Origin of the sequence: Streptomyces sp. NPDC093064 (genome assembly GCF_044754605.1) — a bacterium.
Classification (GTDB): domain Bacteria; phylum Actinomycetota; class Actinomycetes; order Streptomycetales; family Streptomycetaceae; genus Streptomyces.
The window spans coordinates 1-56,617 of sequence record NZ_JBIVPK010000034.1; the positions used below are offsets into that span (position 1 = coordinate 1).

Below are 56,617 nucleotides of genomic sequence, written 5' to 3' on the forward strand. Positions count from 1 at the left end.
CGCACCAGCCCTGTCCGGCAGAACGGAAGGGGAATCTGCCACACACCAGCATCCCGACCAAAAAACCCACAGCTAAGCAGCGACACACTACTAGGTGTGCTGTCCAGGCAAGTTGGTGACGCGGCAGCGCGTCGTCGACCTGCGGCCGATCGCCGACAGCAGGCGACGCATGCCCATCGCATGCCCGCCCGTGGCGATCACCAGCCGCCGGTAGAGGCCGCCGGCCGGGCCGGGGAAGGCGGCCCGGGTCTCGGCGCGCAGCCGGGAACGCCCGGGACCGGCCGGTTCGAGGCGGAACGTCAGCGCGTACGACGAGAAGCGATGGCGTCCGGTGAGCACCAGTTCCCGGCCCGGGTCGGCGGCGACCACCCGGAACCCGGGGAGAGTCGAGCCCTCCGCGAAGGGGCGCGGTCCGGACGCCGCGCGGTCGGCGCACCCGACCAGGCGGGCGTAGCGGGCCGCACCGGGACCGCGGAACGATTCCTCCAGCGCGGCGCCGAGCCCGCGCCACACGGTGTCGGTGTCCGCCGCGACGACGGTCGTGTGCTCGTCGACGTAGGGCAGCGAGGTGATTCCGGCGGCGTCCATGAAGGCCCCCTTCAGCCGGCCGTCTTGCGTGCCAAGGCGTTGTTCCCTATCGAATTGTGCACGCTGAAGCTCACCGCGTCCGGACGGTAGCGGTCGTCCGACCACTCCACGGGGCGCCCCTCGCGGGTCGTCGTCACCCGGCGGACCCGCAGCAGCGGGCTCGTGCGGCGGATGCCGAGCAGTTCGGCGTCCTGGGCGCCCGCCGCGACCGCGTCGATGAGGTGTTCGCCATAGGCGAAGACCAGGCCGGTGTCCTCGTAGAGCCGTTGGGTGACGGACGCGCAGTCGGGCTCGATCGCCTCGACGGCGGGGGCGACCCAGTCGGCGTACACGGTCCGCTCCACCAGGACCGGCTCGCCGTCCAGACCGCGTACCCGCAGAACGTGCAACACCGCTGTGCCCTCGTCCAGTTGCAGCCGGACGGCGTCCTCCTGGGTTGCCGGGCGGTACTCCTGGACCACCACGTGCCCGGTCGCCTCCCGCCCCATGGTGCGGGCCCACTGGGCGAAGCTGCGCAGTTCGGCGAAGCTCTGGCTGCGACGGCTGGCCAGCACGACCCGGCGGGCGCCCTGCCGGGAGCCGATCAAGCCCTCGGCGGTGAGGGCCGCGACGGCCTGGCGGACCGTACCGCGTGCGACGCCGTACTGGGCGGCCAGGGCCGTCTCGGTCGGCAGCCGGCTGCCGACGGTGTACTCCTCGCGGTCGATGGCCCGCCGCAGGGCGTCGGCGATCTCCTCGTGTCGTGCCGTCATGCTTCCCCTCTGAGTCGGCAGCTGTGCACAGCGTAGGCAGCCTAATCGAGTTTCAGCGTCGATTCGGCCGGACGAAACTGTGCAGGCGAAAGGCCTTCGAGGTTTCGTCGGCGTTCACTTACAGGACATCATCGACGGGCGTACTGAGGCCAACTTGTTCAGACAAGTTCTCCGCTCTGCCTCACCCCTCGTGCGCACCCCTGGAGAGACCGTGACCGTGTCCTTGCCGAGAACAGCCCTTCTGGGCGGCTCCCTCGCCGTCGTCGCCGCGCTCGCCCTGAGCGCCTGTGGCGCCGCCCCCGACAAGGCGTCGGCCGGCGCCGACGGCAAGAGCGCCGCCACCGCCACCTCCGCCGCCGACCTCGGCGGGATGGACGCGCTGGTCGCGGCGGCCAAGAAGGAGGGCAAGCTGCACGCCATCGCGCTGCCCCGCGACTGGGCCAACTACGGCGCCCTGATCGACGGCTTCGAGAAGAAGTACGGCATCAAGATCGAGGTCGAGAACCCGGACGGCTCCAGCCAGGACGAGATCAACGCCGTCACCTCCCGCAAGGGCCAGGACCGCGCCCCGGACGTACTGGACCTCGGCAGCTCCTTCGCGCTCAGCGCCGCCGCGCAGGGCCTGCTCGCCCCGTACAAGGTGGTCGCGTTCGACGACATCCCGGCCGGCCAGAAGGACCCGCAAGCCCGCTGGTACAACGACTACGGCGGCTATGTCTCCATCGGCTGCGACGCCAAGCGGGTCAAGGAGTGCCCGACCACCTTCAAGGACCTGCTCAAGCCGCAGTACAAGGGTCAGGTCGCCCTCAACGGCAACCCGACCAAGGCCGGCGCGGCCTTCGGCGGCGTCTACGCGGCCGCCCTCGCCGCCGGCGGCTCCTTCGACGACATCCAGCCCGGCATCGACTTCTTCGGCAAGCTGAAGAAGAACGGCAACTTCACCCCCGTCGAGTCCACCCCCGCCACCGTCGAGCAGGGCGAGACGCCGATCAGCATCGACTGGGACTACCTCAACGCCGGGTACGCCGACGAGTTCAAGTCCAAGGGCGTGGACTGGAAGGTGGCCATCCCCACCGACGGCCGGTACGCCCAGTACTACTCCCAGGCCATCAACAAGGACGCCTCGCACCCGGCCGCCGCGCGGCTGTGGCAGGAGTACCTCTACAGCGCCGAGGGCCAGAACCTGTGGCTCAAGGGCTACGCCCGCCCGGCCCTGATGCCCGCCCTGGAGAAGGCCGGCACCCTCGACCAGGCCGCCGCCGCCAAGCTGCCGGAGGTCGACGGCACGCCCACCTTCCCGTCCGAGGCGCAGCAGGGCAAGGCCAAGGACGTCCTCGCGCAGGGCTGGGGGAAGGCCGTCTCCGGATGACCACCGCCCTCACGCGGGTGGACGTGGCGCCCGCCGCTTCGGTGAAGCGGCGGCGCCGCGCCCCGGGATGGCTCGCCGTCGTCCCTCTGCTCGCCTTCACCGCGCTCGCCTTCGGACTGCCCGCCGTGGCGATGCTGAACGGCGCGTTCACCGTCCAGGACCCGGCGACGGGCGCCGAGTCCCACACCGCGGCCAACCTGACGACCTCCCTGCACGGCGCCTACCTGACCGCCCTGCTCGGCAGCGTCAAGCTGTCCGCCGTCGCCGCGGGGCTCGCGGCCCTGCTCGGACTGCCGCTCGCACAGGCGGTCGTGACCTCCCGCTCCCGCGTGCTGCGCGAGGCCGTGCTCACCGCCTCCGGAGTGCTCGCCAACTTCGGCGGCGTCCCGCTGGCGTTCGCCTTCGTCGCCACCCTCGGCAACGCCGGTGTGCTGACCCGGCACCTCGGCCTGACCGAGAAGGGCTGGGACCTGTACAGCTTCTGGGGCCTGGTGATCGTCTACCTGTACTTCCTGATCCCGCTGATGGTGCTCACCATCACCCCCGCGCTGGACGGCCTGCGCTCCCAGTGGCGGGAGGCGGCGCAGAACAGCGGCGCCACCGCCGTGCAGTACTGGCGGCACGTCGCCCTGCCCGTCCTCGCGCCGTCCCTGCTCGGCGGGCTGGTCCTGCTCTTCGGCAGCGCCTTCGCCGCCTACGCCACCGCCGCCGCCATGGTCGGCAGCTCGGTGCCGCTGGTCACCCTGCAGATCGCCGACGCCCTCTCCGGCAACGTGCTGGTCGGCCAGGAGCACGTGGCCCTCGCCCTCAGCCTCGACATGGTCCTGGTGGCGGGCCTGGTCATGGCCGTGTACCTGCCCCTGCAACGCCGGAGCGCCCGATGGCTCGCCTGAACCCATGGCGGTGGGCCGTCCTCGGTCTCGCCGCGCTGTACTTCCTGATCCCGCTGGCCGCGTCCGTGGTGTTCACGGTCGACGTGCCGGGCCGGGGCGTCACCTTCGACGCCTACACGCGGATCGTCTCCACCGAGGGCTTCGTCTCCAGCCTGCTGCTGTCGCTGGAGCTGGCCGCCGCCACCATCGCCGTCGTGCTGGTGCTGATGGTCCCCGCCATGGTCGCGCTCCGGCTCGGCGCGCCCCGGCTGCGGCCCGTCGTCGAAGTGGTGTGCCTGCTGCCGCTGGTCGTGCCGCCGATCGCGTACGTCGCGGGGATCGCGACCGTGCTGAAGTGGGGACCCGAGCACCTGTCCCGCACTCCGCTGTTCCAGACGTTCGTGGCCCTGCAGGACCCGGACTTCCCCGTCGTGCTCGTCCTCGCCTACGTCGTACTGGCGCTGCCCTTCGTGTACCGGGCACTGGACTCCGGGCTCCGCGCGATCGACGTGCGGACCCTGGTCGAGGCCGCCCGCAGCTGCGGGGCCTCCTGGCCGCAGGCACTGATCCGGTCCGTGCTGCCCAATCTGCGCGGGGCGCTGCTGAACGCCGCCTTCCTCACCCTGGCCCTGGTCCTCGGCGAGTTCACCGTGGCCCAGCTGCTGGGCTTCCGGCCCTTCGCCGTGTGGATCTTCAGCATCGGCGGCTCCCAGGCCCAGATGTCCGTCGCCGTCTCCGTGCTCAGTCTCCTCGTGACCTGGGCACTGCTCCTCGCGCTCGCCGGTGCCGGCGGACGTACCCGAACCGCTTCGTCCCGGGGATGAACCATGACCGCCACCACCCTTGAGAAGACCGCCACGACGCAGGCCGCCACCGTCGAATTCCGTGGGCTGCGCCGGGAGTTCGGCGCCACCGTAGCCCTCGACGGACTCGACCTGACCGTGCGGCCGGGGGAGTTCCTGGCGCTGCTCGGGCCCTCCGGCTGCGGCAAGACCACCGCGCTGCGCATGCTCGCCGGGTTCGAACACCCCGACTCCGGTGAGGTGCTGGTGGACGGCGCCGACGTCACCCGGGTCCCGGCCCATCGCCGCGACGCCGGGATGGTCTTCCAGTCGTACAGCCTCTTCCCACACCTGAGCGCCCGCGACAACGTCGCCTTCGGACTGCGGATGCGCAAGGTGAGTACGGACGAACGCCGGTCCCGTGCCGCCGAGTTGCTGGAGCTGGTCGGCCTCGCCGACAAGGGCGACCGATTCCCGCACCAGCTCTCCGGCGGTCAGCAGCAGCGGATCGCGCTGGCCCGCGCGCTCGCCCTGCGCCCCCGGGTCCTGCTCCTCGACGAGCCGCTGTCGGCCCTCGACGCCAAGGTCCGGCTGACCCTGCGCGAGGAGATCCGCAAGCTTCAGCAGGAGCTCGGCATCACCACCCTGTTCGTGACGCACGACCAGGAGGAGGCCCTGTCGATCGCCGACCGGGTCGCCGTGATGCGCGCCGGGCGGCTCGAACAGTGCGCACCTCCGGCCGAGTTGTACGGCCGTCCCGCGACCGCCTTCGTCGCCGAGTTCGTCGGCACGATGAGCCGGATCCCGGGCCGGCTGTCCGACGGCGGCGTCGAGGTGCTCGGGCAGCGGCTGCCGGTCGACGGTGCGGCGCCCGCCGCGAGCGAGGTGGACGTGCTCGTGCGGCCCGAGGCCGTCCAGGTGCGGGCGGCCGAGGACGGCGGCGCGCGGGTGGTCGCCACCGCCTTCCTCGGTGCGACCGTCCGGATCACCGTCCGGCTGGCGGGTGCCACCGAGGTGAAGGCCGACCTGCCCGCGCACGAAGCCGCCGGGCTCGCGGCAGGCACCGCCGTGAGCGTGTCACTGCCCGAGAGGCCCGTCCTTGTGGCGGAGCGCCCGCAGGAGTCGTGAAGCCCCAGCCGTGAGACAGCCAGTCGTGAAGAACCGGTCCTGAAGAACCCGCTGTGAAAGAGAAACACGTGACCCCCTGCCCCCGGCTCCCCCTCCAGGCCGTCCTGTTCGACATGGACGGCACGCTCGTCGACACCGAGCGGCTGTGGTGGGAGGCGGTGGAACACGTCGCCGGCAGACCCCTGACCGAGGCGGACCAGCCCGAGGTGCTCGGCCGCCCCGTCGAGCACACGGCGGGCTGGCTGGCCGCGGCCTCCGGCGCACCGGCCGCGGACGTGGCCCGGGAACTGCACCGGGAGTTCACCGACCGGGTCCGCACCGGCACCGTGCCCCGCCCCGGCGCCCTCGACCTGCTCGACGCCCTCGCCCGGGAGGGCGTACCCACCGCCCTGGTGACCGCCTCGCCCCGCACCGTCGCCGACATCGTGCTCGACGTCCTCGGCCCCGGGCGCCTGGCGGTGTCCGTCACCGCCGACGACACCGACCGCACCAAGCCCGCCCCCGACCCCTACCTCGCCGCCTGCCGCGCCCTGGGCGTCGACCCCGCCGCCTGCGTGGCCGTCGAGGACACGCAGACCGGCGTCAGCTCCGCCGAGGCGGCCGGGTGCGCGGTGCTCGCCGTGCCGTCGCTCGCCCCCATCGACGCGGCACCCGGACGCAGGCTGCGCGAGAGCCTGACCGGGGTCACCCCCGAGGAGCTGTCCGCCATGGTGAGCGGCGAACTGCGGGTGATGAGCTGGAACCTCTGGCTCGGCGGGAGCAAGGTCGACGACCACCGGGCCAAGCAGCTCGAGGCGATCCTGGAGTGCGGTGCGGACGTCGTGGGCCTGCAGGAGACGGGGGGCACCGCGGCCCAGGAGCTCGCCGGGGAACTCGGCTGGTACCACCACCGGGCCGGCGAGAACCTCGGCGTCATCAGCCGCCACCCGATCACCGCGCACCTCGGCGACCCGGACGTCGGCTTCTACGGCGCCGCCGGGGTCCGTATCGCGCTCGGGCCGGGCCGCGAGGTCGACGTCTGGACGGCCCACCTGCACTACACGCCCTACGGCCCGTACGAGTCGGCCTTCGACGGGCTCGCGGCGGACCGGCTGATCGCCCACGAGGAGGTGCGACTGGCGCAGATGCGGGACGCCCTGCGCCGGATCGACGAGGAGGGCGACCCCGCCGTACCGGTCGTCCTGGTCGGCGACTTCAACTGCCCCTCCCACCTGGACTGGCCGGACGTCGCCTGGCCGGTGACGAAGGCGGCCGAGGAGGCGGGCCTGCGCGACTCCTACCGCGAGGCCCATCCGGACCCGGCCGTCGCCCCCGGGCACACCTGGTCACCGATCCACCCGGTGCACGAGGACGGCAGCGGGCGGCCCGAGCCGCAGGACCGCATCGACTACGTGCTGCACCGAGGGCTGCGGGTGTTCGACTCCCGGACGTACGTCAGGGGCACCCCGCGTCCCTGGCCGGACGTGGCCGGCAACGACTGGCCCTCGGACCACGCGGCGGTCGTGACCGCCTTCGGCGTGCCAGGGGGCCACCGAGCGTGGCCCGGCGCGTAGCGAGCGTCCGGGCGGTCGGCCCGGAGCCGCTGAGGGAGGCCGCGGGGCGGCTGCGGGACCTGTGCTGCGACCCCGTCCTGCGAGGGCGCAACGAATCGCCGCCCATCCCGGGTTGTACGCAACGATTCGCTCACCGGCGCGCAACGGCTCCGGCTTGTCCGCCGGAGACGGCCGAACGTACGGTCTAACCGACCCCCGAACGGCCCGTACCGCTGAGGAACATCCATGCGCACCGCCCTGCTCCAGAGCTCCGGCCGTCCCGGCTCCGTCGCCGAGAACCTCAAGGTGCTCGACGACGCCGCCGGCCGGGCCGCCGCCGCGGGAGCCGGGCTGCTGGCGACGTCGGAGCTGTTCCTGACCGGGTACGCGATCGGCGACGACGTCGGCCGTCTGGCCGAGCCCGCCGACGGCTACTCGTCGGACGCGGTCGCGGAGCTGGCCCGCCGGCACGGGCTGGCGGTCGCCTACGGCTACCCGGAGCGGAACGGCGAGACGGTCTACAACTCCGTGCAGCTGATCTCCGCCGACGGCACCCGCCTCGCCAACTACCGCAAGACCCACCTGTTCGGCGACTTCGAGCACGGTCAGTTCACGCCGGGCGAGCAGCCGGTCGTCCAGGCGGAGCTGAACGGGCTGACCGTCGGTCTGATCATCTGCTACGACGTGGAGTTCCCGGAGAACGTGCGTGCCCACGCGCTGGCCGGCACCGACCTCCTCGTCGTCCCGACGGCGCTCATGCACCCGTTCCAGTTCGTCGCCGAGTCCCTGGTCCCGGTGCGCGCCTTCGAGAACCAGATGTACGTCGCCTATGTCAACCGGGTCGGTGCCGAGGGCGAGTTCGAGTTCGTCGGGCTCTCGGCCCTGGCCGGCCCCGACGGGGTGGCCCGCACCCGCGCCGGCCGGTCCGAGGAACTGGTCCTCGCGGACGCCGACCCCGTCTTCCTCGCCACCTCCCGTGAGGCCAACCCGTATCTGGAGGGCCGCCGCCCCGGCCTCTACGGGTCCCTCGTCTGACCCCCGGCCCCTCTCTCTCCGCACCTCAGTTCTTTCGCGCAAGGAGTCCGCACCCCATGACGTCCACGGTGCCCAACGCCGTCGAGCACGCCGACGAGCAGCAGCCGCCGATCACCATGTTCGGCCCGGACTTCCCGTACGCGTACGACGACTTCCTCGCCCACCCGGCGGGCCTCGGCCAGGTCCCCGCGACCGAGCACGGCACCGAGGTCGCGATCATCGGCGGCGGCCTTTCCGGCATCATCGCCGCCTACGAGCTGATGAAGATGGGCCTCAAGCCCGTCGTCTACGAGGCCGACCGGATCGGCGGCCGGCTGCGCACCGTCGGCTTCGAGGGCTGCGACGAGTCGCTGACCGCCGAGATGGGCGCCATGCGCTTCCCGCCGTCCTCGACCGCCCTCCAGCACTACATCGACCTGGTGGGCCTCGAAACCCAGCCGTTCCCCAACCCCCTGGCGGAGGCGACCCCGTCGACCGTCGTCGACCTCAAGGGCGAGTCGCACTACGCCGAGACCATCGACGACCTGCCGCAGGTCTACCGGGACGTGGCGGACGCCTGGAACAGGTGCCTGGAGGAGGGCGCCGACTTCTCCGACATGAACCGCGCCCTGCGCGAGCGCGACGTGCCGCGCATCCGCGAGATCTGGTCCCGGCTGGTCGAGAAGCTCGACAACCAGACCTTCTACGGCTTCCTGTGCGACTCCGAGGCGTTCAGGTCCTTCCGGCACCGCGAGATCTTCGGCCAGGTCGGCTTCGGCACCGGCGGCTGGGACACCGACTTCCCCAACTCCATCCTGGAGATCCTGCGCGTCGTCTACACCGAGGCCGACGACCACCACCGCGGCATCGTGGGCGGTTCGCAGCAACTGCCGCTCAGGCTCTGGGAGCGCGAGCCGGAGAAGATCCTGCACTGGCCCTACGGCACGTCGCTGAAGTCCCTGCACGTGGACGGCGAACCGCGCCCCGCCGTGACCCGGCTGCACCGTACCGCGAACAACCGGATCACGGTGACGGACGCGAACGGCGACATCCGCACCTACAAGGCGGCCGTCTTCACCGCCCAGTCCTGGATGCTGCTCTCCAAGGTCCAGTGCGACGACGCGCTCTTCCCGATCGACCACTGGACCGCGATCGAGCGCACCCACTACATGGAGTCCAGCAAGCTCTTCGTGCCCGTCGACCGGCCGTTCTGGCGGGACAAGGCCGTCGACGACAAGGGCGAGCCGACCGGCCGAGACGTGATGTCGATGACGCTCACCGACCGCATGACCCGCGGCACCTACCTGCTCGACGACGGCCCGGACAGGCCCGCCGTCATCTGCCTCTCCTACACCTGGTGCGACGACAGCCTGAAGTGGCTGCCGCTGTCCGCGAACGAGCGGATGGAGGTCATGCTGAAGTCGCTGTCGGAGATCTATCCGAACGTCGACATCCGCAAGCACATCATCGGCAGCCCGGTGACCGTCTCCTGGGAGAACGAGCCCTACTTCATGGGCGCGTTCAAGGCCAACCTGCCCGGCCACTACCGCTACCAGCGGCGCCTGTTCACCCACTTCATGCAGGACCGGCTGCCCGAGGACAAGCGGGGCGTCTTCCTCGCCGGCGACGACATCTCCTGGACGGCCGGGTGGGCCGAGGGTGCCGTCCAGACCGCGCTGAACGCGGTCTGGGGCGTCATGCACCACCTCGGCGGCGGCACCGACCCGTCCAACCCCGGCCCCGGCGACGTCTACGACGAGATCGCTCCGGTCGAACTCCCCGAGGACTGAGGGGAGTTCAGGGCCGTCACACCCCGGCCGCCCGTGCCTTCCCGAACACCTCCGCGGCGACGTCCTTGAGCTCCTCGGCGTCCCGCAGGCCGCCCTGCACGTCGATGAGGATCTCCTCCAGGCCGATCGCCGCGTACGGGAGGAGGTCCTCGACGATCTGGTCCGCGTCGCCCTGGAAGGGCCGGCGGCCGGTGCCGTCGTACGCCTTCACCGAGTACGCCGCGTTCACCCGCAGCACCGTCTGGATCGGCTGCTGCCGGCCCCGCTCGGCGGCCAGGTCCCGCACCGCGTCCCACTGGCTCGCGACCTGCTCGGCGCCCATGGCCACCGGCAGCCAGCCGTCGGCGTGCTCGACGAGCCGCTCCTGGGCCTTGCGGGTGCTCGCGGCCAGCAGGATCGGGATCGGCCGGGCCGGCTTGGGGCCCACCACGGCCGACTCGATCTTCGTGATACGGCCGTCGTAGCGCACCGGGTCGGGCCCCCACACGGCCCGGCAGACGTCGATCACCTCGTCCAGCACCCGGCCGCGCTCCTTGATCGGCCGGATCCCTGCCGCCGCGTACTCGTCCAGGGACCAGCCCGTGCCGAAGCCGGCGATCACCCGGCCGCCGCTGGCCGCGTCCAGCGAAGCGAGGGACCGGGCGAGCTGGAACGGCACGTGCAGCGGCGCGACCAGCACGCTGCTGCCCAGCCGGACCCGCTCGGTGACCGTCGCGGCCAGGGTGAGCGTGACCAGCGGGTCGGCCACGTGCCGGTACGAGTCGGGCCAGGGCACGCCCTCGATGCCGTACAGCCCCTGCGTGGCGGGCTCCGGGAACAGGGCCCGCTCGTACACCCACACGCTGTCGTAGCCGATGCGCTCCACGGCGCGTGCCACGTCGGGCACGTCCCTGCCGAGGTCGTACTGCCGGTTCTGCGGAAGACCGATTCCCAGACGGGTCGCCATGACGGTGCACTCCTTCGTGATCGTCCGTGTTCCATGGCCAACGTACAGTGATCGCGGGTGAGTTCCGTGAAGGTGCCGGGCGGATGTCCGGATCAGTCCGGCAGTGGCGTGAGCATCATGCGGCAGTCGAAGCCGACCGCGGCGTCCAGCCGCCGGCCGAACTCCTCGGCCACGTCGGGAAGTCGGCGCAGCGCCCACAGCGCCCGCGCGGCCGACCAGCTCGCCTCCCGGGCCCGCTCCAGGTCCCACGAGCCGAGCAGGTGGGTGAGCGTATCGGTGATCCGGAGCAGTTCGGGGCCGGGCGTCAGGTCCTCGCGGACACGCTCCTCCAGCAACAGGAGGAAGTCGCCCAAGCGGTCGAACTCGCCCTCCAGTTCCGACGGTTCGCACTGCGCCGCCCGGCAGGCGTCCACCACGGCGAGGGCCAGGTCGTGGCCGATGTGCGCGTGGACGCCCGCCAGCGCGAACTGCGCCGGCCGGACCCCGGGGTGGCGGCGGAACTGGAACACCGGCCGCCAGCAGGCGGGCGGCCGTCGCCCTTCGGCGGCCGCGTCCACGGCGGCGAGGTACCGCCCGGCGAGCGGTGCGTCCAGCGTGGTCGCGGGCCACCGGCCGGCCGCCTCGGCGGCGGCGAGGTACACACGGTGGAAGACCGCGACCCCGTCGCGCTCGGGCAGCCCGGCGGCCAGGCCGCGCATTGTGGCGGCCAGCGCGTCCACTGTGTCCGGGCCACGGGTGAGTTGTGCCGATTGCTGCATGGGGGCAGCGTCCCAGGCCCGGGACGGCCCGGGCGCCGACGGGCCCGGCGCTTCCCCGGAACGGGGGAACGCGCCCGCCGGCGAACGGGGCGGAGGGGGCCTGCGAGGCAGGCCGGGCGGAGGGGGACCTACGAAGCCGGTCCGGTGCCCTGAGCCTCCCCGCCGTACGACGACGTGCCCTCGTCCAGCAGCGGCTCCTGCTTCTTGAGGTGGGCGGGCGCGAACGCGCGCAGCGCGTGGTAGCCGGTGATGACGACCAGGGTGCCGAGTGCGATGCCGCTGAGGGAGAAGGTGTCGCTGAACTTCAGGCTGACGTTGCCGACGCCGATGATGATGCCCGCCGCGGCCGGCACCAGGTTCAGCGGGTTGCGCAGGTCGACCTTGGCGTTGATCCAGATCTGCGCGCCGAGCAGGCCGATCATGCCGTACAGGATGACGGTGATGCCGCCGAGGACGCCGCCCGGGATCGCGGCCACGATCGCGCCGAACTTGGGGCAGAGGCCGAACAGCAGCGCGAAGCCCGCGGCGGCCCAGTACGCGGCCGTCGAGTAGACGCGGGTCGCGGCCATCACGCCGATGTTCTCGGAGTAGGTGGTGTTCGGCGGGCCGCCCACCGCGGTCGACAGCATGGAGGCCACACCGTCGGCCGAGATCGCGGTGCCGAGCTTGTCGTCCAGCGGGTCGCCGGTCATCTCGCCGACCGCCTTCACATGCCCCGCGTTCTCCGCGACCAGCGCGATGACGACCGGCAGTGCCACCAGGATCGCCGACCACTGGAAACTGGGCCCGTGGAAGGACGGCAGCCCGATCCAGTCGGCCTTGCCCACGCCCGAGAGGTCCAGGCGCCAGTGGTCGGTGAGCTTGCCGCTCGCGTCCACCGAGTGGATCCTGCCGAAGACCTGGTCGAAGACCCAGGAGGCGGCGTAGCCGAAGACCAGGCCGAGGAAGATCGCGATCCGGGACCAGAAGCCGCGCAGGCACACGACGGCCAGCCCGGTGAACAGCATCACGAGCAGGGCCGTCCACTGGTCCTGCGGCCAGTAGGTGGAGGCGGTCACCGGAGCGAGGTTGAAGCCGATCAGCATGACGACCGCGCCGGTGACGATGGGCGGCATCGCGGCGTGGATGATCCGCGCCCCGAAGCGCTGCACGGCGAGGCCGACCAGGAACAGCGCGACACCGACGACGAAGACCGCGCCGGTCACGGTGGCGCTGGTGCCGCCCTGCGCCCGGATGACCGCGGCGACGCCCACGAAGGAGAGCGAGCAGCCCAGGTAGCTGGGCACCCGGCCGCGGGTGGCGAGCAGGAAGATCACGGTCGCGACGCCCGACATCATGATCGCGAGGTTGGGGTCGAGACCCATGAGCACGGGGGCGACGAAGGAGGCGCCGAACATGGCCACGACGTGCTGGGCGCCGAGTCCTGCCGTGCGGGGCCACGAGAGCCGTTCGTCGGGCCGGACCACTGCTCCGGGTGCGGGCGTGCGCCCGTCACCGTGCAGCTTCCAGCGCACGCCGAGGTTCATGGTGGGATTTCGCTTTCTCTGTACGTGGAGCTTGTCCGCACCATTGTCGGGGGTGCCCGGAGGTCCCGTGCCCACCCGCCCCTGCTCAGGCCCTGCTCAGGCGCCGCTCAGGGCCGCGGGTCGGGAACCGCGGTGCTCGTGGGGCCGACCTTCGTCCGGTCCCGGTCGCCCGCCCTGAGCACCCCCGCGAAGGCGACCAGACCGCACGCCAGAAGGGTCACCAGGCCGAAGGACACCACCAGGTTGGTCGCCTGGGCCAGACCGCCGATCGCGCTCGGGGCGACCAGCCCGGAGGTGTACGTGATGGTCGCGACACCGGCGATGGCCTGGCTGGGGTTCGGGCCGCTGCGGCCGGCCGCGGCGAAGCACAGCGGTACGACGACCGCGATACCGAGGCCCATCAGCGCGAACCCGGTCATCGCCACCGCCGGATGGCCCCCGGCGACGACGAGCAGGCCGCCCACGACCGCCAGCACGCCGCTCGCCCGCACCGTGCGCACGGCGCCGAACCGGTCCACCACCCGGTCGCCCGCGATCCGCGCGACCGCCATGGTGAGGGTGAAGCCCGTGGTGCAGGCCGCCGCGAGGCCGGCCGAGGTCTCCAACTGGTGCCGCAGGTAGACCGCCGACCAGTCCAGGCTCGCGCCCTCCGCGAACACCGCGCAGAACCCGATCGCGCCGATCAGCAGCGCCGACTTCGGCGGCAGCGCGAACCGCGGCGGCGGCTCCTCGTCCTGGGCGGGCTGGAGGTCCAGCACCCAGGTGCAGGCGGCCACGCCCAGCACGGTCAGTACGGCGGCCGCCAGCAGGTGGTGCAGCCGCGCGTCCGAGCCGAGGTGCGCGGCGACCGTGCCGGCCGCCGAGCCGACCAGGGCTCCCGTGCTCCACATGCCGTGCAGTCCGGACATGATCGAGCGGTCGAGCCGGTTCTCGACCTCCACCCCGAGGGCGTTCATCGCGACGTCCGCCATGCCCGCCGTGGCGCCGTAGACGAACAGGCTGAGGCACAGGGTCAGGAGGTTCGGCGCGAGGGAGGGCAGGACGAGGGCGAGCGTCCACAGGGCGATCAGGCCGCGCAGCGCGTTGCGGGCGCCGAAGCGGTGGCTGATGCCGCCCGCGAGCGGCATCGCGAGGGACGCGCCGAGCGCCGGGAAGGCCAGCGCGAGCCCCAGCTGCCCGGGGCTGACACCGGCGTGGTCCTGGATCCACGGCACGCGGGTCGCGAACGAGCCGGTGACGGCGCCGTGCACGGCGAAGACGGCCGCCACGGCGTACCGGGCGCGCCGCACCTCGCGCTGTTCGTAGACCACTGCACTCATTGTCCGGCCCCTCCCGGGCTGACCGCCGTTGCCCCTCGCGCCGTCGCGCCGACGTAAACTATCAGGGAACCTGCCTGATAGATAGCGGCTATCACGGACGGCAGCAGCCCGCAGATCTGGGAGGATTCCCGGCATGCCCGCATCCCCGAGCACCGCCAGGGCCATCAACGACCGGCTCGCCCTGCGGCTGCTTCAGCAGCAAGGACCGCTGACCGCAGGGCAGTTGAAGCAGCTCACCGGTCTGTCCCGGCCCACCGTCGCCGACCTCGTCGAACGGCTGACGGCCTCCGGCCTGATCACCGTGGTCGGTGAGTCCGGCGAGCAGCGGCGCGGGCCGAACGCGCGGCTGTACGGCATCGTCGCCGATCTCGCCCACCTGGCCGCCCTCGACGTGCGCACCGAGAGCGTGTCCGTGATCGTCGCCGATCTGCTGGGCCGGGAGCTGGCCGCGGAGTCCGTGCCGATCGGCGGGGACACCGGCACCGGGCCCGCGCTGGAGCAGGCGGTCGGTCTGGTGGAGCGGGTGGTCAAGGAGGCGGGGGTGGAGCGGCTGCACACGGTCGGCATCGGCGCGCCGGGGCTGATCGACCCGGTCACCGGTGAACTCCGCGACTCCACGGGACTGCCCGAATGGCATCGCAGGCTGGTGGCGGCGCTGCAGGAGCGGCTGCCGCGGGCCCGGTTCACCGTCGAGAACGAGACCAACCTCGCGGCGCTGGCCGAGCAGCGGGACGGGGCCGCCCGGGGCCGGGACACGTTCGTCCTGCTGTGGCTCGGCCACGGCGCGGGTGCGGCCGTCGTCCTGGACGGAACCCTGCGCCGCGGCGCCTCCGGAGGCACCGGCGAGATCGGCTTCCTGCCCGTCCCGGGCACCGACGGCCTCCCCTCGGCGACGGACTGCGTGGGCGGCTTCCACTCCCTGGCCGGCGCGAAGGCGGTGACGGAACTGGCCGCGCGGTACGGGCTGTTGGCGGAGCGGGCCGGGCCGGAGGGGGCCAGGTCGGAGGGGGCGGGTTCGGAGGGGGCGGGTTCGGAACCGGTCGCCGCGGAACTGGTACGGGCGGCGGTACGGGCGGCCACGGGGGCGGCTGCCTCCGCTGCGGAGAGCCCTGCTGCGGCCTCGGACTTCCTCGATGCCCTGGCCGACCGCGTCGCCCTCGGGGTGGCCTCGGTGGTGGCCGTCCTCGATCCCGGGTGCGTGGTCCTCGGGGGTGAGATCGGGCAGGCCGGCGGTGAGGTGCTCGCCGCGCGCGTGGCGGAGCGCGTGGCACGGATGTCCCCGCTGCGCACCGAGGTGAGGGCGGGCGCGCTCGGCGGCCGGGCGGTGCTGCGCGGCGCGCTCGTGACCGCCCGCGACCGGGCCCAGGACGAGTTGTTCGCCCCGCCGGAGCGCTGACACCGCAAGGAGGCCGGCCCGGCACCGCACGGGATTCGGCCTGACGCCGCACGGAGTTCGGCCCGGCACCGTACGGAATTCGGCCTGGCGCCATACGAACTCCGCAGCTCGCGTCGGACGTTCGGCCCGGCGCGGCGGAACTTGCATGCCTCACGCACCTGTTGACCTGCATGGTCTAGTCCTCTTAGTGTCTGACTTCCGTGCAGACCGGTCCGGCGGCGGTGACGACGGCCCTTGCCCGCCGCCGGACCTCCACGCCCGCGCACGGCACGGCGGGCGGTACGTTCTGTGAGCCACCCCACACGCTTCGTCCGCAGTCGCGCCGATCAGGCGTGGCACACTGGCTCTGTACCAGTAGCAGCGCACTCCGGGGTCGGTGAAAGTCCGAACCGGCGGTTACAGTCCGCGACCCGGTCGCTTCCAGCGGCCGGTTGACCAGGTGGAATTCCTGGACCGACGGTTAAAGTCCGGATGGGAGGCAGTGCGCGGCGAGCGAGCACACCCGTGTGCGCCGCCGTCTCTGGACTCGCCCTTAACGGGCGGGTCCCGTCCGGTGTCGCCCTCCGAGTGTCCTCGTTCGTGCAGTCTGTCGACGTCGGCAGCCCCCGGAGTCCGTGCCCGAAGAGGCAGGAGGACCCGGGAAGTGTTCACCGGAATCGTCGAAGAGCTGGGCGAAGTCACCGCCGTGGAGGACCTCGGCGACGCCGCCCGCTTCCGGCTCCGCGGCCCCGTCGTGACCGAGGGCGCGCGGCATGGCGACTCCATCGCCGTGAACGGGGTCTGTCTCACCGTCGTCGAGCACGAGGGCGACGAGTTCACCGCCGACGTCATGGCGGAGACCCTCAAGCGCTCAAGCCTCGGCGTCCTCACCACCGGCTCCCGCGTCAACCTCGAACGCCCCACCGCCGTGGGCGCCCGCCTCGGGGGCCACATCGTGCAGGGGCACGTCGACGGCACCGGCACGATCCTGGACCGCACCCCCTCCGAGCACTGGGAGATCGTGAAGATCTCGCTGCCGCCGGACCTCGCGCGCTACGTCGTCGAGAAGGGCTCCATCACCGTCGACGGCATCAGCCTCACCGTCGTCGAGGCCGGCGACGAACACTTCACCGTCAGCCTCATCCCCACCACCCTGGCGCTGACCACCCTCGGCCTGAAGCAGCCCGGCGACCCGGTCAACCTCGAGGTGGACGTCGTCGCCAAGTACGTCGAGCGGCTGCTCGGCGACCGTGCGCGGGGAGCCGGACGGTGAACTGGCTCAACTCCGAGGCGTTCAGCCTCCTCGGCCAGCACATCAAGTGGTCGGACATGGCCGGCAACGTCATCGGCCTGCTCGGCCTGGCGTTCGGCTGGCGGCGCTCCATCTGGAGCTGGCCCACCCAGTTCCTGTCCGGCCTGATCCTGTTCGCCGCGTTCGCCACCGCCCATTTCTCGGGCAGCGCCGGCAAGCAGGTCGTCGTCATGGTCGTCGCCGCCTTCGGCTGGTGGCAGTGGAACCGCGGCAAGGGTGGGGCGGCGGACGGCCACATCGCCGTACGGTTCGCCACCTGGCGCGAGCGTGCCGTGCTGCTCGGCGCCGCCGCGGTCGGCACGGTCGCCGTCGCCGGACTGTTCCAGGCCTACCCGTCGCTGTCCTGGGCCCCCTGGCCCGACGCCTACATCTTCGTCGGCACCGTCGTCGCCATGTACGCGCAGGCACGCGGCATGGTCGAGTTCTGGTTCGCCTGGCTGCTCGTCGACGTCGTCGGCGTACCGCTCAACTTCGCCAACGGCTTCGCCTTCTCCGGCTTCGTCTACATCATCTACGGCGCACTGGTCCTGTGGGGCATGCGCGACTGGTGGCTGCGCACCCGCACGGACGCGCGGCCGGTCCTGGAAGGAGCGCCCGCATGACCGCGGCAACCGTCCTCTACGGCACCGACAACGTCGAGGACTTCACACTCGACCCGGTCGAGCGGGCCGTCGCCGACATCGCGGCCGGCCGCCCGGTCGTGGTCGTCGACGACGAGGACCGCGAGAACGAGGGCGACCTCGTCATCGCCGCCGAGAAGGCGACCCCCGAGATCGTCGCCTTCATGATGAGCGAGTGCCGCGGCCTGATCTGCGCGCCCATGGAGGGCGAGGAGCTGGACCGGCTGAAGCTGCCGCAGATGGTCGAGGAGAACACCGAGTCGATGAAGACCGCCTTCACGGTCTCCGTCGACGCCGGTGCCGCCCACGGCGTCACCACCGGCATCTCCGCCTCCGACCGATCCACCACTCTCCAGCTGCTGGCGAGCGGCACCGCGGAGCCCACCGACCTCGTCCGGCCCGGCCACGTCTTCCCGCTGCGCGCCCGTTCGGGCGGGGTGCTCGTCCGCCCCGGCCACACCGAGGCGGCCGTCGACCTCGCCCGGCTCGCGGGGCTGCGCCCGGCCGGCGCGATCGTCGAGATCGCCGGTGAGGACGGCCGGATGCTCCGCCTGCCCGAACTGATGGTCTTCGCCCGCAAGCACGGCCTGACGATCATCTCCATCGAGGACCTGATCGCGCACCGGCGCTCGCCCGAGCTCCCGGCCCCGTCCGAGCAGGAGGAACGGCCGTCCCAGCCCGCGGTCCGCCGCGAGGCCGAGGTCCGCCTGCCCACCGCGCACGGCACCTTCACCGCGTACGGCTACCGCTCCACCGCCGACGGCGTCGAGCACGTGGCCCTGGTGCACGGCGAGATCGGCGACGGCGAGGACGTCCTGGTCCGCGTCCACTCCGAGTGCCTCACCGGAGACGTCTTCCGTTCCCAGCGCTGCGACTGCGGCCCCCAGCTCGACACCTCCCTGGAGCGCATCCAGAAGGAGGGCCGGGGAATCGTGGTCTACCTGCGCGGCCACGAGGGGCGCGGCATCGGCCTGATGTCCAAGCTGCGCGCCTACGAGCTCCAGGAGCGCGGCCGGGACACGCTCGACGCCAACCTCGAACTCGGACTGCCGGCCGACGCCCGCGACTACGGCGCCGGCGCGCGGATCCTTCAGGACCTCGGGGTCAGGAGCGTGCGCCTGCTGACCAACAACCCCGACAAGATCGACGCCCTGCTCCGCCACGGCCTGAAGGTCACCGGACGGGAGCCGATGCCCGTCCAGGCCGGCGAGCACAACCTCCGCTACCTGCGCACCAAGCGGGACCGGATGGGGCACGACCTGCCCTGGCTGGACACCACCGCCGTGTCCACCTGCGGCAACCAGTAAGCGAAAAGACTCGAGGAGACACGTGAGCGGCAAGGGTGCACCGGAACTGTCCGTCCGGAACGTCGGAGACCTCAGGGTCGCCGTCGTCGCGGCGCTGTGGCACGAGAAGGTGATGGACGGACTGGTGGACGGGGCCCTGCGCGCCCTGCACGAGCTGGGGATCGACGAGCCGACCCTGCTCCGGGTGCCGGGCAGCTTCGAGCTCCCGGTGGTGGCGAAGGTCCTGGCCGGGCGCGGCTACGACGCGGTCGTCGCCCTCGGCGTCGTCATCCGCGGCGGCACCCCCCACTTCGACTATGTGTGCCAGGGCGTCGCCAACGGCCTGACCCAGGTGTCGGTGGAGACCGGCGTTCCCGTCGGCTTCGGCGTGCTCACCTGCGACACCGAGGAGCAGGCCCTGGAGCGGGCCGGCCTGGAGGGATCCAGCGAGGACAAGGGCCACGAGGCGGTCACCGCGGCGGTCGCGACCGCCGCCACGCTGCGCTCGGTATCCGAACCCTGGCGGTGAGCAGCCGCCCGGAGCGCGTAGGGTTGGCACCACCATGTCCAAGAAGACGTTCGAGGAGCTCTTCACCGAGCTCCAGCACAAGGCAGCCAACGGCGACCCCGCCACCTCCCGCACCGCCGAGCTGGTCGGCAAGGGCGTCCATGCCATCGGCAAGAAGGTCGTCGAGGAGGCCGCCGAGGTCTGGATGGCCGCCGAGTACGAGGGCAAGGAGGCGGCCGCCGAGGAGATCTCGCAGCTGCTGTACCACGTCCAGGTGATGATGGTCGCCCGCGGCATCTCCCTGGACGACGTCTACGCCCACCTCTGAGCACTCCGAGCACTCCGAGCACCAGCAACCGCACACACTGCCGTACAAGACGAACGAAGGAAGCCGACCTCATGCTGCGCATCGCCGTCCCCAACAAGGGTTCACTCTCCGGCCCTGCGGCGGACATGCTGCATGAGGCCGGCTACCAGCAACGGCGGGAGTCCAAAGAGCTGCGGATCGTCGACCCGGTCAACGAGGTCGAGTTCTTCTACCTTCGCCCCCGCGACATCGCGATCTACGTCTCCACCGGCCGCCTGGACATCGGCATCACCGGCCGCGACCTGCTCATCGACTCCGGCGCGGGCGCCGAGGAGATCCTGCCGCTCGGCTTCGCCCGCTCCACGTTCCACTACGCGGCCAAGCCCGGCACGGTCGGCGGCGTCGGGGACCTGAACGGCAAGACGGTCGCCACGTCCTACGAGGGCATCGTCAGCAAGCACCTCGCCGACAGCGGCATCGACGCGTCCGTCGTCCACCTGGACGGCGCCGTGGAGACCGCCATCGAGCTCGGTGTGGCCGAGGCCATCGCCGACGTCGTCGAGACCGGCACCTCCCTGCGCAACGCCGGACTGGAGATCGTCGGCGAGTCGATCATGAAGTCCGAGGCGATCGTCGTCCGCCGCACCGGCGCCGACGCCGAAGAGCCCAAGGTGCAGCAGTTCCTGCGCCGCCTCCAGGGCGTCCTGGTGGCCCGGACGTACGTGATGATGGACTACGACTGCCGGGTCGAGCAGCTGGAGAAGGCCGTCGCGCTCACCCCGGGCCTGGAGTCCCCGACCGTCTCCCCGCTGCACAACGAGGGCTGGGTCGCCGTGCGCGCCATGGTCCCCGCCAAGGAGGCGCAGCGGATCATGGACGATCTGTACCAGCTCGGCGCCCGGGCCATCCTCACCACGGCCATCCACGCCTGCCGTCTCTGAGGGACGAGGAGGCACACAGAGATGTCCGATCTGCCCGCACTTCCCGTCACCTTCCGGCCGGGCCGCACCCGGGTCGTCCTGCTCACCGCCGGAGCGGCCATCTTCGTGGTGATCACGACCGTGGGGCTGCTCCTGGAGCAGCTCAGCCCCGGCGAACGGGTGAGTTTCGCCTTCACCGGCGCGCTCCTGGCCGGGGTCCTGGTCCTGCTCGCCCGCCCGAAGGTGGTCGCCGACGACTCGGGTGTGACCGTCGTCAACATCGCCGGCCGGCGCCATTTGGCGTGGGCCGAGATAATACAGGTCAATCTGCGCCCGGGTGATCCGTGGGTGTTCCTGAACCTCAGCGACGGCACCAGCCTGGCCGCGCTGGGCATCCAGCCGGGCATCGCGAAACAGCAGGCCATCGCCGATGCGCGCGCCCTGCGCGCGCTCGTCGAAGCCCGTTCGGTCTCGGGCCCCGAGGGGTCCCCGGACGAACCTCAGGGCTGACTCGGGGACGTCCGCCCTGCCGCATCTGCCGGTGTCTTGATTAATCTGGTTACGGACGCGTTTTCGCTGCGCCTCCGCCCCTGGGTTCCACGACCGGTGCCAGGGGCTCCTGCTACCCGAGGAGTGACTCCCTCCGGCGATGGACGGATCGTCCTGCAGTACCTGCGTCGCCCCCTGCCGACATAGCGCGGACCTGTTCCGCGTATATGCACAGGCGGCGGCATCATGACCATCCCCCTGCTGCTCCTCGGAGCGGCGTTCCTGCTCATTCTCGCCAACGGCTTCTTCGTCGCGGCCGAGTTCGGCCTGGTCACGGTCGAGCGCCCGGACGCCGAGAAGGCCGCCGAGGAGGGCGACAGACGGGCCCTCAGGGTCGTCGAGTCCCTCAAGGAGCTGTCCTTCCAGCTCTCCGGCACCCAGCTCGGCATCACCATCACCTCCCTGGTCGTCGGCATGCTCGCCGAGCCGGCGCTGGCCGGGCTGCTGCGCGGCCCGTTCGCGGCGGCCGGTGTCCCCGGCGGAGCCGTCTCCGGGGTAGCCGTCGTCGTCGGCATGCTGCTGGCCTCGGCGGTCCAGATGGTGATCGGCGAGCTCGTACCCAAGAACTGGGCGGTCTCGCGGCCCCTCCAGGTGGCGCGTTTCGTGGCCGGCCCACAGCACCTCTTCTCGCGCCTGTTCCACCCGGTGATCGCGGCGCTCAACACGGTCGCCAACCGGCTGGTGCGCGCCCTGGGCGTCGAACCCACGGAGGAGCTGGCCTCCGCCCGCACCCCCGGCGAGCTGGTCTCGCTGGCCCGCCACTCGGCCCGGGCCGGCGCCCTCGAACAGGACACCGCGGACCTCTTCGTGCGCACCCTGTCCCTGGGCGACCTGACCGCACAGCACGTCATGACCCCGCGGGTGAAGGTCAGCGCGCTGCAGTCCTCGGCGACCGCCGAGGACGTGGTGAACCTCACCCGTGCCACCGGCCTGTCCCGCTTCCCCGTCTACCACGAGAAGATCGACGAGGTCGTCGGCATGGTCCACCTCAAGGACGCCCTCGCGGTGCCGTCCGACGAGTGGCTGCGCACCCCGGTGGGCCGTATCGCCCGCCCGGCGCTGCTGGTCCCCGAGACCCTGCCGGTGCAGCCGCTGCTCGCCCAGCTGCGCAACGAGCAGCCGATCGCGGTCGTCGTCGACGAGTACGGCGGCACCGCGGGCGTCGTCACCCTGGAGGACATCGTCGAGGAACTCGTCGGCGAGGTCCGCGACGAGCACGACGCCACGGACGTGCCGGAACTCGCGCCGGCCCCGCCCGAGGACGGCAGCCCCGCCTGGGACGTCGACGGCGGCTGCCGTGTCGACCTGCTCCGGCGGATCGGCCTGCACGCGCCCGAGGGCCCGTACGAGACCGTCGCCGGCCTGGTCGCCGACCTGCTCGGCCGTATCCCGGCCCCCGGCGACAGCGCCGAGCTGCCGGGCTGGCGGCTGGCCGTGCGCCAGGTCGGGCACTACCGCGCGGAGCGGGTCCGGCTGGTCCGCACCGTCTCCCTGACCGACCCGGTCCCGGCCGTGGCGGAGGCCGCCCGATGAGCGTGATCCAACTGCTTTTCGCCGCGCTGCTGGTCCTCGCCAACGGCTTCTTCGTCGGCGCCGAGTTCGCCCTCGTCTCCGTCCGCCGCAGCCAGATCGAACCGCTCGGCACGGCCCGGGCCCGCCAGGTGCTGCACGGTCTGGAGCGGCTGCCGCAGATGATGGCCGCCGCCCAGTTCGGCATCACCATCTGCTCGCTGACCCTGGGCGCCGTCGCCGAGCCGACGGTGGCCCGCCTGCTGGAGCCGGTGTTCGCATGGCTCCACATGCCCAGCGGCATGGTCCACCCGCTCGGCTACGTCATCGCGCTGGCGGCCGTGGTCTTCTTCCACCTCGTCATCGGCGAGATGGTGCCGAAGAACCTCGCGATGGCCGCGCCGGAGAAGGCCGCGCTGTGGCTCGGCCCCGGTCTGGTCGCCTTCGCCCGGCTGTGCCGGCCGATCACGGTGGCGCTCGGCGCCTGCGCCAAGGGTGTCCTGCGGATCTTCCGCGTCGAGCCCAAGGACGAGGTCGAGGCCGCCTTCACCAGCGTGCAGCTGGGCCGTCTGGTGGAGGACTCCCGCCAGGCGGGGCTGCTCGACCCCGAGGAGCAGGAACGTCTGGAGGACGCCCTGGAGCTGGGCTCCCGCCCGGTGACCGACGTCCTGCTCCAACGCGAGGCGCTGGTCACGGTCGGCCCGTCGGTCACCTCGGCCGAGATCGTCGCCCTCACCGCCCGGACGGGTTACTCCCGCTTCCCGGTGGCTGCGGGCAACGGTGCCTTCCTGGGCTACGTGCACGTCAAGGACGTGCTCGACGTGGAGGACGCCGAGCAGGCCGTACCGCAAAGGACGTGGCGCCCGATGACGACCCTGCGGGCCGAGCTGCCGCTGGACGACGCCCTGACCGTCATGCGCCGGGCGGCCACCCACCTGGCCCAGGTGGCGGATGCCTCCGGCAAGGTGCTGGGCCTGGTGGCCCTGGAGGACGTACTGGAACTGCTCGTGGGCGAGGTGCGCGACCCCGCACACCGCGCGGCGACGGAGGTACGGCTGACCGAGCCGCGGGGGAGCGGGGAGCCGGAGGAGGCACTGGCCACCCAGGTCCCGTAAGGAACGCGGACGAGGGGCCCCAGGATCCGTCACAGAGCCGACGGATCCTGGGGCCCCCGTCCCGACAGCACCTCCCCGTACGCCTGCATCAGGTCCGGCAGTCTCAGGGTCGACAAGTCGTCCCGGGTCGGCGTTGCCGGGTACGTCGACAGCCGCAGGTCCCGGTAGGCGCAGCTCTTCTCGTACAGGGTCCGCAGGAACCGGCCGTTGCCGAGTTCGTCGATCCAGCCCTGGTCGACCACGTGCCCGGCGATCGAGTGCAGCTCGTCCCGGGCCTCGTCGTCCCACAGGTCGCCGTTCTCCGTGGCGAGCACCTGGCCGATCTCGGTGAGTTCCCCGGGCCGGTACGACGGGAAGTCCACCCGGGTGGTGAAGCGCGACGACAGCCCGGGGTTCGCGGCGAGCAGGCGGTCCATGCCCTCGGGGTAGCCGGCGAGGATCACCACCAGGTGGTCGCGGTTGTCCTCGGCCCGCTTGAGCAGCACCTGCAGGGCCTCGTCGCCGTACGCGTCGCCCTTGCCGTAGCCCGAGTTCGACAGGGAGTAGGCCTCGTCGACGAAGAGCACGCCGCCGATCGCGGAGTCGATCAGCTCGTTGGCCTTGACGGCGGTCTGCCCCAGGTACTCGCCGACCAGGTCCGCCCGCTGCGCCTCCACCAGGTGGTCGCCGCCGAGCAGGCCGAGCGCGTAGAAGACACGGCCGAGGATGCGGGCGACGGTGGTCTTGCCGGTGCCCGAGGGGCCGGAGAAGACGAAGTGGCGTTTGGGCGGCTGCACGGGCAGCCCCTGCCCGGCCCGCAGCCGCGCCATGTTCAACTGCGCCGACAGGGCCTTGACCTGCCGCTTCACCGGTTCGAGCCCCACCATGCGCTCGAGTTCGGAGAGTGCTTCCTCCAGTAACGCCGGATCGGTGGGCCCGGTGGGCAGCGGCACGTCGGCCGCCGGGGTGCGCCGGCGCACCGCCGGATCGGTCACCGACGGCATCGAACCGGTCACCGACAGGTCGGTCCCGGACAGCTTCAGGTCCCGGCCCTCGGTGCCGAACAGCGGGTCCAGCAGATCCGAGCCGTCCATGATGTCCTGCCCGAGGCCGGTCAGGGTGATCGCGGCGAGGCCGGCCGTGTCCTCGTACCCGTCGCCCTCGGAGATCGCCGCGAGCCGCGCCGAGGTGTCCATGAAGGCCGGATCGACCCGGTGCACCGCCCGGTACAGGGGAAGTGCCGCCGCGCTGCGGCCGGTGCCCTCGTGGGCCCGCGCCAGCCAGTACCTGAGTTCCTTGCGCTGCGGCTGCTCACTGCGGCAGCGCATCAGCGCGGCCGACAACAGCGGCTCGGCCTGCCCGTACATCTCCAGGCGCACCCGGGCCATGCCGCCGAACAGTCCGGCCTCGATGCCGAGCAGCGGATCGTCGAGCAGCGTGTCGGTGTGCCGGACGAGCTGCTCCCAGTCCTTGACGAGGTAGGCGCGGCAGGCGTGCAGAAAGCGGACCTGGGGGTCGGCGTCCACCGGCGGCAGCCCGGCCAGCGCGCGGTCCAGTTCGGGGACATGGCGGCCGTCCAGCCAGTGCGAGGCGTGCGCGAGCAGCAGGTCGCGCGGGCTCTCCAGCACGGGCTGGACCCACCAGCCCAGCCAGTACCAGGAGTTGAGGGTGCGGCGGTGCCGGGCGCGCTGTTCGCCGAAGCGTTCGCGGTGCCGGAACATCCTCAGCAGCGCGGTCGTCGTGTCGACGCGCAGCGCGTGCAGGCCGAGCCAGCCGTCGGCCATCCCCGGGTCCAGCCGCACCGCGGCCCGGAACTCCTCCTCCGCCTGCGGATAGGCGCCCATGGTGTAGGCGTCCACGCCTCGCAGCCACGCGAGGTCGGCCGGGGCCTTCGGGCCCTGCGTGCCGAAGTCCATCACGTCCCCCACAAACCGTGCCCCCGAAGGTTCGCCGCCAGGCATCCACCTGACGGCTTCCTGTGGTCGAACCGCTTTACCGCGGACCGGAGTTGCAGGTGCGCGAAGCAGTCGTTCAAAGGTCGCACCGAGGGCATCGTACCTGCGGGGCCGCCGCCCGCCGAAGGGTGCCGCACAGGCCGTTCCGCGAGGTGGCGGCGCACGGGACGCATCCGGTGTGGTGACCGAGGGTGAGCAAATGACATCGTGCAGCGTCCGAAAAACGCGAAGAGGGCAGAACGAAGCCCCCGATCACGGGGGAACAATCGGGGGCTTCGTGACTGCGGGCGGTGCGCGATGACCGCTCATTGAGAACGTAAGACCTGTACGGCCCCCGGGTCAAGCGGAGTTGAGGGACTTGGGAAAGTTACCCGGCAAGGGTCTTCACAAGTTCAGCACACTGCCGACGACCCGTCACCGTGGGTGACGAACTGGTCCGGTCCAACGGCCCCGGCAGGCCCCGGCAACACCGCGTATCCCTCTGGCAACTGCCGCACCAGAAGATCGGCGAAGGGCCGCGAGGGGTCCTCGGCGAAGTGCCGGCGCTCGGCCTCGACCCACCCGGACCAGAACTCCCGCTGCTCCTCACCGTCGCGCGACCGGCCTCGCGCCCAGGCCTCCTCGCGCGGCAGATCCATCCACAGCAGGTGCGCCAGATACGGACGCAGCGCCCGCCGTCCGGCGCCCACGCCCTCGATGAGGACCACGGGCGCCGGCGGCAGCGCCCGCGCGGCGGCCTTGAACCGCCGTGCCCGCCAGTCGTAGGGGGCATAGCGCGCCGTCGCCCCCCGCCCGAGGGGTTCGACGACCTCGCTCAGCAGCCGACCCTCCCACGCGAACAGCTCCCCATGGCTCGCGACGTCGTCCAGGTGCAGCACGGGAGCGCCGCCCAGCGCCGTGGCCAACTCCCCGGTGAACGTGGACTTCCCGGATCCCGCGTGCCCGTCGACGCCGACCAGCCGCACGGTCCCGCAGGACGGCGGCGCATCACGAAGGAGGGCGGCGAGGGCGCGGATGGCGATTCCCGGAGTGTGTAGAGGGGGCGTTTTCTCCGTGGTCATTCTAGTGACCGCTCCCCGCGCCGCCGGTGGCCGCGGCGGGCCGCGCGGGCGGGCCGCCTGCCTGGCGGCGCGGGGACTCGGCGCAGGTCATGCCAGTGGTGGAGACCAATATTGGTAGGCGTGGCGTATGCCGAAGTGCTGGCAGGAGGCGGGCGTCACGGCCATAGTGGGCGCAGCCACGGACCCGCCCGACTTCGGACACCTGGGGGTCATCCACCCATGAGCAGAGCCGAACAGCCGTCCCGCAGATCCGTCCTGGCCGTCGCGGTCGCCGCGGCGGCGATGGCGGGTGGCGCGGCCCCGGCGGCCGCCGCGACCACGGCCGCCCCCGCCACCGGCGCCAAGGACGCCGGAGCCGCCCCGGCCCGCCCGATCGACTACCGCGCCTGGACCACGTACACCGACTGGCGCGCGGGCACGGCCCGCGGCACCCGCGCCGTCGCGGGCGCCCGGCCCGGCCTGGAGATCGCGCAGCCCGCGGGTACCACCGACTACACCGACCCGCACACCGGCACGACCGCGACCTGGGAGTACGCCACCTGGACAAGCCCGGTGCACCGGCTGTCCGTGCCGGCCACGGAGGCGGTCGCCTCCTGGAACGCGCACACCCCGGCCGGCACCTGGATCCAGGTCGAACTACGCGGCACGTATTCCGACGGCACGGACACCCCCTGGTACGTGATGGGCCGCTGGGCGGCCGGCGACCAGGACGTCAAACGGACCTCCGTCGACGGCCAGCGCGACGGCCGCAGCACCATCTGGACGGACACCTTCTCCCTGGACGCCCCGGCCTCCGGGCTGCGCCTCACCTCCTACCGGCTGCGGCTCACCCTCCATCGCAGGCCCGGCACCTGGCTCACGCCCACCGTCTGGCGGATCGGCGCCATGGGCTCCGACGTCCCCGACCGCTTCACCGTCCCGGCCTCCGCACCCGGCGTGGCCAAGGAGTTGACCGTCCCGCGCTACTCGCAGTCGATCCACTCCGGCCAGTACCCCGAGTACGACAACGGCGGCGAGGCCTGGTGCAGCCCCACCTCCTCCCAGATGATCATCGAGTACTGGGGCGGACGGCTCACCCCCGAGCAACTGTCCTGGGTCGACCCGTCCTACGCCGACCCGCAGGTCTGCAACGCGGCCCGGTACACGTACGACTACCAGTACGAAGGCTGCGGCAACTGGCCGTTCAACGCCGCCTACGCGGCCACCTTCAAGGACCTCCAGGCAGTGGTGACCCGGCTCGGCTCGCTCACCGACCTGGAGACGCTGATCGCGGCCGGCATCCCGGCCATAACGTCCCAGTCCTTCCTCAACACCGAGCTGACCGGCGCCGGTTACGGCACCAACGGCCACCTCATGACCGTCATCGGCTTCACCGCCGACGGTGACGTGATCGCCAACGACCCGGCATCGCCGAACGACGCGGCGGTACGGCGTGTCTACCGGCGCCGGGAGTTCGAGAACATCTGGCTCAGGACCAAGCGCTACAACGCCTCCGGCAAGGTCGCCTCCGGCTCCGGCGGCATCTGCTACCTGTACTTCCCGACCCACCTCACGGGCCACCAGCGCAAGGCGCTCGCCGCCGTCGGCGTGAGCTGACCGGAACTCCGCGCCTGTACGAAGGCCCCGGGCGACCGGGGCCTTCAAGGCGACCTGCCTCCGGGCCATGCCGGCCTGCCATACTGCGGTTGTCCGACCGCCAGTTGGAGGCCAAGGTCGAATTGAATATCAGTCAACCGCGTGAGACCGCCCGCCCCCAAGCTCTGAACTCCGTTCGGGCAGGGGGGACCCCCAGCCGGGTGCGCGGCACCGAGCGCTCCGAGGGGCGTCGCGCCGAACTCCTCGCCGTCGGACGGAGGTTGTTCGCCGACACGTCCTACGACGCCCTTTCGATGGACGACATCGCCCGGCAGGCCCATGTGGCCAAGGGACTGATCTACTACTACTTCCGGTCCAAGCGCGGCTACTACCTGGCGATCATCGAGGACTCCGTCGTCGACCTGGTCACCTCCGCGGCACGGGGCCTGGAGATGCCGGCCGTGGACCGGGTGCAGCGCACCATCGACGGCTACCTGCGCTACGCGGAGCACAACCAGGCCGCCTACCGCACCATCGTCAGCGGCGGCGTCGGCTTCGACACCGAGGTGCACGCCATCCGGGACGGCGTGCGCGAGGCCATCGTCGCGACCATCGCGGAGGGTGCCTACGGCCGTACCGCCATCGCCCCGGTGGCCCGCATGGGGCTGCTCGCCTGGGTGTGCAGTGTCGAGGGCGCCACCCTCGACTGGATCGGCCGGCCCGGACTTTCCCGGGAGACCATGCGCGAGTTGCTGGTGAAGACCCTCGGCGGCGCACTGCGCGCCATCGAGGAGATCGACCCGACCCACCCGGCCCCCGCACCCGCCCGCCGCGACGACTGAGGGACAGGGGCCCAGGAGGGGTGAGGAGGCGGGGCGGAGGGGGTCTCGCCCTCCGCCCCGCCTCCTCGGATGCGGCGCTACTTGATCGCCTTGATCAGCTCACCGCTCGCGGTGTCCCCGCTCAGCTCCCAGAAGAACGTCCCGCCCAGACCCTGGTCGTTCTTGTAGTTCATCTTGGTCGCGATGGTCGCCGGAGTGTCGTAACTCCACCATTGGCTGCCGCACTTGGCGTACGCGGTGCCGCCCACCGTGCCGGTCGCCGGGCACTTGGTCCTGAGCACCTTGTAGTCGTCGATGCCCTGTTCGTACGTGCCCGCCGCCGGTCCGGTCGCCTTGCCGCCGGGAGCGGACTGGGTGACGCCGGTCCAGCCGCGGCCGTAGAAGCCGATGCCGAGCAGCAGCTTCGAGGCGGGGATCCCGAGGCCCTTGAGCTTGGCGATGGTCGCCGAGGTGGTGTACTCCGTCTTCGGAATGCCGGAGTAGGAGGTCAGCGGCGAGTGCGGAGCCGTCGGCCCGGCCGCGTCCCAGGCGCCGAAGTAGTCGTAGGTCATGGGGTTGTACCAGTCGACAGACGCCGCGGCGCCCGCGTAGTCGGCCGCGTCGATCTTGCCGCCGCTACTGGCGTCCGCCGGGATCGCGGCGGTGACCAGCGCACCGCCGAACTTGGCGCGCAGCGCCGCCATCAGGTTCTTGTAGGCCGCGCGGCCGCTGGTGTCGCAGGTGTTGCCGCAGGCGTTGGGGTACTCCCAGTCGATGTCGATGCCGTCGAAGACGCCCGCCCACTTGGAGTTGTTGACCAGGTCGTAGCAGGACTGGGCGAAGGCGGCCGGGTTCTTCGCGGCCTCGCCGAAGCCGCCCGACCAGGTCCAGCCGCCGAACGACCACAGCACCTTCAGACCCGGGTGCTTCTTCTTCAGCTTCAGCAACTGGTTGAAGTTGCCGCGCAGCGGCTGGTCCCAGGTGTCGGCGACTCCGTCCACCGACTCCTCGGCGGTGTAGGCGCGGTCGGTCGCCGCGTACGCGTCGCCCATGGCGCACTTGCCGCCGGTGAAGTTGCCGAAGGCGTAGTTGATGTGGGTGAGCTTCGCCGCGGAGCCGGAGGTCTCGATGTTCTTGACGTGGTACTTGCGGTCGTAGACGCCCCATTCGGTGAAGTAGCCGACCACCTTGGAGCCCGCGGCGGCCGGTTGCGCGGCGGATCGGGTGGGGGTGGCGGTGGCCGTGCCCGCGCCGGCGAGCAGTCCGGCGCCGAGCGCGACGGTGCAGGCGGCGGACAGCAGCGCCCGGAGGCGGTGCGGAGTGTGCATCGGTGTCTCCTCGTGGGGGAGAGGGGATCGTGCCGATTGGCATGAACGCGGTAAGCGTTGGTTCGGGCACCCTAGGAGGACTAGACCAGTGCGGTCAATGGTTCGGACCAATTTCGGGCCTTCGGGATTTCTTGAAGTAAGCGGTCGTTAACCGGTGACGAGATGCCTCGGATCGGGCATACTCACAGCGCACAGCCGCTGGTCAGCAGCTTCCGTGACCCGGGATCGCCGACACCGGCTGGGCCCGAGAAAGACCCCGGCGGAGCCGCCCCACCCAAGGCGCACATCCGCCGATGTGCCCGAAAGGGAGGAGAGCGTCGCCATGCCCGACCGCGCCCCGCAGCCGGTGGACCGGCAACTGCCCACGGAGGAGGCCCGGGATCTGATCTCGCTCGTCCGCGACATCGCGCAGCACGAGATCGCCCCGAAGGCGGCCGAGGAGGAGGACGCGGGACGCTTCCCGCGCGAGGTCTTCACCCTGCTCTCCCGCTCCGGCCTGCTCGGCCTTCCCTACGACTCCGAGTACGGCGGCGGCGACCAGCCCTACGAGGTCTACCTCCAGGTCCTCGAGGAGCTGGCCGCGGCCCGTCTCACCGTCGGCCTCGGCCTGAGCGTGCACACCCTCGCCTCCTACGGGCTCGCCGCCTACGGCACCAAGAAGCAGCAGGTCGAGCATCTGCCCGCGATGCTGGGCGGCGGTCTGCTCGGCGCGTACGCCCTCTCCGAGCCGGCCTCCGGCTCCGACGCCGCCTCGCTCAGCACCAAGGCGGTCCGGGACGGCGACGGCTGGGTGCTCACCGGGACGAAGTCCTGGATCACCCACGGCGGGATCGCCGACTTCTACACCGTGATGGCCCGCACCGGAGAGCGGGGCCCGCGCGGGATCACCGCCTTCCTCGTGCCGGGCGACGCCGAGGGCCTGAGCGCCGCGGCCCCGGAGAAGAAGATGGGCCTGAAGGGCTCGCCCACCGCGCAGATCCACCTCGACGGTGTGCGGGTCGGCGACGACCGGCGCCTGGGGGAGGAGGGGCAGGGCTTCGCCATCGCCCTGTCCGCGCTCGACTCCGGACGCCTCGGCATCGCGGCCTGCGCCATCGGCCTCGCCCAGGCCGCGCTGGACGAGGCCGTCGGCTACGCCGCCGGGCGGCAGCAGTTCGGGCGGCCGATCTCCGACTTCCAGGGGCTGCGGTTCATGCTCGCCGACATGGCGACGCAGATCGAGGCGGGCCGCGCGCTGTACCTGGCGGCGGCGCGGCTGCGGGACGCGGGCCTGCCGTTCGCACGGCAGGCGGCCATGGCCAAGCTGTTCTGCACGGACGCGGCCATGAAGGTGACCACGGACGCCGTCCAGGTGCTCGGCGGATACGGCTACACCACGGACTTCCCGGCCGAGCGCTACATGCGCGAGGCCAAGGTCCTGCAGATCGTCGAGGGCACCAACCAGATCCAGCGGATGGTCATCGCCCGTCACGTCGCGGGTCCCGAGACCCGCTGAGCTGCGCGAGACCGGCCGGCGGCGCCGCCAGCCGGACCCACTCCGGGTCGTGACGTCCCGGCAGGGTGCGGCCCCGGTCGGCCCAGGTGCGCATCAGGTCGCGGTAGATCGGCGGGTCCGTGGGCTGCGAAGGCACAGAGGGAACCGATTCTGCGGGCGGCGGCGGCACGAAGACGCGCCGCCGTCGTCCGGCTGCCGGATGCGTGGTGGTCATACCTGGGCAACGCGGAGTACGGCGGGCAGGTCACCGCCCGGTGGAATCGAGCGTGAGTTCACCGGCGTCCGGGCCTGCGGCCTCCGGGAAGTCAGGGGTGCTGTTCGGGCACCACGGCGGCCTGTGCGCCCTGGCCGTGGTGCGCGGACGGACGCGGGTGCCCGGCGGTGCGGCGCCGCTCAGGCGGCCAACCGGCGTAGCTGCGGCACGCGCATCGGGCGGGAGCCCGGGCCGCCCACGTGCGAGAAGGGCTGCATGCGCCAGTCGAGGCTCTGCGGGAGCGTCAACAGCAGCGCGGTGTCCTGCTCCTGGGGGTCGGCGGACTCGTCCGCGGGCCGGGCCTCGGACGCCCAGCGCCCCGTACCGGCGCAGGCCGTGAGCCCGAACGGGTTCCACGGCGAGACGCACAGCGCGTGTTCCGGCAGCACCTCCTCGTCCGCCAGCAGGGCGATGGGCTGCGCGCACTCCGGGCAGAACACCCGGTACATCTCGAAGGTGTCGTAGGCGTCGGATTCCGCGCCGTCCACGTCGTCGTCGATGTCGGGTTCCAGGCTCTCCGGCTGGAACTCGATGACCGACTGGTGTCGCCTGGGCACAGAACGACCAGGGCGCTTGAGACTCTGCATGGGATTCTCCCCCTAAGGCTGGGCCGTGAAGGCGCTGCGGCCTCGACCACAGCAAGCACTTCCCGTCCGCTCTCGCCGGTAATCACGAGAACATCACGGAGAGGCTTCGGGATGTGTGGTGTTGGTCACATGCCGCTCGCAGGTGCCCGCCGTGGTGGGTTTGTCCGCCGACGGGACACGACCCGGGCCGCTCGGCTGTCCCGGGAGATCAAGCACACTGTAGGTTCTTGCGCCATGGAGGAGCTGGACCGACAGATCGTGCAGCTGCTCGTCAAGGACGGGCGGATGAGCTACACCGACCTGGGCAAGGCCACCGGTCTGTCCACGTCGGCCGTGCACCAGCGGGTGCGGCGGCTGGAGCAGCGCGGTGTCATCCGCGGCTATGCCGCCGTCGTCGACGCGGAGGCGGTGGGGCTGCCCATGACCGCCTTCATCTCGGTCAAACCCTTCGATCCCAGCGCCCCCGACGACATCGCCGACCGGCTGGCCGGCGTCCCCGAGATCGAGGCCTGCCACAGCGTCGCCGGCGACGAGAACTACATCCTCAAGGTCCGTGTCTCCACCCCGCACGAGCTGGAGGAGCTGCTGGCCCGCGTACGCACGTTGGCGGGCGTCTCGACCCGTACCACGGTGGTCCTCTCCACCCCGTACGAATCCCGCCCGCCCCGTATCTGACCCGATCCGGCGCAGAAGGCACGTCCCGGGGCGCGGGGCGGGCTCGCCGGGGGCGCCTGCGGTGGAGTTCCGGAGCGTGTCCGGGTGACCTGCGTGCCGGAGGGTTCGGGGCAGGCGGGAGACTGGGGGCATGAGTGAGCGTGCTGCCGAGGTCCGGACCGTCCTTCTCCGGAGGGGCGAGGTCCACAGTCCCGCCGACCCGTTCGCGACCGCCATGGTCGTGGAGGCGGGCCAAGTGGCCTGGGTCGGCTCGGAGGGGGCGGCCGACGCCTTCGCCGACGGTGTCGACGAGGTGGTCGACCTGGACGGCGCCCTCGTCACCCCGGCGTTCACCGACGCCCATGTGCACACCACCGCCACCGGCCTCGCGCTCACCGGTCTCGACCTGTCCGACGCCCCCTCCCTGGAGGCGGCGCTCGCCCGGGTGCGGGACTTCGCCGCCGCCCGCCCGGACGACCGTGTCCTGCTCGGCCACGGGTGGGACGCGGCCCGCTGGCCCGGAGGACGTCCCCCGACGCGCGCCGGACTCGATGAGGCCACCGGCGGCCGGCCGCTCTACCTCAGCCGTATCGACGTGCACTCCGCGGTCGTCACCACGGCGCTGCTCGACCTCGCGGAGATCCACGGGCCCGTGGACGGCCCGCTGACCGCCGACGCCCACCACGCCGTCCGGGCCGCCGCGTTCGCCGCCGTCACCCCCGCCCAGCGCGCCGAGGCGCAGCGCGCGGCGCTCGCCCGTGCCGCCTCGCTCGGTATCGGATCGGTGCACGAGTGCGGCGGCCCGCGCATCTCCTCCGAGGACGACTTCACGGGCCTGCTGCGGCTCGCCGCCGAGGAACCTGGCCCCCGGGTCGTCGGCTACTGGGCCGAGCAGGACGTCGACAAGGCGCGCCGGCTGGGCGCCGCCGGCGCCGCCGGTGACCTCTTCGCCGACGGCTCCATCGGCTCGCACACCGCCTGCCTGCACGCGCCCTACACCGACGCCGCCCACACCGGCACCGCCTACCTGGACGCGGCCGCCGTCGCCGCCCACGTGGCCGCCTGCACCGAGGCGGGCCTCCAGGCGGGCTTCCACGCCATCGGCGACGCCGCCGTCACCGCGGTCGTCGACGGCGTGCGCGCCGCCGCGGAGAAGGTCGGCCTGGCCCGCGTCCGCGCCGCCAGGCACCGCGTCGAGCACGCCGAGATGCTCACGCCGGAGACCGTCGCCGCCTTCGCCGAACTCGGTCTCACCGCGTCCGTGCAGCCCGCCTTCGACGCCCTGTGGGGCGGCGAGGAGGGCATGTACGCCCAGCGCCTGGGCGCCGAGCGGGCCCGGACACTGAACCCCTTCGCGGCCCTGCTGCGCGCCGGCGTCCCCCTCGCCTTCGGCTCCGACAGCCCCGTCACCCCGCTGGACCCGTGGGGCACGGTCCGGGCGGCGGCCTTCCACCGCACCCCCGAGCACCGCGTCTCCGTCCGCGCCGCGTTCACCGCGCACACCCGCGGCGGCTGGCGGGCGGTCGGACGGGACGACGCGGGCGTCCTGGTGCCCGGCGCCCCCGCGGACTACGCCGTCTGGCACACCGGCGATCTCGTCGTCCAGGCCCCCGACGACCGGGTCGCACGCTGGTCGACCGACCCGCGCTCGGGAACGCCCGGGCTGCCCGACCTCACCCCGGGCGGTGACCTGCCCGTCTGCCTGCGGACCGTGGTGGGCGGGCGGACGGTGTTCGTACGGCCGGGCGAGTGATCTCCCGGGGACGCGCTGCGCCGCCCCGTGACCGCCGCCGGGTCGCGCGACCTGCGCATCCTCCGCCCCGACCCGGCGGTCAGGGACGTTTGTACAGGTCAAGGCACTGGTTGACAGGCGACGGCAGCGGGCCGATAGGTTCTGCCGGGTCCACCACCGGACGCCCGGCCGGGGAACTTCCGTACCCGCGTCGCGCCGCCGCTGCGTCAGGGACGGTGTGCCGCACCGGGTCACCGTCGCTGGGAGCCAGGCTCAGCGCCCGCGTCCGCGGGGGAACGTTCCGGATGGTCGGCAAGGTGTGACCCGGGTGGGGCCCGGGCGCTCAGTAGACAACGGCTTTCGGTAGACCCGCAGCCAGCGGATCCCAGGTCGGCCCGAAGGGCGCCGGGCCCCCATCCGCCGGACGGGCGGATCCATGACACGATCGAGGCGAGGGCCCTTACCCCGCTCTTGCCGAATCGACACCCCCATACGCCTGCGATGTCACGTCCTCGCAGGCCGGGGCCACTATGGTGGTCCCCTGCGTACGGACATGAAGGGGCAGTAGTGAACGACGGCGACGGCACCCCCTCGGCCGGCTCCCGAGCCCGGGACAGGCGACTCGGCCCGCTCGGCACGGCCTTGGTGATCATTCCGACCTACAACGAGGCGGAGAACATCAAGACGATCGTGAGCCGGGTGCGCACGTCCGTCCCCGAGGCGCACGTCCTCGTGGCCGACGACAACAGCCCCGACGGCACGGGCAAGCTCGCCGACGAGCTGGCGGCCGACGACGGGCACGTGCACGTGCTGCACCGCAAGGGCAAGGAGGGCCTCGGCGCCGCCTACCTCGCGGGCTTCCGCTGGGGCCTGGAGCGCGACTACGGCGTCCTGATCGAGATGGACGCCGACGGCTCCCACCAGCCCGAGGAACTGCCCCGGCTGCTGACCGCCCTCAAGGGCGCCGACCTGGTCCTCGGCTCCCGCTGGGTGCCGGGCGGACGCGTGGTGAACTGGCCGAAGTCCCGCGAGTTCCTCTCGCGCGGCGGCAGCACCTACTCCCGGATCGCCCTGGACCTCCCCCTGCGGGACATCACCGGCGGCTACCGCGCCTTCCGCCGGGAGACGCTGGAGGGCCTGGGCCTGGACGAGGTCGCCTCGCAGGGCTACTGCTTCCAGGTCGACCTGGCCCGCCGCGCCGTGAAGGCCGGCTACCACGTCGTCGAGGTCCCCATCACCTTCGTGGAGCGCGAGCACGGCGACTCCAAGATGAGCCGCGACATCCTCGTCGAGGCGCTGTGGCGGGTCACCGCGTGGGGCGTGGGGGAGCGGGTGACCAAGATCACTGGCCGGGGCGACAAGCCCCGGGCATAGTGCTTATCCGGGATTGAGCAGCCGCCAGGCACACTGGGAGCATGACGACTGGCGCTCCGACCTCTTCGTACTCCGCCCGGCCCCGGCGTTCCCGGCCCCGCCGGTACCTGCCGTTGGGCCTCGCGGTGTGGATCGTGCTGGAGATCTGGCTGCTGACGGCGGTCGCGGGAGCGGCGGGCGGGTTCACGGTCTTCCTGCTGCTGATTGCCGGCCTCGTCCTCGGCGCCGTGGTGATCAAGCGGGCGGGCCGCCGTGCCTTCCAGAACCTCAACGAGGCACTCCAGCAGGGCGGCGCCCCCTCCTCGCGCCGCGGTGGCAACGGCCTGATGATGCTGGGCGGCCTGCTGCTGATGATCCCCGGCCTGATCTCGGACGCGGTGGGCCTGCTCCTGCTGCTTCCGCCGGTCCAGCAGGCCGTGAGCCGCTACGCGGAGCGGACCGTCGATCGCAGGCTGCGCGAGGCCACCCCCGGCACGCTCGGCGACGCCTTCCAGCAGGTCCGCATCCACCGCCCCGACGGCAAGGTGGTCCAGGGCGAGGTGATCAGGGACGAGTCGGCGGACGCGGCAGGGCCGGCGGACGCGTCAGGGGAACAGCGCCCGCCGCTGACCCGGTGACCGCCGGCGCATCGCGCCACTTACGCCACCGAGAACGAACATGGCAGCGGGCGCCGTACGTGAACGTACGGCGCCCGCTGCCATGTTCGTGCGTGGCGTGCGCTGTGAACCGGCCCGGCCCCCGGCGGGACTACGCGCTCTTGCGGCTGTCCCGGGGATGGACGGCGATGTTCATCGCGCCGGACCGCAGCACGGCGAGACGCTCCTCGAGGACCTCTTCGAGCTCCTCGCGGGTACGCCGCTCCATCAGCATGTCCCAGTGCGTACGCGCCGGCTTCGCCTTTTTCTCCTCCGGCCCGTCGCCATCCACCAGGAGTGCCTGGGCCCCACAGACCTTGCACTCCCACTCCGGCGGGATCTCCGCCTCGACCGAGAAGGGCATCTCGAAACGATGCCCCTTCTCGCATGCGTACTCCACGGCCTGGCGCGGGGCCAGGTCGATACCGCGGTCGGTCTCGTAGCTGGTCACCACGAGGCGCGTGCCGCGAAGAGCTCGCTCACTCATGAATCGTGCCTCCCGGGCTTGTCGCCCACAGGACAGGTGTCGCTGTCGTCGTCATCCGGTCAACGTCCGGTCGGCGGTAAAGATTCCCGTTCCGATGTCCCGTTTCGGGTCATGCGTCGCCGTCGTAGCCGCAGCCTTGTCAACCAGTGCAGTACCCACCGGCGCCCGGTTTGTCACATCCGTTAGGAGATGTCACCCAGCGATTCGGCATCTTTGACGCGCAGTAACGGTACGCCTGGCAGGCCAAACGCGTACACTACCGCCCTTTCGCCTTGAGTGCTAAATCCGATCCGGAACGGGGTTGCCCGCGTCGCCGATCGCACGGCGCACCGGAACCCGGGCGAGCAGCACGAACCCGATCGCGAAGAACGCCACCAGCGAGATGATCGCGTCCCGGTAACTGCCGGTCAGCTGGTAGGTGATCCCGAACAGGAGCGGACCCAGCCAGCTCATGCCCCGGTCGCTCATCTCGTACGCCGAGAAGTACTCGGCCTCCTTGCCGGGCGGGACCAGGTGCGAGAACAGCGACCGGGACAGGGCCTGGCTCCCGCCGAGGACCAGCCCGATCCCGGCCGCCAGCACGAAGAACCACATCGGCGCCCCGGCCGGCAGGAAGTACCCGGCAGCCAGGATCACCGCCCACGCGGCCAGCGAGCCGAGGATCGTGCGCTTGGCCCCGTACCGGCGGGCCAGCCGTCCCATGCCGAGCGCCCCCGCCACCGCCAGCACCTGCACCATCAGCACCGCCGTGATGAGCGTCGACTGGCTCAGACCCAGCTCCCGGGAGCCGTACACCGAGGCCTGTGAGATCACCGTCTGGATGCCGTCGTTGTAGACGAGGTAGGCGAGCAGGAAGGACAAGGTGAGCGGTTTGCCCCGCATGTCCCGGATGGTGGAGGCGAGTTGGCGCCAGCCGTGGACCCGCGCCGCGGCGGGGGTGGTGCGGCGGTCGCGCAGCCGCTTCAGCGGGACGAGCGTGAAGAGGCCCCACCACAGACCGGCCGAGGCCAGGCAGATGCGCACGGCCGTCGACTCGGAGACGCCGAAGGAGTCGTGGGCGGTGAACAGGACGAGGTTCGCCACCAGCACCAGTGAGCCGGCCGCGTAGCCGAAGGCCCAGCCGCGCGAGGAGACCGCGTCGCGCTCCTCGGGCGGGGCGATCTGCGGCAGATAGGAGTTGTAGAGGACCATCGAGACGGCCACCGACGCGTTGGCGACCACCAGCAGCAGGCCGCCGAGCAGATAGCGGTGGCCGTCCAGGAAGAACAGGCCCGTGGTGGCGCCGGCACCCACATAGGCGGCGGCCGCTAGGAGCGGCTTCTTGCGGCCGGTGCGGTCGGCCGCCGCGCCGGCGACCGGCATCAGCACGATCGCCACGATGACGGACGCCGAGACGCAGTACGCGAAGAACGACCCCGCCCGCACCGGAATGCCCAGCGGGTGCACGAACCCGTCCGCGTCCGCCGCCGACTCGGCGACCGCCGTGAGGTAGGGGCCGAGGAAGACGGTGAGCACGCTCGTGGAGTAGACGGAGCACGCCCAGTCGTAGAAGTACCAGCCGCGCTGCTCGCGGCGCCGGTCGGCGGCCTCGTCGCCGGCCTGCCCTGCCCGCACGGTGTCGCTGCCCACCCGTGCCCTCGCTTCCCCGCTGGTTCCCCGGTTGCCGACGGTCCGCGAAGGCGAGCGGGGGTGCGTTGGGCCTCAGGCCCAGACGCCCCGGTCCTCCATGACCTTGCGCAACGTGTCGATGTGATCGGTCATGATGCCATCGACACCGAGGTCCAGGAGCCGGTGCATCAGCGCGGGTTCGTTGATCGTCCACACGTGCACGTGCAGCCCGCGCGCGTGGGCGGTGCGCACGAACCGCCGGTCGACCACCGGGACGCCGTACTGGGAGACGGGCACCTGCGCGGCCACCGCGGACCGGCGCGGCACCGCCGGCAGACCCCAGGAGCGCAGCCGCAGAGCCAGTACCCCGCGGGTGCCGTACGAGGTCGCGAGGCGGGGCCCGGCCAGGCGCTGCGCCCGGATCAGGCGCGCCTCGGAGAACGAGCCGACGCAGACGCGGTCCCAGGCGTTCGTCCGCTCGATCAGGTCCAGCAGGGGGCGCAGGGCGGGCTCCGCCTTGACGTCGACGTTCCAGCGGACCTCGGGGAAGCTTTCCAGCAGCTCCGCGAAGAGCGGCACCGGCTCCCGGCCCGCCACGCGCGCCTGGCGCACGTCCTCCCACGGCAGGTCCGCGATCCGGCCCGCGCCGTCGGTCGCCCGGTCCAGGGTCGCGTCGTGGAAGGCGACGAGCCGGCCGTCCGCCGTGGCGTGCACGTCGGTCTCCATGTAGCGGTAGCCGAGTCCGGCCGCGTGCCGGAACTGCGCCACGGTGTTCTCCAGCCCGTCGGCCGCCCCGCCGCGGTGCGCGAACGGGATGGGCCCCGGGTGGTCGAGGTACGGGTGGCGTACGGGCGTGGTCACGGACGCAGTATCGCTCGCTCGGGTGTCCCGGCGGCAACGGGCTTGTCTCCGGGCGGCGCCGGAACGGCGAACACACGCAGGAAGAGCTGGGCCAGCGGGCCGATGGACACCGCGTACAGCACCGTACCGACGCCGATCGTGCCGCCGAGGGCGAAGCCGGTGACCACGACCGCCACCTCCACGGCCGTCCGCATCAGGCGGATCGAGCGGCCGGTGCGCTGGTGCAGCCCCGTCATCAGTCCATCGCGGGGGCCGGGCCCGAAGCGGGTGGCGATGTAGAGGCCGGTGGCCACTCCGTTGAGCACGATGCCCGCCAGGAGCAGCGGAACCCGGACGGCCAGTGTGCGGGCGTCGGGCATCAGGGCGAGGGTGCCGTCCAGGGCGAGGCCGACGACGAAGACGTTGGAGACCGTGCCCAGGCCGGGACGCTGGCGCAGCGGGACCCACAGAAGCAGCACCACCGCGCCGATGATGATCGACACCACGCCGATCGTCAGGCCCGTCAGTTCGGACAGGCCCTGGTGCAGCACGTTCCATGGCTCCAGGCCCAGGCCCGCCCGGACGAGGAGCGCGGAGCTGGCGCCGTACAGCGCGAGGCCGACGTAGAGCTGTATCAGTCGTCGCCCGAGGCGGGCCGGTGTGGACAAAGTGTCCCCCCTGGTGGTGGAAGTGGCATGGTGGATGACACTCTGTGGCGTGGGGAGAATATCCATCCATGGCCAATTCGATGAAGGTGGACTGGTCATCATGACGCAGTGGACCTCTGCGGTGGGCGCCGCGCAGCTCGCTCGGCTGCTCAAGTCCCAGCAGGACCGCCCGGCGGGCCCGGGCTCACGCCGCCTGCCTGCCTACCGCGCGCTTGCCGACGGTATCCGGCTGCTGGTGCTCGAAGGCCGTGTCCCGGTGGCCGCCCGGCTGCCCGCCGAGCGCGAACTCGCCCTGTCTCTCTCCGTCAGCCGCACCACGGTCGCCGCCGCGTACGAGGCCCTGCGCACCGAGGGCTTCCTGGAGTCCCGGCGCGGCGCGGGCAGCTGGACCGCGGTGCCGGCCGGTAATCCGCTGCCCGCGCGCGGACTGGAGCCCCTGCCGCCGGAGGCGCTGGGCTCGATGATCGACCTGGGCACCGCGGCCCTGCCGGCCCCGGAGCCGTGGCTCACCCGCGCCGTGCAGGGCGCGCTGGAGGAACTGCCGCCCTACGCCCACACCCACGGCGACTATCCCGCCGGGCTGCCCGCACTCCGTTCGATGATCGCCGAGCGGTACACCACGCGCGGGATCCCCACCATGCCCGAGCAGATCATGGTGACGACGGGCGCCATGGGCGCCATCGACGCCATCTGCCACCTCTTCGGCGGCCGCGGCGAGCGCATCGCCGTCGAGTCGCCGTCCTACGCGAACATCCTCCAGCTGATGCGGGAGGCGGGCGCCCGGCTCGTGCCCGTGGCCATGGCCGAGGGGCTGACCGGGTGGGACCTGGACCGCTGGCGCCAGGTGCTGCGCGAGGCCGCGCCCCGGATCGCCTACGTCGTCGCCGACTTCCACAACCCGACCGGCGCGCTCGCCGACGAGGAGCAGCGGCGCAGGCTGGTGGAGGCGGCCCGCTCGGCAGGGACGGTGCTCGTCGTCGACGAGACGATGAGCGAGCTGCACCTGGAGCCGGGGCTCGCGATGCCGCGGCGGGTGTGCGCCTTCGACCCGGCCGGATCCACGGTGATCACCGTCGGCTCGGCCAGCAAGGCCTTCTGGGCCGGGATGCGCATCGGCTGGGTGCGGGCCGCCCCCGACGTGATCCGCAGCCTGGTCGCCGCGCGGGCCTACGCCGACCTGGGCACCCCCGTGCTGGAGCAGCTGGCCGTGAACTGGCTGTTCAGCACCGGAGGGTGGGAGGAGGCCGTGGCGGTCCGGCGGGACCAGGCCCGCGACAACCGGGACGCCCTGGTCGCGGCGGTCCGGCGCGAGCTGCCCGGCTGGGAGTTCGAGGTCCCCGCCGGCGGTCTCACGCTGTGGGTGCGCACCGGCGGCCTGTCGGGCTCCCGCATCGCCGAGGCGGGCGAGCGGGTGGGCGTCCGTGTCCCCTCCGGTCCGCGCTTCGGCGTCGACGGCGCCTTCGAGGGCTATGTCCGACTGCCGTTCACGGTCGCGGGGGCGGTGGCGGAAGAGGCGGCGACGCGGCTGGCAGCGGCGGCCCGGCTGGTGGAGGCGGGGGGTTCCGGCGGGGGCGAGTCCCCTCGCACCTTCGTCGCCTGAGCGCTGCCCGGGGGCCGGTGAGCCGGCTCGGGGCGGCGCGCCCCGCCTCCGTTTGCGGCTTCGCGGTTTACGGGGGCTCCGGCGAAGGTTGTCACGAGGGCTCCGCGATCGCTTCCGTCACTGCCTCCGTGGGCTCCGCGATCGCTTCCGGCACCGCCTTCGTGGGCTCCGCGATCGCTTCCGGCACCGCCTCCGTGGGCTCCGGCACCCGCTCCCCGTCGGCCGGCGTGGTCTTCGGCGGCAGAAGATCGAGCACGGCCTGCCGGTGCGCGTCGCTCGTCGCGTCGTCGTAGGGGTCGGGCGTGACCGGCACCTGGAGCCGGTGGACCGGCTTCGTCCCCAGCCGGGCGTACCCGCGTCCGGCCGGGACGACGGGCAGCGGCGTCGTGTGCGGCGGCGCTCCCAGCACCGCCTTGTGCTGTTCCGCCGTCGCCGACCCGAGGACCACGCGCGCGCGTGTGTGCTGCCGTACCGCGTCGCTCAGCGCCTCCGCGCTGTCGAACTGCTCGGCCACGACGACGGCCACGCTGACCGCGCGTCCGTGCCGCAGCGGCACCTGGAGCAGCGCCTGCGGGTCCTTGCGGCCGTCCGCGGCGGCCAGGTGCGTGAACGCGGTCGGCCGGTCGAGCAGCAGCCACAGCGGCCGCTTGGTGTCCTCCGGCGGCGGATGGCCCGCCTGCCGTGTGCGGTTGACGGCGATCAGCCTGCGCTCGGTCTCGGTGGCCGCCCACTCCAGGCTCGCCAGCACCCCGGCCAGCCCGCACTCGACCGCGAGAACCCCGTCCCGGCCGGTCAGGCAGGCGAACTCGCCGGTGCCGCCGCCGTCGACGATCAACACGTCGCCGTGCTGGAGGGCCTGGAGCGCGATGGAGCGCAGCAACGTCGAGGTGCCGCTGCCGGCCTGGCCCAGGGCCAGCAGGTGCGGCTCGGTGGAGCGCAGGCCCGTGCGCCAGACGACCGGCGGCACGTCGCGCTGCTCCTCGCCGTAGCCGAGGGGGAGCGTGCGCTGGACTTCGGTGGGGTCGGTGAAGCCGAGCACGGTCTCGCCCGGCGCCGTGACGAAGCGCTGCGCGGCGATGTCCGTGGGCAGCGGGGCGAGCGCGGTGACGGTGAGCTGGTTGCCCTCCTCGTCCCAGGAGAAGAGGTACTCGCGGCCGCGGCCCGCCTTGACGGTGAGCAGGTGCTCGATCCGCGCGCGGGACTCGGTCTCGCCGTCGGTGAAGTACGCGGGGTAGCGGATCAGCAGGTGGCACACGCGTCCCGAGTCGTCGAACTCGAAAGCGGGGAACGCCTTCTCCCACTCGCCGCCGTGCGCGTACAGCGGTGCCGGGTCCTCGGCCACCGAGAAGTAGGGAACCAGGGCCTCGTACAGGGATGCCAGGCGCTGGACGCGCGACTCGTCGGGGCCCTCGGGCTGCGACGGGGTGCGGTCGCGGCCCCGCCAGCCCGCCGCCGCCATGAGGACGATGCCGGCGAGCAGCGGCCCGTACGGCACCAGGGCCACGACCAGGATCACCGAGGCGACCAGGAAGAGGAGCGGTCCCCGCCGGTCCTTCGGTGTCTCCGTCCACTTGCGCCGCCCGGCCCCGGCCAGTCGGCGCAGACCGCGCGAGATCGTGATCAGCGGGTGGAGGACGTCGGTGGCGCCGCCCGCCGCCGTCCGGGCCAGCTCCCGGCCGCGGGAGATCTGTGCGCTGCCGTTGCTCAGAACGCGAGGGAGAGGGCGCCGGGCCACTTCTTGCTCCAGGGGTGCGTGCGGAGGGGGGCGGAATCAGAAATTGAGCCCGCCCAAGAGGCTCGCGACGCTTGCGCCCCCGGCCTTGATGCTCGGGGCCACGCCGGTGCTCGACAGATAGAACCCGAAGAGCCCGCAGATCGTCGCGTGCGAGCTCTTCAGCCCGTGGTTGCGGCAGAACAGGAAGACGACGCTGCCGAGCAGCACAACGCCCGAGATGTTGAGGATCATTGCTCTCTCCTGGTTCACGGGGACAGTCACCATGAGTTCTTCCAGGCTCACAGAATGTATCTATAGGACAAAAGCTGCAACTGGGTGAAATTTCGTAGAATTCCCCCGGTGAGCGGAGCTGCTCTGCGCCCGCCGGTCACGTCTGCTGCGCTCACCGAGCGCTGTGGTGATCTTTGCCTCGAGCGGTGCCCGACATGTGCCGCCGAAGCCAGTACGCTGGCGATTCACCCGTACGGCGTCACCGCTCGCCGCCGTACCGGCTCGCGCACGACCGCCCCGCTCGCTGTCGTACGCTCCCGCAGTCCCCAGCAGTCGTAGTGAGAGGCGGTCCGGCCGATGAGCGAAGCCCCCGACCCCGAGGTCGTGGAGCTGGCGACCAAGATCTTCGATCTGGCCCGGCAGGGGCGGACCGAGGCGCTCGTGGCGTACGTCGACGCGGGCGTCCCGGCCGACCTCACCAATGACCGCGGCGACTCCCTGGTGATGCTCGCCGCGTACCACGGCCACGCAGCCGCCGTCCGCGCGCTGCTGGCCCGAGGCGCCGACGCCGACCGCGTCAACGACCGGGGCCAGACCCCCCTCGCCGGAGCGGTCTTCAAGGGCGAACAGGAAGTGATCAAGGCCCTCCTGGAGGGCGGCGCGGACCCGTCCGCCGGCACCCCCTCGGCCGTCGACACGGCCCGGATGTTCGGCAGGACGGAGCTGCTGGAGATGTTCGGCGAGAGCTGAGCCCCGGGCCGAAAGCAGCCGCTTCGGTCCTTCTGACCAGGAACGACACAAACAACGGGGGAGGCGGTACAGGGCCGCCGGATATTTCGGTCGCGGCAGCGCGGACGCCGGGTCATCATGACGTCGTGATTCACGGACGCGATGGCTGGGCAGGTGTTGCCGCACCGCGCGGGCCGTGATCCGGCCCGTATGGGCCACGGACGAGAGGCAGAGGAAGATGGTCTACAGCAAGCAGCGGACGGCGGGCACCCCGACGTGTTGTCGCGCGGCCAGGTAGTACGAGTTCCCCGGTTGCGTCGACGCTTGATGTGAGGCTGTTTCCCATGTTCGATCCGGTCATAGCGCCCAGCGGTACGCTGCTCGGCCTGCTCCAGCGGGGCCGCGGCGACGGCACGCTGCACGCGCTCACCGCCCCCCGCGCCGAAGCGCTGGCGGCACTGAACCACTGCGTGCTGCTCGACCCACGCCACGACTGGCAGGTGGAGAACCGCTCCCTGTACTACGCCCGGCTCTTCCTCGACCTCGACGGGGAACTGGACCGGATCGAGGAGCACCTCTTCGACCCCGAGGACGCCCTCGACACCGACGAGTCACGCACCGGACTCGCCCTCGCCGTGCTCGGGCACCTCGCCTCCTACGGCAGGCGGGACGCGCTCGCCCTGCTGCGCAGGTACGCCGCCACGGGCGCCAACTGGGCCTGGGCCCTGGACGAACTGGCGCTCAGGGACGACGACGCGGGACTGCGCGCCCTCGCCGCGCCGGTCCTCGCGCGCTTCGCCGCCGACGCCGAGGGCGAGGCCGAGCTGGCCGCCGCGGTGCGCGACGCCTTCGAGCCCCGGCCCTGGCGGCTGTGGGCCGACGACCCGCGCGAGTCGGTCGCCACCCGCGTGCGTGCCGCGCACGAGGCCGGCAGCTTCGACCTCTGGCAACGGCAGATGCGCCCCACCGGACCCCGGCCCGGGTGGAGCGTGCAGGCGGTGTTCGAGTGGGCTCAGCAGGGCGCCGAACGCGGCGCGCCCCGCCATGTCCCGGCCGCCCGCTGTCTCACCGCCGTCGCCGGGCCCGAGGACCGGCCCGAGATCCTCCGCGCCGCCCGCGCCGGTACCGACGCGGCCCGCTGTACCGCCCTGCGCTACCTCGCCGACGGCGACGACCCCGACGCCCTGGACCTGATCGAGGCCGCGGTGTCCGACGGCTCGGTTTTCGTGGTGGAGGCCGCCGTCGACGCCTTCGAACGCATGCGCGGCGCCGCCGCCGTCGACCGGGCACGGGGCTGGGTCCACCGCCCCGACCCGCTGGGCGCCGCCGCCGGACGTGTGCTCGCCTGCCGCGGCGCGGTCCGGGACCGCGACCTCGTTCTCGCCGCCCTGCGGGAGGCGGTCCGGGGCGAAGGCCCCGACGCACCCACCCTGTGGACGCTGGTCGACGGCGCCGGCCGGCTGGGCATCACCTGCGCCGCGCCCGTGCTGCGCCACGTCTACCGCGAGACCGCCTCCTCCCATCTGCGCGGCCGGGCCGCCCGAGCCCTGGCCGCCACCGACCCCTCCTTCCCCGCCGGATTCGCCGTCGAATGCCTGTGGGACTGCGAGGAGACCACCCGCGAGATCGCCGCTCGGCACGCTGAGACCGGCGATACGCGCGTCGTCGAGCGACTGCGCCGACTCGCCGCCGACCCGGCCGAGGAGGACGAGGTCCAGACCGCCGTGCGCAGCCGGATCGGACCGGACACGCCCACCGGGTGAACGTCCGGTGACCCGGGGGCCAGGGGCGCGTGGCCGGGAGCAGTCCGGCCCGGCCGCACAGCCCAACGCTCATGGGACGTTCCTCGTCCGGAAAGATCCACGTTGACGCGGGCACGTCCAGCACGGCGACAACACCGGTATGCGTGTCGTCATCGTGACCGAATCCTTTCCCCCCGATGTGAACGGCGTGGCCCACTGCGCGTTCCAGACCGCCCGGCACCTCGTCGATCGCGGTCACGCTCCCCTCGTCGTGGCTCCCGCCACCGCCGCCTCGACCGGGCCCGACGCCCCCGCGCCGTGCCCCGTCGTCCGCGTCCCCTCCCTTCCGCTCCCGGGCTACCCCCAGGTCCGCGTCGCCCTGCCCAGCAGGCGCGTCGCGGCGGCGCTCACCGAGCACCGCGCCGACCTCGTCCACCTGGCAGGCCCCTTCGTCCTCGGCGTCCGCGGCATGGCGGCCGCCACCCGGCTCGGCATCCCCGCCGTCGCCGTCTACCAGACCGACCTCGCCGGCTACGCCCGCACCTACATGGGCGCCGGCGAGGCGGCGGCCTGGCGGCGCATCCGCTCCGTCCACGCCGCCGCCGACCTCACCCTCGCCCCCTCCAGCGCCGCCCAGCAGGACCTGGAGGCGCACGGCGTGCCCCGGGTCAGGCTATGGGGCCGCGGCGTGGACACCGTCCGCTTCCGCCCCGAGCACCGTGACGAGGCACTGCGCCGCGAACTCGCCCCGAACGGTGAGCTGATCGTCGGCTACGTCGGCCGGCTCGCCGCCGAGAAGCAGGTCGAACTGCTCTCCGGGGTCTGCGGTCTGAACGGCGTACGGGTCGTGGTGGTGGGCGACGGGCCCAGTCGCGCCCAGCTGACCGAGGCCCTGCCGGGCGCGGTCTTCCTGGGCCGCCGCACCGGCGACGACCTCGCGCGGATCTTCGCCTCGCTGGACGTCTTCGTGCACACCGGCCCCTTCGAGACGTTCTGCCAGACCGTGCAGGAGGCCATGGCCTCCGGGGTGCCCGTCGTCGCGCCCGCCGCGGGCGGCCCGCTCGACCTGGTCGACCACGGTCGCACCGGGCTGCTCGTCCCGCCGCGCGACGCGGCCGCCGTACGCGACGCCGTGTGGGCGCTGGCCGCCGACCCGGCACTGCGGGCGTCGTTCGCGGCGGCCGGCCGCTCCGCGGTCGAGGAGCGCACCTGGGCGGCGGTCGGCGACCAGCTCATCGCCCACTACGAGGGCGTGCTCGCCGCGCGGCGGACGGCGGTGGCGGCATGACCACGGCGCCGCTCACCCTCGTGCGGCTCGCGAACTTCGTCGCCCCCACCTCCGGCGGACTGCGCACCGCCCTGCGCGAACTCGGCAAGGGCTACAAGGCGGCCGGCCACGAACCGGTGCTGATCATCCCGGGCGACCGCCACACCGACCAGGAGACCGAGCAGGGCCGCGTGATCACCCTGCCCGGGCCGTTGCTGCCCGGCACCGGCGGCTACCGCGTCCTCACCGACAAGCGGCGGGTGGCCGCCCTCCTGGAGGAACTCGCACCGGACCGCCTGGAGGTCTCCGACCGCACGACGCTGCGGTGGACCGGCAAGTGGGCCCGGCGGGCCCGGGTTCCGGCCGTGATGGTGTCCCACGAGACCGCCGACGGCGTGCTGCGCACCTGGGGCTTGCCGCAGAACCTTTCCCAGCGCGCCGCCGACGCCCTCAACGTCCGTACCGCTCACACCTACGCGCGCGTGGTGTGCACCACCGAGTTCGCCGAGCGCGAGTTCGTGCGGGTCGGCGCGCGCAACGTCGTGCGCGCGCCCCTGGGTGTCGACCTGGTGGAACGGCACCCCGCGCTGCGGGAGGCGGCTCTGCGCGCCCAGCACGCGCGCGACGACGAGGCGCTGCTGGTGATGTGCTCCCGGCTGTCCGTGGAGAAGCGGCCCGGCAACGCGCTGGACGCGCTGGAGGCGCTGCTGCGGCGCGGACGGCGGGCGGTGCTGGTGGTGGCCGGGGACGGTCCGCTGCGGACGCGGCTGGAGCAGCGGGCCCGTGAGCGGGCGCTGCCGGTGACGTTCCTCGGGCACGTCCGCGACCGCGACCGGCTCGCCGCGCTCCAGGCCTCCGCCGACGTGTGCCTGGCACCCGGGCCGGCCGAGACCTTCGGGCTTGCCGCGCTGGAGGCCATGGCCTGCGGCACCCCCGTGGTGGCCAGCGCCTCCTCCGCGCTGCCGGAGGTGATCGGCACCGCCGGCGACAGCGCGGCGGACCACGGCGAGGCGTTCGCCGACGCCGTGGAGGGCCTGCTGGCACGCCCGGAGCGGGAGCGGCGCGAGGCGGCACGCGCGCGTGCGGAGTGCTTCGGGTGGAACGCCTCCGTGGAGGCGTTCCTCGCCGCACACGACGTACCGGCCCCCGTGCGACGCCCGTTGCCGGAGGGCGTGGCATGAGGTCCCTGCGCTTCGTCGCCCTCGGCGATTCGCTGACCGAGGGCGTCGGCGATCCCACGGGCGACGGATGGCGCGGCTGGGCGGCACTGCTCGCCGGCGGCCTCGCCGAGAAGCCCTCGGCCGTGGAGTTCACCAACCTTGCGGTCAGCGGGGCGCAGACCCGCGACGTCCTGGAGCGGCAGACCCCGGCCGGGCTGGAGCTGCGCCCGGACGTCGTGTCGGTGGTCGTCGGCGTCAACGACACCCTGCGCCGCACCTTCGACATCCACGCGGTGGCCGCCCGGCTCGACCGGGTCTTCGCGGCCTTCACCGGCCGGGGCGCGGTCCTGCTGACGGCCTGTCTGCCCGACCCCGGCGCGATGCTCGGTCTGCCCGACGCGCTGGCCCGTCCACTGGCCCGGCGGCAGCGGGCGGTCAACACGGTGGTCCACGCCCTGTCGGAGCGGTACGGCGCCGTGCACCTGCACGCCGACGCGGGCCAGTGGCTGACCGACCGCGCGATGTGGAGCGCGGACCGGCTACACCCGGGGGAGCGCGGTCACCGCCAACTCGCCGTCCGCTTTCACGCGTTGCTCGCGGAGACGGGCGTGGCGAGCGGGCCCGCGCCCTCGCCCGAGCCGGAGTTCCCCGCGCCCACCAGGTCGGCGAGCCTGTGGTGGCTGGCCACGGCGGGCACCGCCTGGGTGGCCCGCCGCTGCACCGACCTGCTGCCGCAACTGCTCACCCTGGCCGCCGACGAACTCCGCCACCACGCCCGCGGCACGAGCACCCGCCTCGACCTGCGCTCGTCGGCATCGGTATCGGCGGCCCTGGCCGCGCTGTCCGCACCGGTGGGAGCGGAGCCGGAGGTGGCTTGAGACGGGAGTGGCTGGAGGTTGACCGCGCGGCGCCTTCAACCGCCGCCGAACCGTGCCCCGCCGACCGCGTCTCGTACGACCCGCGGTGGGTGACGGGCCCGCGACCGGCGGATCCTCCGTGCCCTCTGCGAAGGCGGGCGGGGCGACGTACCGCGTCGGCCGCGTCCGTGCCGTTTGGGTCGTTGTCAGGCCAAGGACCTAATCTGTGCACCGTGACTTCGCCTGCATCGACGGACAGCGTTCCGCCCCAGCTCAGCGCGGGGCCGCGCCCTGCCCAGGGGCCGGCCGCCGACGAGGGACTGGCGCGGCGGCTGCGCGCGCTCGCCTGCACCGCGCCGCTGCACGACCTGGACGCCCGCAAGGCCAACCTCGCCGGCGAGTACTCGGTGTACGGCATGGCGGAGGTCGCGCTCGCCGCCATCGACCTCGTCACCCTCAACATGGACTTCGACACCGGCGCCGACCACGACCAGGTCGTGGCCCGGCTCGTCCCGCGCGTCGCCGCGCAGGCCCCGCGGCGCCCGGCCGGCGAGCACGAGCGCGTGGCCCGCTGGGTCCTGGAGAACCTGATCAACGTCGGCAGCGTCGACCGCGGCTTCCGCGCGGTGTACGGCACCTTCGGGCCGGACGGCACGTATGTGCGCCGCGACTACGACTTCAAGCTGATCGAGGAGGTCCCCGGCCCCGGCGGCAGCGTCTACCTGCGCACGACGGACGAGGCGGTCAACGTCCTCGTCGGCGCCCTCGACACCGACGTCACCAGCGCCCAGATCGCCGCCGAGGTCAAGCTGGAGGTGCTCATCAGCCGCGGCCGCCTCGCGGACGCCCAGCTCGCCGCCGAACAGGCCCGCTACCGGACCGTGCAGTACTCGGAGACCCTGCGCAGGGCCCTGGAGGCGACGCGGCGCAACGTCCGGGCGGTGGACTGGCTCAGCGCCGTCCCCGACATGATCGCCGAGGCCCTGGACCACGTCGCCGACCGCTACCGGCACGAGAACGCGATCCTGACCAACATCCGCAAGGCGCGCGACGAGTCGGAGGACCCCGAGCACAAGCGGCGCGCCGCAGAGCTGGTCGACATCGTCAAGGACTGCATCCGCAGGCACACCCAACTGCAGTCCCGGCTGCTGGAGGCCGGGCCCCTGTTCCGTGCCGAGCAGGACCGGCAGGCCTTCGCCACCCCCCTGACCACCTCCGGGACCGACCTCTACGGCCACCTGCTCGCCCCCACCCTCCCCCTGCCGCTGGAGCAGGCGATCCGGGTCACGGACGCCTTCTTCGCGCGCGGGACCGGGCTGCGCACGCCGGTGTCCGTCCGTGTCGCCGACCTCGTGGACATCCTGCTGACGCCGCCCGTCGAGCGGGAGCACCTGGGCGCCGAGATGCCCGAGCCCGACCTGATTGCCACCCCGGACGACAGCCGCTTCAGCGAGGAGCAGCTCGCGGCCGCCATGGAGCTGCTGGACCTGCCGGCCGACGCGCCGCGACGGCTGTCGGGTCTGCTCGCCGAGGCCCGCGACAAGGACCCCGACCTGCCGTACCTGGTCGCCCTGCTGGCCGTCCACGCGGCCAGCCCCCCGGTCGGCACCGCCTACCGGCAGGGCGAGGAGAAGCTGCTGTTCGCCGTGGACGACGGGACCGAGCTGGACGATCAGGAGTTCGGCGGCGCCGACCTCGTCGTCGGCACGGCACTGCTGGACGCGGCGGGCATGGCGGCCGACCGGACGGAGGCGGCGTGAGCCCCGCCGGCAACCGTACGCACGAGCGACACCCCAGCAAGGAGCCCCAACCGTGACCGAGCACGTCGACCGGAGTGAGCCGGAAGCCGCAGGCGCGCCCACGGCGGTCGCCGTCACACCCGCCGACGCCGCCGACGCGGCCCGGCTCGTCGCCTTCGGGCTCCAGCCCAAGCTTCAGCCCGCCCGCGACCAGGAGTACGCCGACCTGCTGCGCCGCCACCGCGAGGACCCGGCGTTCGCACGGCTCGCGGACGCCGTGGCCGCCGGACTCGGGCTGGTCGTCCTTGAGGTGTCCCCACGTGCCGGGATGGCGGTCACCGCCGCCGAGGACTCGGTGTTCGCCGTCCGCATGGGCGACTACGCGCGCCGTACCGCAGCCGACTCCGGCGACCGCTTCCTGCACGGACTGGCCCACCTCGCGGTGGCCGCCCTGGCGTTCCCGCGCCCCGAGGACCTCTGCGACGACGGCTACATCGGGCGCGTCACCGTCAACGGCGTGGACGCCTTCGTCCGCCAGGCCTGCCGCCGCCTGGAGGAGCGCGCCGAGGAGCGGGGCGAGAACACCGACCCGGCCACCGACGCGCCCGGCCTCGAGGCCGCCTGGCGGATCTGGGCCAGACGCAGCGCGACCGGGGCCACCAAGGACGCACGCCGGCCGGCCGCCTCCACCACGGGCATCGTGGCCAAGGCCCTGGCGTTCCTGACCGACTCCGGGTTCCTCCAGCGCACCGGCGACGAGAGCGGCGGCACGTACCGCACGACGGCCCGCTACCAGCTCCAGGTGCGCGACATGGCGGGCAGCGCCGCCCTGACCGAACTGCTCGAACTGGGCATCGTCCCGATGGCCGGCGGCACACCGAGCCTGCTGCCCGCCGAGGACGGCGACGACCTGGACCTGGTGGCCGACGCCGGGCTGCCGTTCCACTCCTGAGGCCCAGCCGCCTCCCGCCGCCCCCGTCCGCAAGAACCCCGCCACCCCCCAACTGCAAGAAGACTGACGAGAGTCCGCCATGTACGAGCTGTCCCGGGTCCGCCTCTACTCCATCGGGCCCGCCGGTGCGCGCTACGCCGACACCGTGCTTGACCTGCGGGGCGTGGGCGAGCCGGTGCCCGACCCCGCGCCCATCCAGGCGGAGTTCTTCGAGGCGGAGCCGGTCGGACCGCCGCGCCGGCCCGCCCCCGCCGGTGTGCTGTTCCTGGAGAACGGCGGCGGCAAGTCCGTGCTGCTCAAGCTGATCTTCTCAGTGATGCTGCCCGGCCACCGCAACACCCTCGGTGGCGCCAGCTCCGGCGTGCTGCGCAAGTTCCTGCTCGCCGACGACTGCGGGCACGTGGCGCTGGAGTGGCAGCACGTGCAGACCGGCGAGTGCGTGGTCGTCGGCAAGGTCAGCGAGTGGCGCGGGCGCCAAGTCTCCAACGACCCACGGAAGTTCGCCGAGGCCTGGTACTCCTTCCGGCCCGGACCCGGACTCACCCTGGACAACCTCCCCGTCGCCGAGGCCACGTCCGTACGGCCGTCCGCCGAGGGCCAGTCGGGCGCGCGGGGCCGCCGCCGCACCATGAAGGGCTTTCGGGACGCCATCACCGAGGCGGCCAAGACCTACCCGTATCTCGAGGTGCACTTCGAGGACATCCACGAGCGCTGGACCGAGCACCTGGGCGACCTCGGCCTCGACCCCGAACTCTTCCGCTACCAGCGGGAGATGAACGCCGACGAGGGCGAGGCGGCCGGCCTCTTCGCGGTGAAGAAGGACTCCGACTTCACCGACCTGCTGCTGCGCGCCGTCACCGACACCCGCGACACCGACGGGCTCGCCGACCTGGTCAGCGGGTTCGGCAACAAGCTGGGCCGGCGCTCCGAGCTGATCGCCGAGCGGGACTTCACCGCCGGCTCGGTCGACCTGCTCGGCCGGATCGTCGAGGCTGCCGAGGCCCGCGCCCGCGCGCGTGACATCCACGCCGCGGCCGAGCGGCGCACCCGGACGCTGGCGCGGCGGCTGTCCGCCCGGGCGGTACGGGAGCGGGTCCGGGCCGCCGACCTCGCCCAGCGCGTCACGGCGGCCGCCTACGGCGTCACGCACTCCGAGGGCGCCCGCGAGCGCAGCGCGCTGATCGCCGCCGAACTCGCCTACCGGCACGCCTCACTGGCCCTCGCCGCCGCCGAGAAGTCCGCGGCCGCGCAGAAGCGGGAACTCGCCGACGCGCGCACCCTGTACGCGGCGTGGCAGGCCGCCGAGGCCGTGCTGCGCCACCGCGCCGCCGCCGACCGCGTGGCCCGTGTCTCCGCCGCGATCCAGGAGGCCGAACGGGACGCGGCCCCGGCCCTGGCCGCGCGCGCCAAGGCCGCCACGGATCTCGTACGGGCCCTGCACACGGCCGCCGAGAGCGCCGAGACCGTCGCCAACGAGGAGGAGGAGCGGTCCGCGCGGCTCCAGGAGGTCGGCGAGTCCGCCTACCGGGACCAGACCGCCGCCGCGACCGAGGCGCAGCGCGCCCGCAGCGAGGCCGGGCATCTGCGCCAGCGCCTCGCCGAGGTCGAGCAGGAGACCGCCGAGGCGGTCCGCGCGGGCTGGCTGGACGACAGCGCGCCCGATGCCGATCCGGCCCGTGCGGCCCTGGCCGCCAGCGATGCGGAGAAGACGGCGGTCGCCGCCTGGGACCAGGTCCGCGAGACTGCCCGGAAGGCCACGGAACAAGCGCGCGAGGCCGCCTCGGCCGAATCCCGCGCGGAGCTCACCGCGGCCCGCGCGGCCGACGCGGCGACGGCGGCACAGCGCGCCTACGAGACCGAACGCCGCACCGCCGAGGCGCTGGCGGCCGAGGGGCGGCTCGCGGAACTGCTGAGCCTGCCGGGCGCGACCGGGGCCGCGCGGGCAGGAGTGCCGGCGCCACGGACCGGACCGGACGCCGCGGGCGCCACCGCGTCGGGTGCCGAGGCGGCCCACCGCACCGGAGGGGCGCCGTACGGCACGCCGGGACGGCAGGGTGCCGCGGAGGCGGACCAGGGCGGGGCCGAGGGCACGCTCACCCCCGAGGACCTGGACCGCTTCGCCGACGAGCTGCGCGAACTGCTCGACGGCGCCGTGTCCTCCGCGGAGCGGCACCTGTTCGAACTGCGCACCGCCGCCGCCGACGACTCCCGGATCCTCGGCGCGCTCGGCGACGGCGGGCTGCTGCCGCCCGGCCCGGACGTACTGGCCACGGTGGAGTTCCTCGGCGAGCATGGCATCCCCGCGCTGCCCGGCTGGCGCTACCTCGCCCAGGCCGTCGACCCCGCCGACCACGCCCGCGTACTGGCCGCCCGGCCCGAACTGGTCGACGGCGTGATCATCACCGACCCGGACACGCACGCACGTGCCCGCGAGGCCCTCGCGGCCGCGGCCCTGCTGCCGCGCTCCACCGTGGCCGTCGGCACCGCGGCCGCCCTGCTCGCCCCCACCCCGGCCGACGGTGCGCCGCAGGGCGACGTCTTCCTGGTGCCGCCGAACCCGGCCATGCACGACGAGCTCGCCGCCGACGAGGAACGGCAGGCGCTGCGCGCGCGGGCCACCGAGCGGGACGAGGAGATCCGCACCCTGGCCGCCCGGCTCGGCAAGGACCGGGAGCTGGCTGCGCGGCTCGCCTCCTGGCGCACCGGCTGCCCCGCCGGCCGGCTGCTGGAGCTGGCACAGGCCGCCCAGGAGACGCGTGTGTTCGCCGAGGAGGCCGAGGCCGAGCTGGCCGAGGCCCGCAGCCTGCGGGCGGAGGCCGACGAGGCCGCCGCCGAGGTCGCCCAGGAGCGCGACGAGCGGCAGGAAGCCGCCCAGAAGGCGCGGCGGGCCGCCGACGCCCTCGCCGGACTCGCGTTCCGGCTGCGCGAGCGGGCCGGCTGGCAGGCCCGGCTGCGCGAACTCGCCGACGAGGCGGCCGAGTCCGAGGCCCGCGCCCAGGTCTGCCTGGAACGCGCCCGCGCCGCCGACGAGGACCGGCGCGCCGCTCAGCGCGCCGCCGACGACACCCGCCGCACCGCACGGGCGCTGCGCGCCGAGCGCTCCGAGATCGCCGGCGCCCCCGACAGCGTGCCGGAGAGCGACGGGGACGCGCCCAAGGCGTCCCTGCCCGCCCTGCGCGAGGCCTACCGCGCCGCCTCCCAGGTCTACGAGAAGGTCGGTGTCGGCGCGGACCTGCGGGCCGAGCAGGCCCGAGCGGAGAGCGACGAGAGTGCCGCCCGCGCCGAACTCGACCGGCTCAGCAACAAGGTCCGTACCCGCGCGGAACAACTCCTGGAGTCCCCCGAGGGCTCCGACGGGCCCTCCCGGCAGGGCGCCGCCGCCCGCGCCGAGGAGCTGGTGCAGCTCCTGGAGACCCGGATGTCCTCCGCGAGCGAACAGCTCGGCCGGCTGCGCGGCGAGGCCGAGCGGCACGCGCCCGAGGACGGCGAGGTACACACCGAACTCCCCGAGGACCTGCTCCCGCGCGACGCCGAGCACGCCCAGGCCCTGCTGCGCACGGCCACCGCGGAACTCGCCTCCCGGGCCGGGGCGCTGGCCCAGGCCCGCGAGGCGCACGCCGAGCTGCTGGAGTCCCACCGGGCCGCCGAGGACGCGGCCGGCGGCTTCGACGAGATCGCCGGCCAGCTGCGCGACCAG

The 56,617-nt window shown here is 72.9% G+C and carries 50 protein-coding genes and 1 riboswitch (1 of these 51 cut by a window edge); of the genes, 33 read left to right on the plus strand and 17 right to left on the minus strand.

The window, feature by feature from the left end; translation table 11 throughout:
* Positions 1-90: 90 nt before the first annotated feature.
* Both ACIQFZ_RS30460 and ACIQFZ_RS30465 read right to left on the minus strand, forming a co-directional pair.
* Positions 91-588, minus strand: a complete 498-nt coding sequence (locus ACIQFZ_RS30460) for a hypothetical protein (protein ID WP_365428695.1) — start codon at positions 586-588, stop codon at positions 91-93.
* 11 nt (positions 589-599) lie between these two features.
* On the minus strand, positions 600-1,340 hold the full coding sequence (locus tag ACIQFZ_RS30465; protein ID WP_365428698.1) for a GntR family transcriptional regulator: 741 nt from the start codon (positions 1,338-1,340) through the stop codon (positions 600-602).
* A 211-nt stretch (positions 1,341-1,551) separates the two neighbouring features.
* Between ACIQFZ_RS30465 and ACIQFZ_RS30470 the strand changes: the two genes are divergently transcribed.
* The 7 genes from ACIQFZ_RS30470 (at position 1,552) to ACIQFZ_RS30500 (ending at position 9,827) form a co-directional block, all read left to right on the plus strand.
* Entirely contained in the window at positions 1,552-2,709 is a 1,158-nt protein-coding gene (locus ACIQFZ_RS30470) for an extracellular solute-binding protein (protein ID WP_365775553.1), read from the plus strand.
* Positions 2,706-3,602: an ABC transporter permease gene (locus ACIQFZ_RS30475; protein WP_383060678.1), complete on the plus strand. Its 897-nt coding sequence runs from the start codon at positions 2,706-2,708 to the stop codon at positions 3,600-3,602. The genes ACIQFZ_RS30470 and ACIQFZ_RS30475 overlap by 4 nt, the downstream gene beginning before the upstream one ends.
* On the plus strand, positions 3,590-4,405 hold the full coding sequence (locus ACIQFZ_RS30480; RefSeq protein ID WP_365435111.1) for an ABC transporter permease subunit: 816 nt from the start codon (positions 3,590-3,592) through the stop codon (positions 4,403-4,405). Before ACIQFZ_RS30475 ends, ACIQFZ_RS30480 begins: the two co-directional genes overlap by 13 nt.
* Before the next feature lie 3 nt (positions 4,406-4,408).
* Positions 4,409-5,491 carry an ABC transporter ATP-binding protein gene (locus ACIQFZ_RS30485; protein ID WP_365435108.1) on the plus strand — a complete coding sequence of 361 codons (1,083 nt, stop codon included), beginning with the start codon at positions 4,409-4,411 and terminating at the stop codon, positions 5,489-5,491.
* Between the two features lie 68 nt (positions 5,492-5,559).
* The gene (locus tag ACIQFZ_RS30490) at positions 5,560-7,044 is read left to right on the plus strand and encodes an HAD-IA family hydrolase (RefSeq protein ID WP_402692705.1); all 1,485 of its coding nucleotides are present in this window, start codon (positions 5,560-5,562) and stop codon (positions 7,042-7,044) included.
* Between the two features lie 225 nt (positions 7,045-7,269).
* Positions 7,270-8,058: a carbon-nitrogen hydrolase family protein gene (locus ACIQFZ_RS30495; protein ID WP_402692706.1), complete on the plus strand. Its 789-nt coding sequence runs from the start codon at positions 7,270-7,272 to the stop codon at positions 8,056-8,058.
* Positions 8,059-8,114: 56 nt separating this feature from the next.
* Positions 8,115-9,827: an NAD(P)/FAD-dependent oxidoreductase gene (locus ACIQFZ_RS30500; protein WP_365425683.1), complete on the plus strand. Its 1,713-nt coding sequence runs from the start codon at positions 8,115-8,117 to the stop codon at positions 9,825-9,827.
* A gap of 16 nt (positions 9,828-9,843) precedes the next feature.
* Here ACIQFZ_RS30500 and ACIQFZ_RS30505 read toward each other — a convergent pair whose 3' ends face one another.
* The 4 genes from ACIQFZ_RS30505 to ACIQFZ_RS30520 form a co-directional block, all read right to left on the minus strand.
* Positions 9,844-10,773 (minus strand): LLM class F420-dependent oxidoreductase, encoded by a 930-nt coding sequence (locus ACIQFZ_RS30505; RefSeq protein ID WP_365425681.1) that lies wholly within the window; start codon positions 10,771-10,773, stop codon positions 9,844-9,846.
* Positions 10,774-10,865: 92 nt separating this feature from the next.
* Positions 10,866-11,531, minus strand: coding sequence for a DUF5995 family protein (locus ACIQFZ_RS30510; RefSeq protein ID WP_402692707.1), 666 nt, complete (start codon positions 11,529-11,531; stop codon positions 10,866-10,868).
* A gap of 128 nt (positions 11,532-11,659) precedes the next feature.
* Positions 11,660-13,057 (minus strand): solute carrier family 23 protein, encoded by a 1,398-nt coding sequence (locus ACIQFZ_RS30515; protein ID WP_365775548.1) that lies wholly within the window; start codon positions 13,055-13,057, stop codon positions 11,660-11,662.
* A 107-nt stretch (positions 13,058-13,164) separates the two neighbouring features.
* Positions 13,165-14,376 carry an MFS transporter gene (locus tag ACIQFZ_RS30520; protein ID WP_402692708.1) on the minus strand — a complete coding sequence of 404 codons (1,212 nt, stop codon included), beginning with the start codon at positions 14,374-14,376 and terminating at the stop codon, positions 13,165-13,167.
* 133 nt (positions 14,377-14,509) lie between these two features.
* On the opposite strand from ACIQFZ_RS30520, the gene ACIQFZ_RS30525 reads away from it, so the two are divergent.
* From ACIQFZ_RS30525 to ACIQFZ_RS30570, 10 genes are all read left to right on the plus strand, one after another.
* Positions 14,510-15,772 (plus strand): ROK family transcriptional regulator, encoded by a 1,263-nt coding sequence (locus ACIQFZ_RS30525; protein ID WP_402692709.1) that lies wholly within the window; start codon positions 14,510-14,512, stop codon positions 15,770-15,772.
* Between the two features lie 358 nt (positions 15,773-16,130).
* Positions 16,131-16,261: riboswitch (FMN riboswitch) on the plus strand.
* Positions 16,262-16,415: 154 nt separating this feature from the next.
* Entirely contained in the window at positions 16,416-17,024 is a 609-nt protein-coding gene (locus ACIQFZ_RS30530) for a riboflavin synthase (RefSeq protein WP_141362849.1), read from the plus strand.
* Positions 17,021-17,665 (plus strand): nicotinamide riboside transporter PnuC, encoded by a 645-nt coding sequence (locus ACIQFZ_RS30535; protein WP_383060689.1) that lies wholly within the window; start codon positions 17,021-17,023, stop codon positions 17,663-17,665. Before ACIQFZ_RS30530 ends, ACIQFZ_RS30535 begins: the two co-directional genes overlap by 4 nt.
* Positions 17,662-18,990 (plus strand): bifunctional 3,4-dihydroxy-2-butanone-4-phosphate synthase/GTP cyclohydrolase II, encoded by a 1,329-nt coding sequence (locus ACIQFZ_RS30540; RefSeq protein WP_402692710.1) that lies wholly within the window; start codon positions 17,662-17,664, stop codon positions 18,988-18,990. The genes ACIQFZ_RS30535 and ACIQFZ_RS30540 overlap by 4 nt, the downstream gene beginning before the upstream one ends.
* 22 nt (positions 18,991-19,012) lie before the next feature.
* Positions 19,013-19,498, plus strand: a complete 486-nt coding sequence (gene ribH / locus ACIQFZ_RS30545; RefSeq protein WP_402692711.1) for a 6,7-dimethyl-8-ribityllumazine synthase — start codon at positions 19,013-19,015, stop codon at positions 19,496-19,498.
* 34 nt (positions 19,499-19,532) lie between these two features.
* Positions 19,533-19,805: a phosphoribosyl-ATP diphosphatase gene (locus ACIQFZ_RS30550; protein WP_031486114.1), complete on the plus strand. Its 273-nt coding sequence runs from the start codon at positions 19,533-19,535 to the stop codon at positions 19,803-19,805.
* A gap of 71 nt (positions 19,806-19,876) precedes the next feature.
* Positions 19,877-20,725 (plus strand): ATP phosphoribosyltransferase, encoded by an 849-nt coding sequence (gene hisG / locus ACIQFZ_RS30555; RefSeq protein ID WP_365775547.1) that lies wholly within the window; start codon positions 19,877-19,879, stop codon positions 20,723-20,725.
* Positions 20,726-20,746: 21 nt separating this feature from the next.
* A complete protein-coding gene (locus ACIQFZ_RS30560; RefSeq protein WP_365425665.1) occupies positions 20,747-21,214 on the plus strand; it encodes a PH domain-containing protein in 468 nt (155 codons plus the stop codon).
* Positions 21,215-21,439: 225 nt separating this feature from the next.
* Positions 21,440-22,786 (plus strand): hemolysin family protein, encoded by a 1,347-nt coding sequence (locus ACIQFZ_RS30565; protein WP_365425663.1) that lies wholly within the window; start codon positions 21,440-21,442, stop codon positions 22,784-22,786.
* Positions 22,783-23,877 (plus strand): hemolysin family protein, encoded by a 1,095-nt coding sequence (locus tag ACIQFZ_RS30570; RefSeq protein ID WP_365425661.1) that lies wholly within the window; start codon positions 22,783-22,785, stop codon positions 23,875-23,877. The genes ACIQFZ_RS30565 and ACIQFZ_RS30570 overlap by 4 nt, the downstream gene beginning before the upstream one ends.
* Before the next feature lie 29 nt (positions 23,878-23,906).
* Here ACIQFZ_RS30570 and ACIQFZ_RS30575 read toward each other — a convergent pair whose 3' ends face one another.
* Both ACIQFZ_RS30575 and ACIQFZ_RS30580 read right to left on the minus strand, forming a co-directional pair.
* A complete protein-coding gene (locus ACIQFZ_RS30575; RefSeq protein ID WP_365775545.1) occupies positions 23,907-25,772 on the minus strand; it encodes an AAA family ATPase in 1,866 nt (621 codons plus the stop codon).
* 431 nt (positions 25,773-26,203) lie between these two features.
* Positions 26,204-26,872, minus strand: a complete 669-nt coding sequence (locus ACIQFZ_RS30580) for a uridine kinase (protein WP_402692712.1) — start codon at positions 26,870-26,872, stop codon at positions 26,204-26,206.
* A 219-nt stretch (positions 26,873-27,091) separates the two neighbouring features.
* Between ACIQFZ_RS30580 and ACIQFZ_RS30585 the strand changes: the two genes are divergently transcribed.
* Positions 27,092-28,468, plus strand: a complete 1,377-nt coding sequence (locus ACIQFZ_RS30585; RefSeq protein WP_402692713.1) for a peptidase C39 family protein — start codon at positions 27,092-27,094, stop codon at positions 28,466-28,468.
* Positions 28,469-28,590: 122 nt separating this feature from the next.
* Positions 28,591-29,289, plus strand: a complete 699-nt coding sequence (locus ACIQFZ_RS30590) for a TetR/AcrR family transcriptional regulator (protein ID WP_376652328.1) — start codon at positions 28,591-28,593, stop codon at positions 29,287-29,289.
* 77 nt (positions 29,290-29,366) lie between these two features.
* Here the strand turns inward: ACIQFZ_RS30590 and ACIQFZ_RS30595 are convergent, their stop codons facing one another.
* Positions 29,367-30,596 (minus strand): glycoside hydrolase family 18 protein, encoded by a 1,230-nt coding sequence (locus ACIQFZ_RS30595; protein ID WP_402692714.1) that lies wholly within the window; start codon positions 30,594-30,596, stop codon positions 29,367-29,369.
* Between the two features lie 322 nt (positions 30,597-30,918).
* Here ACIQFZ_RS30595 and ACIQFZ_RS30600 point away from each other — a divergent pair, with 322 nt between their 5' ends.
* Positions 30,919-32,091 (plus strand): acyl-CoA dehydrogenase family protein, encoded by a 1,173-nt coding sequence (locus ACIQFZ_RS30600; protein ID WP_361417171.1) that lies wholly within the window; start codon positions 30,919-30,921, stop codon positions 32,089-32,091.
* Here the strand turns inward: ACIQFZ_RS30600 and ACIQFZ_RS30605 are convergent.
* The gene (locus ACIQFZ_RS30605; RefSeq protein WP_361417174.1) at positions 32,054-32,305 is read right to left on the minus strand and encodes a hypothetical protein; all 252 of its coding nucleotides are present in this window, start codon (positions 32,303-32,305) and stop codon (positions 32,054-32,056) included. The genes ACIQFZ_RS30600 and ACIQFZ_RS30605 overlap by 38 nt on opposite strands.
* Positions 32,306-32,484: 179 nt before the next feature.
* The gene (locus tag ACIQFZ_RS30610; RefSeq protein ID WP_365427313.1) at positions 32,485-32,931 is read right to left on the minus strand and encodes a hypothetical protein; all 447 of its coding nucleotides are present in this window, start codon (positions 32,929-32,931) and stop codon (positions 32,485-32,487) included.
* Between the two features lie 234 nt (positions 32,932-33,165).
* Between ACIQFZ_RS30610 and ACIQFZ_RS30615 the strand changes: the two genes are divergently transcribed.
* From ACIQFZ_RS30615 to fxsA, 4 genes are all read left to right on the plus strand, one after another.
* Positions 33,166-33,606, plus strand: coding sequence for an Lrp/AsnC family transcriptional regulator (locus ACIQFZ_RS30615; RefSeq protein WP_141362887.1), 441 nt, complete (start codon positions 33,166-33,168; stop codon positions 33,604-33,606).
* A 130-nt stretch (positions 33,607-33,736) separates the two neighbouring features.
* Positions 33,737-35,338 (plus strand): amidohydrolase, encoded by a 1,602-nt coding sequence (locus tag ACIQFZ_RS30620; RefSeq protein ID WP_383060695.1) that lies wholly within the window; start codon positions 33,737-33,739, stop codon positions 35,336-35,338.
* Positions 35,339-35,884: 546 nt separating this feature from the next.
* The gene (locus tag ACIQFZ_RS30625; RefSeq protein WP_365775541.1) at positions 35,885-36,691 is read left to right on the plus strand and encodes a polyprenol monophosphomannose synthase; all 807 of its coding nucleotides are present in this window, start codon (positions 35,885-35,887) and stop codon (positions 36,689-36,691) included.
* A gap of 41 nt (positions 36,692-36,732) precedes the next feature.
* Positions 36,733-37,308, plus strand: a complete 576-nt coding sequence (fxsA, locus tag ACIQFZ_RS30630) for an FxsA family membrane protein (RefSeq protein WP_365427322.1) — start codon at positions 36,733-36,735, stop codon at positions 37,306-37,308.
* 130 nt (positions 37,309-37,438) lie between these two features.
* Here fxsA and ACIQFZ_RS30635 read toward each other — a convergent pair whose 3' ends face one another.
* The 4 genes from ACIQFZ_RS30635 to ACIQFZ_RS30650 form a co-directional block, all read right to left on the minus strand.
* The gene (locus ACIQFZ_RS30635; protein ID WP_003977404.1) at positions 37,439-37,813 is read right to left on the minus strand and encodes an RNA polymerase-binding protein RbpA; all 375 of its coding nucleotides are present in this window, start codon (positions 37,811-37,813) and stop codon (positions 37,439-37,441) included.
* 279 nt (positions 37,814-38,092) lie between these two features.
* Positions 38,093-39,442: an MFS transporter gene (locus tag ACIQFZ_RS30640; protein WP_365434492.1), complete on the minus strand. Its 1,350-nt coding sequence runs from the start codon at positions 39,440-39,442 to the stop codon at positions 38,093-38,095.
* A gap of 72 nt (positions 39,443-39,514) precedes the next feature.
* Positions 39,515-40,282, minus strand: coding sequence for a glycerophosphodiester phosphodiesterase (locus ACIQFZ_RS30645; RefSeq protein ID WP_376652308.1), 768 nt, complete (start codon positions 40,280-40,282; stop codon positions 39,515-39,517).
* Positions 40,279-40,929, minus strand: a complete 651-nt coding sequence (locus ACIQFZ_RS30650; RefSeq protein ID WP_402692715.1) for a YitT family protein — start codon at positions 40,927-40,929, stop codon at positions 40,279-40,281. The genes ACIQFZ_RS30645 and ACIQFZ_RS30650 overlap by 4 nt, the downstream gene beginning before the upstream one ends.
* 100 nt (positions 40,930-41,029) lie before the next feature.
* Between ACIQFZ_RS30650 and ACIQFZ_RS30655 the strand changes: the two genes are divergently transcribed.
* Positions 41,030-42,529: a PLP-dependent aminotransferase family protein gene (locus ACIQFZ_RS30655; protein WP_365434501.1), complete on the plus strand. Its 1,500-nt coding sequence runs from the start codon at positions 41,030-41,032 to the stop codon at positions 42,527-42,529.
* Positions 42,530-42,620: 91 nt separating this feature from the next.
* Here ACIQFZ_RS30655 and ACIQFZ_RS30660 read toward each other — a convergent pair whose 3' ends face one another.
* Positions 42,621-44,264 carry a hypothetical protein gene (locus ACIQFZ_RS30660; RefSeq protein WP_402692716.1) on the minus strand — a complete coding sequence of 548 codons (1,644 nt, stop codon included), beginning with the start codon at positions 44,262-44,264 and terminating at the stop codon, positions 42,621-42,623.
* Positions 44,265-44,300: 36 nt separating this feature from the next.
* Positions 44,301-44,495: a hypothetical protein gene (locus ACIQFZ_RS30665; protein WP_361417201.1), complete on the minus strand. Its 195-nt coding sequence runs from the start codon at positions 44,493-44,495 to the stop codon at positions 44,301-44,303.
* A gap of 336 nt (positions 44,496-44,831) precedes the next feature.
* On the opposite strand from ACIQFZ_RS30665, the gene ACIQFZ_RS30670 reads away from it, so the two are divergent.
* From ACIQFZ_RS30670 to ACIQFZ_RS30705, 8 genes are all read left to right on the plus strand, one after another.
* Positions 44,832-45,224, plus strand: a complete 393-nt coding sequence (locus ACIQFZ_RS30670) for an ankyrin repeat domain-containing protein (RefSeq protein ID WP_225075996.1) — start codon at positions 44,832-44,834, stop codon at positions 45,222-45,224.
* Between the two features lie 323 nt (positions 45,225-45,547).
* Positions 45,548-46,966 (plus strand): HEAT repeat domain-containing protein, encoded by a 1,419-nt coding sequence (locus ACIQFZ_RS30675; protein WP_365430519.1) that lies wholly within the window; start codon positions 45,548-45,550, stop codon positions 46,964-46,966.
* Between the two features lie 139 nt (positions 46,967-47,105).
* Positions 47,106-48,233, plus strand: coding sequence for a glycosyltransferase family 1 protein (locus ACIQFZ_RS30680; RefSeq protein WP_365777652.1), 1,128 nt, complete (start codon positions 47,106-47,108; stop codon positions 48,231-48,233).
* Complete coding sequence (locus ACIQFZ_RS30685) at positions 48,230-49,393, plus strand: glycosyltransferase (protein ID WP_365777650.1); 1,164 nt, start codon at positions 48,230-48,232, stop codon at positions 49,391-49,393. The genes ACIQFZ_RS30680 and ACIQFZ_RS30685 overlap by 4 nt, the downstream gene beginning before the upstream one ends.
* Positions 49,390-50,250: an SGNH/GDSL hydrolase family protein gene (locus ACIQFZ_RS30690; RefSeq protein WP_402692717.1), complete on the plus strand. Its 861-nt coding sequence runs from the start codon at positions 49,390-49,392 to the stop codon at positions 50,248-50,250. The genes ACIQFZ_RS30685 and ACIQFZ_RS30690 overlap by 4 nt, the downstream gene beginning before the upstream one ends.
* A 212-nt stretch (positions 50,251-50,462) precedes the next feature.
* Entirely contained in the window at positions 50,463-51,989 is a 1,527-nt protein-coding gene (locus ACIQFZ_RS30695) for a hypothetical protein (protein WP_365430511.1), read from the plus strand.
* A gap of 52 nt (positions 51,990-52,041) precedes the next feature.
* The gene (locus ACIQFZ_RS30700; protein ID WP_402692718.1) at positions 52,042-52,920 is read left to right on the plus strand and encodes a hypothetical protein; all 879 of its coding nucleotides are present in this window, start codon (positions 52,042-52,044) and stop codon (positions 52,918-52,920) included.
* Positions 52,921-52,999: 79 nt separating this feature from the next.
* On the plus strand, positions 53,000-56,617 hold the 5' portion of the coding sequence (locus tag ACIQFZ_RS30705) for a hypothetical protein (RefSeq protein WP_402692719.1). 1,095 nt of this gene lie beyond the right edge of the window; the window shows 3,618 of its 4,713 coding nt (coding positions 1-3,618); the start codon lies at positions 53,000-53,002; its stop codon lies off the right edge, out of view.

What these genes read in the sequence shown, in the direction of transcription:
- ACIQFZ_RS30460 (WP_365428695.1), bottom strand. Translation starts at nt 588, where the DNA reads ATGGACGCCGCCGGAATCACCTCGCTGCCCTACGTCGACGAGCACACG.
- ACIQFZ_RS30465 (WP_365428698.1), bottom strand. Translation starts at nt 1,340, where the DNA reads ATGACGGCACGACACGAGGAGATCGCCGACGCCCTGCGGCGGGCCATC.
- ACIQFZ_RS30475 (WP_383060678.1), top strand. Translation starts at nt 2,706, where the DNA reads ATGACCACCGCCCTCACGCGGGTGGACGTGGCGCCCGCCGCTTCGGTG.
- ACIQFZ_RS30480 (WP_365435111.1), top strand. Translation starts at nt 3,590, where the DNA reads ATGGCTCGCCTGAACCCATGGCGGTGGGCCGTCCTCGGTCTCGCCGCG.
- ACIQFZ_RS30485 (WP_365435108.1), top strand. Translation starts at nt 4,409, where the DNA reads ATGACCGCCACCACCCTTGAGAAGACCGCCACGACGCAGGCCGCCACC.
- ACIQFZ_RS30495 (WP_402692706.1), top strand. Translation starts at nt 7,270, where the DNA reads ATGCGCACCGCCCTGCTCCAGAGCTCCGGCCGTCCCGGCTCCGTCGCC.
- ACIQFZ_RS30500 (WP_365425683.1), top strand. Translation starts at nt 8,115, where the DNA reads ATGACGTCCACGGTGCCCAACGCCGTCGAGCACGCCGACGAGCAGCAG.
- ACIQFZ_RS30505 (WP_365425681.1), bottom strand. Translation starts at nt 10,773, where the DNA reads ATGGCGACCCGTCTGGGAATCGGTCTTCCGCAGAACCGGCAGTACGAC.
- ACIQFZ_RS30510 (WP_402692707.1), bottom strand. Translation starts at nt 11,531, where the DNA reads ATGCAGCAATCGGCACAACTCACCCGTGGCCCGGACACAGTGGACGCG.
- ACIQFZ_RS30515 (WP_365775548.1), bottom strand. Translation starts at nt 13,057, where the DNA reads ATGAACCTCGGCGTGCGCTGGAAGCTGCACGGTGACGGGCGCACGCCC.
- ACIQFZ_RS30520 (WP_402692708.1), bottom strand. Translation starts at nt 14,376, where the DNA reads ATGAGTGCAGTGGTCTACGAACAGCGCGAGGTGCGGCGCGCCCGGTAC.
- ACIQFZ_RS30525 (WP_402692709.1), top strand. Translation starts at nt 14,510, where the DNA reads ATGCCCGCATCCCCGAGCACCGCCAGGGCCATCAACGACCGGCTCGCC.
- ACIQFZ_RS30540 (WP_402692710.1), top strand. Translation starts at nt 17,662, where the DNA reads ATGACCGCGGCAACCGTCCTCTACGGCACCGACAACGTCGAGGACTTC.
- ACIQFZ_RS30550 (WP_031486114.1), top strand. Translation starts at nt 19,533, where the DNA reads ATGTCCAAGAAGACGTTCGAGGAGCTCTTCACCGAGCTCCAGCACAAG.
- hisG (WP_365775547.1), top strand. Translation starts at nt 19,877, where the DNA reads ATGCTGCGCATCGCCGTCCCCAACAAGGGTTCACTCTCCGGCCCTGCG.
- ACIQFZ_RS30560 (WP_365425665.1), top strand. Translation starts at nt 20,747, where the DNA reads ATGTCCGATCTGCCCGCACTTCCCGTCACCTTCCGGCCGGGCCGCACC.
- ACIQFZ_RS30565 (WP_365425663.1), top strand. Translation starts at nt 21,440, where the DNA reads ATGACCATCCCCCTGCTGCTCCTCGGAGCGGCGTTCCTGCTCATTCTC.
- ACIQFZ_RS30570 (WP_365425661.1), top strand. Translation starts at nt 22,783, where the DNA reads ATGAGCGTGATCCAACTGCTTTTCGCCGCGCTGCTGGTCCTCGCCAAC.
- ACIQFZ_RS30575 (WP_365775545.1), bottom strand. Translation starts at nt 25,772, where the DNA reads ATGGACTTCGGCACGCAGGGCCCGAAGGCCCCGGCCGACCTCGCGTGG.
- ACIQFZ_RS30580 (WP_402692712.1), bottom strand. Translation starts at nt 26,872, where the DNA reads ATGACCACGGAGAAAACGCCCCCTCTACACACTCCGGGAATCGCCATC.
- ACIQFZ_RS30585 (WP_402692713.1), top strand. Translation starts at nt 27,092, where the DNA reads ATGAGCAGAGCCGAACAGCCGTCCCGCAGATCCGTCCTGGCCGTCGCG.
- ACIQFZ_RS30595 (WP_402692714.1), bottom strand. Translation starts at nt 30,596, where the DNA reads ATGCACACTCCGCACCGCCTCCGGGCGCTGCTGTCCGCCGCCTGCACC.
- ACIQFZ_RS30600 (WP_361417171.1), top strand. Translation starts at nt 30,919, where the DNA reads ATGCCCGACCGCGCCCCGCAGCCGGTGGACCGGCAACTGCCCACGGAG.
- ACIQFZ_RS30605 (WP_361417174.1), bottom strand. Translation starts at nt 32,305, where the DNA reads ATGACCACCACGCATCCGGCAGCCGGACGACGGCGGCGCGTCTTCGTG.
- ACIQFZ_RS30610 (WP_365427313.1), bottom strand. Translation starts at nt 32,931, where the DNA reads ATGCAGAGTCTCAAGCGCCCTGGTCGTTCTGTGCCCAGGCGACACCAG.
- ACIQFZ_RS30615 (WP_141362887.1), top strand. Translation starts at nt 33,166, where the DNA reads ATGGAGGAGCTGGACCGACAGATCGTGCAGCTGCTCGTCAAGGACGGG.
- ACIQFZ_RS30620 (WP_383060695.1), top strand. Translation starts at nt 33,737, where the DNA reads ATGAGTGAGCGTGCTGCCGAGGTCCGGACCGTCCTTCTCCGGAGGGGC.
- fxsA (WP_365427322.1), top strand. Translation starts at nt 36,733, where the DNA reads ATGACGACTGGCGCTCCGACCTCTTCGTACTCCGCCCGGCCCCGGCGT.
- ACIQFZ_RS30635 (WP_003977404.1), bottom strand. Translation starts at nt 37,813, where the DNA reads ATGAGTGAGCGAGCTCTTCGCGGCACGCGCCTCGTGGTGACCAGCTAC.
- ACIQFZ_RS30655 (WP_365434501.1), top strand. Translation starts at nt 41,030, where the DNA reads ATGACGCAGTGGACCTCTGCGGTGGGCGCCGCGCAGCTCGCTCGGCTG.
- ACIQFZ_RS30665 (WP_361417201.1), bottom strand. Translation starts at nt 44,495, where the DNA reads ATGATCCTCAACATCTCGGGCGTTGTGCTGCTCGGCAGCGTCGTCTTC.
- ACIQFZ_RS30670 (WP_225075996.1), top strand. Translation starts at nt 44,832, where the DNA reads ATGAGCGAAGCCCCCGACCCCGAGGTCGTGGAGCTGGCGACCAAGATC.
- ACIQFZ_RS30675 (WP_365430519.1), top strand. Translation starts at nt 45,548, where the DNA reads ATGTTCGATCCGGTCATAGCGCCCAGCGGTACGCTGCTCGGCCTGCTC.
- ACIQFZ_RS30680 (WP_365777652.1), top strand. Translation starts at nt 47,106, where the DNA reads ATGCGTGTCGTCATCGTGACCGAATCCTTTCCCCCCGATGTGAACGGC.
- ACIQFZ_RS30685 (WP_365777650.1), top strand. Translation starts at nt 48,230, where the DNA reads ATGACCACGGCGCCGCTCACCCTCGTGCGGCTCGCGAACTTCGTCGCC.
- ACIQFZ_RS30690 (WP_402692717.1), top strand. Translation starts at nt 49,390, where the DNA reads ATGAGGTCCCTGCGCTTCGTCGCCCTCGGCGATTCGCTGACCGAGGGC.